This window comes from Mucilaginibacter lappiensis (genome assembly GCF_900155965.1).
GTDB classification, from domain to species: Bacteria; Bacteroidota; Bacteroidia; order Sphingobacteriales; family Sphingobacteriaceae; genus Mucilaginibacter; species Mucilaginibacter lappiensis.
In genome coordinates, this window is sequence record NZ_FTMG01000002.1 from 459,800 (window position 1) to 517,470 (window position 57,671).

At 43.7% G+C, this 57,671-nt stretch carries 52 protein-coding genes (2 of these 52 running past the window's edge); 26 read left to right on the forward strand and 26 right to left on the reverse strand.

The genetic code is table 11. From position 1 onward, the window contains the following. Both BW976_RS06125 and BW976_RS06130 read left to right on the forward strand, forming a co-directional pair. Nucleotides 1-3,831, forward strand: the 3' portion of a protein-coding gene (locus tag BW976_RS06125) for a Pls/PosA family non-ribosomal peptide synthetase (RefSeq protein ID WP_245834646.1). It extends 153 nt beyond the left edge of the window; the window shows 3,831 of its 3,984 coding nt (coding positions 154-3,984); its start codon lies beyond the left edge, outside the window; it ends in the stop codon at nucleotides 3,829-3,831. 220 nt (nucleotides 3,832-4,051) lie between these two features. After that, complete coding sequence (locus BW976_RS06130) at nucleotides 4,052-4,300, forward strand: hypothetical protein (RefSeq protein ID WP_076371453.1); 249 nt, start codon at nucleotides 4,052-4,054, stop codon at nucleotides 4,298-4,300. Between the two features lie 111 nt (nucleotides 4,301-4,411). On the opposite strand, the gene BW976_RS06135 is transcribed toward BW976_RS06130, so the two are convergent. Continuing rightward, nucleotides 4,412-4,984, reverse strand: coding sequence for a hypothetical protein (locus BW976_RS06135; protein ID WP_076371455.1), 573 nt, complete (start codon nucleotides 4,982-4,984; stop codon nucleotides 4,412-4,414). Nucleotides 4,985-5,072: 88 nt separating this feature from the next. On the opposite strand from BW976_RS06135, the gene BW976_RS06140 reads away from it, so the two are divergent. The 8 genes from BW976_RS06140 to msrB all read left to right on the forward strand — a co-directional run bounded on the left by BW976_RS06140 (nucleotide 5,073) and on the right by msrB (nucleotide 13,835). Further along, nucleotides 5,073-5,423 (forward strand): winged helix-turn-helix transcriptional regulator, encoded by a 351-nt coding sequence (locus tag BW976_RS06140; protein ID WP_076371457.1) that lies wholly within the window; start codon nucleotides 5,073-5,075, stop codon nucleotides 5,421-5,423. Nucleotides 5,424-5,783: 360 nt separating this feature from the next. Then, nucleotides 5,784-7,331 carry a sulfatase family protein gene (locus tag BW976_RS06145; RefSeq protein ID WP_076371459.1) on the forward strand — a complete coding sequence of 516 codons (1,548 nt, stop codon included), beginning with the start codon at nucleotides 5,784-5,786 and terminating at the stop codon, nucleotides 7,329-7,331. Between the two features lie 233 nt (nucleotides 7,332-7,564). Beyond that, on the forward strand, nucleotides 7,565-9,649 hold the full coding sequence (locus BW976_RS06150) for a sulfatase-like hydrolase/transferase (protein WP_076371461.1): 2,085 nt from the start codon (nucleotides 7,565-7,567) through the stop codon (nucleotides 9,647-9,649). Nucleotides 9,650-9,761: 112 nt separating this feature from the next. Then, nucleotides 9,762-10,694: a helix-turn-helix domain-containing protein gene (locus tag BW976_RS06155; RefSeq protein WP_084192084.1), complete on the forward strand. Its 933-nt coding sequence runs from the start codon at nucleotides 9,762-9,764 to the stop codon at nucleotides 10,692-10,694. Between the two features lie 97 nt (nucleotides 10,695-10,791). Further along, entirely contained in the window at nucleotides 10,792-11,574 is a 783-nt protein-coding gene (locus BW976_RS06160; RefSeq protein ID WP_076371463.1) for an SDR family oxidoreductase, read from the forward strand. A 31-nt stretch (nucleotides 11,575-11,605) separates the two neighbouring features. After that, a complete protein-coding gene (locus BW976_RS06165) occupies nucleotides 11,606-12,370 on the forward strand; it encodes an SDR family NAD(P)-dependent oxidoreductase (protein WP_076371465.1) in 765 nt (254 codons plus the stop codon). A gap of 288 nt (nucleotides 12,371-12,658) precedes the next feature. After that, a complete protein-coding gene (gene msrA / locus BW976_RS06170; protein ID WP_076371467.1) occupies nucleotides 12,659-13,309 on the forward strand; it encodes a peptide-methionine (S)-S-oxide reductase MsrA in 651 nt (216 codons plus the stop codon). A 4-nt stretch (nucleotides 13,310-13,313) separates the two neighbouring features. Beyond that, entirely contained in the window at nucleotides 13,314-13,835 is a 522-nt protein-coding gene (msrB, locus tag BW976_RS06175) for a peptide-methionine (R)-S-oxide reductase MsrB (protein ID WP_076371469.1), read from the forward strand. A 110-nt stretch (nucleotides 13,836-13,945) separates the two neighbouring features. Here the strand turns inward: msrB and BW976_RS06180 are convergent, their stop codons facing one another. Next, nucleotides 13,946-14,695: a DeoR/GlpR family DNA-binding transcription regulator gene (locus BW976_RS06180; RefSeq protein WP_076371471.1), complete on the reverse strand. Its 750-nt coding sequence runs from the start codon at nucleotides 14,693-14,695 to the stop codon at nucleotides 13,946-13,948. Nucleotides 14,696-14,828: 133 nt separating this feature from the next. Here BW976_RS06180 and BW976_RS06185 point away from each other — a divergent pair, with 133 nt between their 5' ends. Beyond that, nucleotides 14,829-15,383 carry a 5' nucleotidase, NT5C type gene (locus tag BW976_RS06185; RefSeq protein ID WP_076371473.1) on the forward strand — a complete coding sequence of 185 codons (555 nt, stop codon included), beginning with the start codon at nucleotides 14,829-14,831 and terminating at the stop codon, nucleotides 15,381-15,383. Nucleotides 15,384-15,501: 118 nt separating this feature from the next. Here BW976_RS06185 and BW976_RS06190 read toward each other — a convergent pair whose 3' ends face one another. Beyond that, entirely contained in the window at nucleotides 15,502-15,798 is a 297-nt protein-coding gene (locus tag BW976_RS06190; protein WP_076371475.1) for a Dabb family protein, read from the reverse strand. A 140-nt stretch (nucleotides 15,799-15,938) separates the two neighbouring features. Here BW976_RS06190 and BW976_RS06195 point away from each other — a divergent pair, with 140 nt between their 5' ends. After that, a complete protein-coding gene (locus BW976_RS06195) occupies nucleotides 15,939-16,841 on the forward strand; it encodes a metallophosphoesterase family protein (protein WP_076371477.1) in 903 nt (300 codons plus the stop codon). Here BW976_RS06195 and pdxR read toward each other — a convergent pair. Next, nucleotides 16,838-18,322, reverse strand: a complete 1,485-nt coding sequence (gene pdxR / locus BW976_RS06200) for a MocR-like pyridoxine biosynthesis transcription factor PdxR (RefSeq protein WP_076371479.1) — start codon at nucleotides 18,320-18,322, stop codon at nucleotides 16,838-16,840. The genes BW976_RS06195 and pdxR overlap by 4 nt on opposite strands. Before the next feature lie 99 nt (nucleotides 18,323-18,421). On the opposite strand from pdxR, the gene BW976_RS06205 reads away from it, so the two are divergent. From BW976_RS06205 to BW976_RS06225, 5 genes are all read left to right on the forward strand, one after another. Further along, a complete protein-coding gene (locus BW976_RS06205; protein ID WP_076371481.1) occupies nucleotides 18,422-18,988 on the forward strand; it encodes a Crp/Fnr family transcriptional regulator in 567 nt (188 codons plus the stop codon). Between the two features lie 90 nt (nucleotides 18,989-19,078). After that, nucleotides 19,079-19,579, forward strand: a complete 501-nt coding sequence (locus BW976_RS06210) for a DoxX family protein (RefSeq protein ID WP_076371483.1) — start codon at nucleotides 19,079-19,081, stop codon at nucleotides 19,577-19,579. Nucleotides 19,580-19,597: 18 nt separating this feature from the next. Next, nucleotides 19,598-20,026, forward strand: a complete 429-nt coding sequence (locus BW976_RS06215) for a cupin domain-containing protein (RefSeq protein WP_084192085.1) — start codon at nucleotides 19,598-19,600, stop codon at nucleotides 20,024-20,026. 1 nt (nucleotide 20,027) lies between these two features. Continuing rightward, on the forward strand, nucleotides 20,028-21,050 hold the full coding sequence (locus BW976_RS06220) for an EamA family transporter (RefSeq protein WP_076371485.1): 1,023 nt from the start codon (nucleotides 20,028-20,030) through the stop codon (nucleotides 21,048-21,050). A gap of 32 nt (nucleotides 21,051-21,082) precedes the next feature. Continuing rightward, nucleotides 21,083-21,457 (forward strand): DoxX family protein, encoded by a 375-nt coding sequence (locus BW976_RS06225; RefSeq protein ID WP_076371487.1) that lies wholly within the window; start codon nucleotides 21,083-21,085, stop codon nucleotides 21,455-21,457. A gap of 21 nt (nucleotides 21,458-21,478) precedes the next feature. Here BW976_RS06225 and BW976_RS06230 read toward each other — a convergent pair whose 3' ends face one another. From BW976_RS06230 to BW976_RS06280, 11 genes are all read right to left on the reverse strand, one after another. Further along, nucleotides 21,479-21,898, reverse strand: coding sequence for a VOC family protein (locus BW976_RS06230; protein WP_076371489.1), 420 nt, complete (start codon nucleotides 21,896-21,898; stop codon nucleotides 21,479-21,481). Nucleotides 21,899-22,126: 228 nt separating this feature from the next. Then, nucleotides 22,127-23,212 (reverse strand): efflux RND transporter periplasmic adaptor subunit, encoded by a 1,086-nt coding sequence (locus BW976_RS06235; RefSeq protein ID WP_076371491.1) that lies wholly within the window; start codon nucleotides 23,210-23,212, stop codon nucleotides 22,127-22,129. 4 nt (nucleotides 23,213-23,216) lie between these two features. Then, a complete protein-coding gene (locus BW976_RS06240) occupies nucleotides 23,217-26,477 on the reverse strand; it encodes an efflux RND transporter permease subunit (protein ID WP_076371493.1) in 3,261 nt (1,086 codons plus the stop codon). A 7-nt stretch (nucleotides 26,478-26,484) separates the two neighbouring features. Next, nucleotides 26,485-27,879: a TolC family protein gene (locus BW976_RS06245; protein WP_076371901.1), complete on the reverse strand. Its 1,395-nt coding sequence runs from the start codon at nucleotides 27,877-27,879 to the stop codon at nucleotides 26,485-26,487. A 171-nt stretch (nucleotides 27,880-28,050) separates the two neighbouring features. Further along, nucleotides 28,051-28,446, reverse strand: a complete 396-nt coding sequence (locus BW976_RS06250) for a hypothetical protein (RefSeq protein ID WP_076371495.1) — start codon at nucleotides 28,444-28,446, stop codon at nucleotides 28,051-28,053. 169 nt (nucleotides 28,447-28,615) lie between these two features. Beyond that, nucleotides 28,616-30,397 carry a DUF885 domain-containing protein gene (locus BW976_RS06255; protein WP_076371497.1) on the reverse strand — a complete coding sequence of 594 codons (1,782 nt, stop codon included), beginning with the start codon at nucleotides 30,395-30,397 and terminating at the stop codon, nucleotides 28,616-28,618. A 119-nt stretch (nucleotides 30,398-30,516) separates the two neighbouring features. Continuing rightward, nucleotides 30,517-30,771 (reverse strand): Txe/YoeB family addiction module toxin, encoded by a 255-nt coding sequence (locus BW976_RS06260; protein ID WP_076371499.1) that lies wholly within the window; start codon nucleotides 30,769-30,771, stop codon nucleotides 30,517-30,519. Next, a complete protein-coding gene (locus BW976_RS06265; RefSeq protein ID WP_076371501.1) occupies nucleotides 30,768-31,022 on the reverse strand; it encodes a type II toxin-antitoxin system Phd/YefM family antitoxin in 255 nt (84 codons plus the stop codon). Before BW976_RS06265 ends, BW976_RS06260 begins: the two co-directional genes overlap by 4 nt. A gap of 102 nt (nucleotides 31,023-31,124) precedes the next feature. Then, nucleotides 31,125-33,971 (reverse strand): excinuclease ABC subunit UvrA, encoded by a 2,847-nt coding sequence (gene uvrA / locus BW976_RS06270; protein WP_076371503.1) that lies wholly within the window; start codon nucleotides 33,969-33,971, stop codon nucleotides 31,125-31,127. Nucleotides 33,972-34,261: 290 nt separating this feature from the next. Beyond that, complete coding sequence (locus tag BW976_RS06275; RefSeq protein ID WP_076371505.1) at nucleotides 34,262-35,254, reverse strand: phosphotransferase; 993 nt, start codon at nucleotides 35,252-35,254, stop codon at nucleotides 34,262-34,264. Nucleotides 35,255-35,444: 190 nt separating this feature from the next. Then, on the reverse strand, nucleotides 35,445-36,044 hold the full coding sequence (locus BW976_RS06280) for a 2OG-Fe(II) oxygenase (RefSeq protein WP_076371507.1): 600 nt from the start codon (nucleotides 36,042-36,044) through the stop codon (nucleotides 35,445-35,447). Nucleotides 36,045-36,188: 144 nt separating this feature from the next. Between BW976_RS06280 and BW976_RS06285 the strand changes: the two genes are divergently transcribed. From BW976_RS06285 to BW976_RS06295, 3 genes are read left to right on the forward strand one after another with little or no spacing between them, the layout of a single operon-like run. Next, on the forward strand, nucleotides 36,189-37,859 hold the full coding sequence (locus BW976_RS06285; RefSeq protein WP_076371509.1) for a hypothetical protein: 1,671 nt from the start codon (nucleotides 36,189-36,191) through the stop codon (nucleotides 37,857-37,859). A gap of 14 nt (nucleotides 37,860-37,873) precedes the next feature. After that, nucleotides 37,874-38,311 (forward strand): hypothetical protein, encoded by a 438-nt coding sequence (locus BW976_RS06290; protein ID WP_076371511.1) that lies wholly within the window; start codon nucleotides 37,874-37,876, stop codon nucleotides 38,309-38,311. Nucleotides 38,312-38,367: 56 nt separating this feature from the next. Continuing rightward, nucleotides 38,368-38,793, forward strand: a complete 426-nt coding sequence (locus tag BW976_RS06295; protein ID WP_076371513.1) for a hypothetical protein — start codon at nucleotides 38,368-38,370, stop codon at nucleotides 38,791-38,793. Nucleotides 38,794-39,009: 216 nt separating this feature from the next. On the opposite strand, the gene BW976_RS06300 is transcribed toward BW976_RS06295, so the two are convergent. Next, complete coding sequence (locus tag BW976_RS06300; RefSeq protein WP_245834647.1) at nucleotides 39,010-39,792, reverse strand: lytic transglycosylase domain-containing protein; 783 nt, start codon at nucleotides 39,790-39,792, stop codon at nucleotides 39,010-39,012. 231 nt (nucleotides 39,793-40,023) lie between these two features. Here BW976_RS06300 and BW976_RS06305 point away from each other — a divergent pair, with 231 nt between their 5' ends. After that, nucleotides 40,024-41,508, forward strand: coding sequence for a pseudouridine synthase (locus BW976_RS06305; protein WP_076371515.1), 1,485 nt, complete (start codon nucleotides 40,024-40,026; stop codon nucleotides 41,506-41,508). Nucleotides 41,509-41,920: 412 nt separating this feature from the next. After that, on the forward strand, nucleotides 41,921-43,057 hold the full coding sequence (locus BW976_RS06310) for a lactonase family protein (protein ID WP_076371517.1): 1,137 nt from the start codon (nucleotides 41,921-41,923) through the stop codon (nucleotides 43,055-43,057). 107 nt (nucleotides 43,058-43,164) lie between these two features. Here the strand turns inward: BW976_RS06310 and BW976_RS06315 are convergent, their stop codons facing one another. The 4 genes from BW976_RS06315 to BW976_RS06325 form a co-directional block, all read right to left on the reverse strand. Beyond that, nucleotides 43,165-43,650, reverse strand: coding sequence for a hypothetical protein (locus BW976_RS06315; protein WP_076371519.1), 486 nt, complete (start codon nucleotides 43,648-43,650; stop codon nucleotides 43,165-43,167). Nucleotides 43,651-43,704: 54 nt separating this feature from the next. Further along, entirely contained in the window at nucleotides 43,705-43,866 is a 162-nt protein-coding gene (locus BW976_RS29255) for a hypothetical protein (RefSeq protein WP_175614054.1), read from the reverse strand. 79 nt (nucleotides 43,867-43,945) lie between these two features. Continuing rightward, the gene (locus BW976_RS06320) at nucleotides 43,946-44,527 is read right to left on the reverse strand and encodes a non-canonical purine NTP diphosphatase (RefSeq protein WP_076371521.1); all 582 of its coding nucleotides are present in this window, start codon (nucleotides 44,525-44,527) and stop codon (nucleotides 43,946-43,948) included. A 68-nt stretch (nucleotides 44,528-44,595) separates the two neighbouring features. Beyond that, complete coding sequence (locus BW976_RS06325) at nucleotides 44,596-45,168, reverse strand: hypothetical protein (protein WP_139332215.1); 573 nt, start codon at nucleotides 45,166-45,168, stop codon at nucleotides 44,596-44,598. A gap of 180 nt (nucleotides 45,169-45,348) precedes the next feature. Between BW976_RS06325 and BW976_RS06330 the strand changes: the two genes are divergently transcribed. Both BW976_RS06330 and BW976_RS06335 read left to right on the forward strand, forming a co-directional pair. Then, nucleotides 45,349-46,791 (forward strand): peptidylprolyl isomerase, encoded by a 1,443-nt coding sequence (locus tag BW976_RS06330; RefSeq protein WP_076371525.1) that lies wholly within the window; start codon nucleotides 45,349-45,351, stop codon nucleotides 46,789-46,791. A 10-nt stretch (nucleotides 46,792-46,801) separates the two neighbouring features. Beyond that, entirely contained in the window at nucleotides 46,802-47,764 is a 963-nt protein-coding gene (locus BW976_RS06335) for an AAA family ATPase (RefSeq protein WP_076371527.1), read from the forward strand. 175 nt (nucleotides 47,765-47,939) lie between these two features. Here the strand turns inward: BW976_RS06335 and BW976_RS06340 are convergent, their stop codons facing one another. Then, a complete protein-coding gene (locus BW976_RS06340) occupies nucleotides 47,940-48,803 on the reverse strand; it encodes a hypothetical protein (RefSeq protein WP_139332216.1) in 864 nt (287 codons plus the stop codon). A gap of 290 nt (nucleotides 48,804-49,093) precedes the next feature. On the opposite strand from BW976_RS06340, the gene BW976_RS06345 reads away from it, so the two are divergent. Next, complete coding sequence (locus BW976_RS06345) at nucleotides 49,094-49,765, forward strand: hypothetical protein (protein ID WP_139332217.1); 672 nt, start codon at nucleotides 49,094-49,096, stop codon at nucleotides 49,763-49,765. A 4-nt stretch (nucleotides 49,766-49,769) separates the two neighbouring features. On the opposite strand, the gene cysS is transcribed toward BW976_RS06345, so the two are convergent. The 5 genes from cysS to mutL all read right to left on the reverse strand — a co-directional run bounded on the left by cysS (nucleotide 49,770) and on the right by mutL (nucleotide 56,297). After that, nucleotides 49,770-51,233, reverse strand: coding sequence for a cysteine--tRNA ligase (cysS, locus tag BW976_RS06350; protein WP_076371533.1), 1,464 nt, complete (start codon nucleotides 51,231-51,233; stop codon nucleotides 49,770-49,772). Nucleotides 51,234-51,684: 451 nt separating this feature from the next. Then, nucleotides 51,685-52,797, reverse strand: a complete 1,113-nt coding sequence (locus BW976_RS06355) for an endonuclease/exonuclease/phosphatase family protein (RefSeq protein WP_076371535.1) — start codon at nucleotides 52,795-52,797, stop codon at nucleotides 51,685-51,687. After that, nucleotides 52,787-53,665: a rhomboid family protein gene (locus tag BW976_RS06360; RefSeq protein WP_076371537.1), complete on the reverse strand. Its 879-nt coding sequence runs from the start codon at nucleotides 53,663-53,665 to the stop codon at nucleotides 52,787-52,789. Before BW976_RS06360 ends, BW976_RS06355 begins: the two co-directional genes overlap by 11 nt. 35 nt (nucleotides 53,666-53,700) lie before the next feature. Then, nucleotides 53,701-54,417, reverse strand: a complete 717-nt coding sequence (locus BW976_RS06365) for a rhomboid family intramembrane serine protease (protein ID WP_076371539.1) — start codon at nucleotides 54,415-54,417, stop codon at nucleotides 53,701-53,703. Nucleotides 54,418-54,440: 23 nt separating this feature from the next. Continuing rightward, nucleotides 54,441-56,297 (reverse strand): DNA mismatch repair endonuclease MutL, encoded by a 1,857-nt coding sequence (gene mutL / locus BW976_RS06370; RefSeq protein WP_076371541.1) that lies wholly within the window; start codon nucleotides 56,295-56,297, stop codon nucleotides 54,441-54,443. 130 nt (nucleotides 56,298-56,427) lie between these two features. Between mutL and BW976_RS06375 the strand changes: the two genes are divergently transcribed. Next, nucleotides 56,428-57,671, forward strand: partial view of an amidohydrolase gene (locus BW976_RS06375; RefSeq protein WP_076371543.1) — the 5' portion only. It continues 388 nt past the right edge of the window; the window shows 1,244 of its 1,632 coding nt (coding positions 1-1,244); the start codon lies at nucleotides 56,428-56,430; its stop codon lies beyond the right edge, outside the window.

A 57,671-nucleotide genomic window follows, 5' to 3' on the forward strand; every position in this document is an offset into this window, starting at 1 on the left:
CTTGATTCCTGGAGCAATTATATCGCTGGCTTTATTGCTTCAAAAGGTATAGGCAGGGGGCATTCCATAGGTGTATGGCAATCGCGTGGGCTCGAGCTGCAAGCTGTTATTTTGGGTATTGTAAAATCGGGTGCCGCCTATGTTCCACTGGATAGGGAAATGCCCGAAGAGCGGTTACAGATTGTATTACAGGAAATTGGGGCTGCCGCTTGTTTCAGTGATGCCCAGCCTGCACTGGATTGCCCGGTGTTTGCAGTTCCGGAATTTAAGGAGGTGTATGAGGACTATGTTTTACCTGTTGGCCCGGATGCGGACGATCGGGCTTATGTGCTATATACATCAGGCAGTACAGGTAAGCCTAAAGGCATTCCCATCCTCCATAAACATATCTGCCACCTCATCCGCTCTGAGCAAAGCGTGTTGGAGATCGCCCCACAGGATAAAGTATACCAGGGTTTTTCGGTATCCTTTGACATGTGGTGCGAAGAAACCTGGATAAGTTTGTTTGCCGGTGCATCTTTATGGATAGCCGATGCCACCACCGCCAAATCTATCGATGAATTGAGTGAGCTATTAAGGCAACAACACATTACCATACTACATGCCGTACCCAGCTTGCTGGCTGTTATGGATGATGATATACCCTCCCTGCGCCTTATCAACGCGGGCGGCGAGGCCTGTACTCCAGCCGTTTTAAACCGCTGGAGTAAACCCGGTAAAAACATATTTTACAATAGTTATGGGCCTACCGAAACAACAGTAACCACTACCATGGCGCCCTTAAGGCCCGGCGATGCCATTACCATTGGCGGACCGCTGCCAAACTACGATCTGGCTGTAATTGACGATAAATTTAACCTGCTGCCTACCGGGCAACAGGGCGAGCTTATTATTTCGGGCCCCGGCGTGAGCGAGGGTTATGTGAACCGGCCCGAACTTACCCGCGAAAAATTCCTGGATAAACCGGCAACGCTCATGGAACTGGCCGGCGACCGTATTTACCTGAGCGGTGATGCCGTAGTGATGCAACCCGATGGCCGGATAGATTTTCATGGCCGCCTGGACGACCAGGTAAAGCTTCGCGGTTACCGCATAGAGCTGGGCGAAATTGAATCAAGGCTTAACCAGCTCGAAGAAGTAGCCACAGCAGCGGTTGCCTTGAAAAAAGATTCAACAGGTCAGGACCAGCTGGTGGGTTATGTGACGCTGAAACCAGGTCAAACATTTGATCAGCAGCATAGCCGGACACGGCTTTCTGAAGTTTTGCCGCCTTACATGGTACCCCTGGTGGTTATACAGATGGACAAACTCCCCAGGCTGTCAAGCGGCAAGATCGACCGCAAATCACTTCCGGTGCCCGAGGCTTTACAAAACGTACCGCAGCAACAGGAAATTCATATCAGCCCAGATGATCCACTGGCTGTAAAAGTAATGGCCGGGCTCAATCATTTATTCCCCGGGAGGGATATAACTCCTGAATCGGACTTTTTTACAGATTTGGGCGGGCATTCCTTACTGGCAGCCACATTTTCGTCGTGGTTACGCAAAGAGGCCGGTATTCAACACGCCTCGCTAAAAGATATTTATACCAATCGCCCGGTAAAAAACCTCATCACTACCTGGGAGCTTGCCGAAAAGAAGGCCCGGGAAAAGAAAACGGTAAAGAAGGAGATTTTTCATAAAATTCCGCCTTTGCGCTATTTTCTGTGTGGTTTGGCGCAGGCCATTTCCCTCATATTTATATACGGGCTGTTCGCTATCCAGATATTTGTACCCTACCTTGGCTACTATTATGTGGTGATAAAAACTGAAACCGGACAGGGAAATACGGGAATTGGTCTTGCAGTGGCCTTGTTGCTCTATTGCCTGGTGCCGCCCTTTTTATCCTTAATGGGCATTGCGGCCAAATGGCTGCTATTGGGCAGGGTTAAAGAAGGTGAACATCCCTTGTGGGGCTCTTATTATTTCCGTTACTGGCTGGTAAACAGGTTAACGCAGTTGGCTCCGGCCCAGTTCATGAACGGTACCCCGCTTTATCCCCTATATCTGCGTATGCTGGGTACCCGGGTAGCTAAAGACGCGCAAATAAGCGCGGTTACCATTGGCGCCAACGATCTGCTGGAAATTGGCAGCGATGTTAGTCTGAGCACAGGGGTGGTGCTTGATAATGTAACAGTTGAAAACGGTTTGATCAAATTCAGCAAGATTAGTATTGGTGCGCATGCTTATATAGGTAGTGGCGCGGTACTATCAGGCAACACCGTTGTGGAAGAGTGGGGTGAGTTGCAGGACCTGAGTCATTTGCAAAGCGGCCAAACTATTAAGGCTTACGAGGTATGGAAAGGCAGTCCGGCAGAGTTGGTTCAAAAAATGCAGCCCGAAGAGCTTCCGCAGCCGCTTAAATCACCTTTTCTCAAAATCAAAACATACGGCTTTCTGTATACCCTACTGCTCATCGCCTTCCCGGCGGTTGTATTAGTGCCTTTGCTTCCTATCATCAAAATACTGAACTACATGGATTTGCAAACGCCGGATTATGACTTCAGCTATTTTATCCATGTACCGGCGCTTACCCTTTTATATATTTTACTGTACGCGTTTGAAACGGTATTACTGTCCCGCCTGCTTTTGTGGGGCATCAAACCCGGCACTTATCCCGTTTTTAGCCGTACCTATGTGCGCAAATGGCTCTCTGATCAATTGATATCTGTAGCCTTAATTGTGCTTCACCCGATATATGCCACCGTTTTTGTTTCGTTTTTCTTTAGAATGTTGGGCTCAAAAATTGGAAAGAATACCGAGATATCTACTGCCAGTAACGTAACCCATACTATGCTGGAGATAGGCAATGGATCATTTATCGCGGATGCCGTTACCCTGGGCGAAGAAGATATTCGCGCGCAGCGATTGATCTTGAAAAAGACAACCATTGGTAACAGCAGCTTTGTGGGTAACAGCGCATTGATTCCCCAGGGATATGAACTGGGTGACAACATGCTGATTGGCGTACTGTCCGTACCGCCAACAATCGAGCAGCAGCAGAATAGCCCGCTTGGCGACTGGTTTGGTTCGCCGGCCATTGGATTGCCCCGTCGTCAGGATAGCGGTACTTATCCGGCATCGCTTACCACTACCCCATCCTGGTCGCGGAAACTGGCCCGTGGCGTGATCGAAACCATTCGCATCCTGCTACCTGAAACCGTGATCATTTGCTGTAGCGTGCTGTTTATCGCTTATTGCCATGACCTGATCAAGGAGCGGACGGTTACACAGATCCTGCAACAACTGCCCAAAATTCCATTCTATTACCTTTTTTATATGGGATTGCCGGCTTTTATAATCCCCCTGGCTTTAAAATGGACTGCGATAGGCATGTTTAAAAAAGAGCAGAACCCCATGTGGACGCACCGCGTTTGGAGAAGCGAAGCCATCACCACAACATACGAGGCGCTGGCTGTACCCTTTATGCTGGAGTTTTTAAAAGGAACACCATTTTTACCCTGGGCCCTGCGCCTGTTTGGCGTGAAGATAGGTAAACGGGTATGGCTCAACACTACCGATATTACCGAGTATGATATGGTTTCTATTGGCGATGATACCGCTTTGAATGAAGATTGCGGTCCGCAGACCCACTTATTTGAAGACCGGGTGATGAAAGTAGGAACCGTAAAAATCGGCGCCCGTTGCAGCATCGGCGCCCGCAGTATTATTTTGTACGACAGTGAAATAGGCGACGACGTAAAGCTGGAGCCTTTATCATTAGTGATGAAAGGCGAAACCCTGGCTTCCGAAACCGAATGGACTGGCAGCCCGATCAGGGCGTTGGGGTAAGTTGGAGTCTTAAGTCCGGAGTTTTGAGTCTTAAGTTATGAGTTGGACTTTCTGATAGGATTTTTCTGTGTAGAGACGCATATTTGCGTCTACCGCATGCTCTGTTTACCGTGGGGCTCTGTATTGTTTTAGACGCAAATATGCGTCTCTACAATAGCGACATCACAGAGATTATCAGTAAGGATACAGGCAGTTAAAAATTAACGATACAAACCGGCATATGGCCTCAGAATTTAATAGCAGCACAATAATAGCCGAAGGGGAACACTATATGATTGACGGCCTGAATATATGGTCGTATCAATGGACAGACACCAAAGAGCAAATAGCGGTTTTGGTCCAGGGTCAAAACCTTGATATTCCGGTTTATGAAATTAAGAAAGATGATATAGCCGTTAGATTTGCCGCTGTTGAGCAATCAAATAACGTTTGGAGTATCTACCATAAATACGGACATGGGGAGAGTTAAAACCCTATGCACCGTTGTCTGTGTCCTCACAGACAACTTGCACACGGAAAAATTGCCTGTGAGGACACAGGCAATGGGAGGGCTTTAGACATCGAACTTCAGACTCAAGACTCAGAATTTCCGCACCAGCGGTACCTGCAAATTGGTGGGCCTGTTTTCGGGTTTATCAAAAGGCCGTCCATCTACATTTTTGCTGCCATTAAAAAGGAGATCTTCGTATATGTAGATCAGGTCATAATCTACATAGATCTGCCCTTCGGTAAGACCGAAAGCCGGGAATGCTTTTCCTTTGATATCCTGGGTCTTATTCAGTTCCCATGGGTTTAAAGCACTGTTGGGTATTTTGTTGATGGCGTCGGCAAAAGCCTGATTTAAGGGTGTTACCTCATACGCGATGTCGGCCACGTAATCCAGATTGTATGCACCTGCTGTCAATGGATGCTCGCCTTGCCAAACCAGGTGACCTTTAATGGTGATATCCACCAGCGGAATTTTTGCTGACGGATCGGCATAATTGATAACGGTACATTCAAATACATCACCTACCGAATAGGTAAAGCTCCTGGTAAGGTAAAAAGGCAAAATGTCCCCTGCGGCGTTTTTGCTGATGCTGGGCCTAAGCTCCGGGCTAATGCTTACCCATTTGCCGCCTTGTATAAACTGTTTAATTTGTTCTGCTGTCATGATTTTGTGCTATGCTACAAAGTTGGTAGCTTTACTGTCAAATTGCAAGTAGTCCACAAAATCATACCTGGTACATTTTTTCAGACCAATGGATAATATCAGAAAAAACAAAGATTTTAACCCCTATAACTGCCCGGTTACCCATTGTATGAACAAGATTGGCGGTAAATGGAAGATACTGATCATTTATGCGGTAAGCAAAAATTGCGATCGCTTTAGCAAATTAAAAAAAGCCATCCCGGTGATCAGCAAACAAATGCTCGTAAACCAGCTACGTGAACTGGAGGAGGATGGTATCCTGGAGCGGACCGTTTATGCAGAGGTACCACCCCGGGTGGAGTATAAACTCACCCGCCAAGGCCTGTCGCTGATGCCGGTGATTGGGGTTCTACAGGATTGGGGGATAAAGGATCTGCAGGGGGCATTGGCAGGAAGTTGATAAAAGGCAGAACATCACCTAAAATGGGCTGTTTTTATGCGGCTATTTGACATCTAATTATTTAATACTTTTTAAATTTTTCAAAACCCACCACAAACTTGTAGAAAAGTGTTAAAATGGCATTAAAGCTTAGTTAAAGCGCCCAAAAGCAAACCTTTTTACCCTGTTTTCGACTAAAAAATTGTTAAAATTTGAGGTTTAAAAAGTTTCTGCTCCCAGATCTGCTGGATGCCTGGATTCAAAACCCATGCAAACGTTTGTGTTATTTTAAGCTTTAAGGTACTTGGGTTTTATCAGTATCTTGTTTGCTCGAAATCATCGCCTCAACTTCATTTATACACTTTATTGAATTACGTCGGTATGAAGAACAATACTCTACTGAAAACTATAAACATCCTTTTGTTATTTGTTGGTCTTACCTCTGTAAGCTATGCCCAGCAAAGGCCCAACGTCATATATATTTATGCTGACGATTTGGGTTACGGCGATCTGAGCTGCTATGGCGCTACCAAATTACACACGCCCAATTTGGATAAACTGGCCAAAAGCGGCATCCGCTTTACCAACGCGCACGCTACTTCGGCCACCTGTACCCCATCGAGGTTCGCGCTCATGACCGGGAAATACCCTTGGCGTAAAACCGGCACAGGCATATTGCCAGGCAATGCCGCACTCATTATTCCAACCGATAAAACTACGCTGCCTCAGGTATTTAAGCGGGCAGGCTATGCTACAGCCATTGTAGGTAAATGGCACCTGGGCTTGGGCGACAGTGTCAATAAAAACTGGAACGGTGAAATAAAACCCGGCCCTAACGAAGTTGGCTTTGATTATTCGTTCATTTTTCCGGCTACGGCCGATAGGGTGCCTACCGTTTTCCTGGAAAATCACCGGGTTGTAGCCAGCGATGCTAATGACCCTATAGCGGTTGATTACAGCAAGAAAATAGGTAATGACCCTACCGGTAAAGAGCATCCGGAGCTGCTGAAGCTAAAATCATCGCAGGGGCATGATAATACTATTGTGAACGGTATTGGTCGCATTGGTTACATGAGCGGCGGTTACCAGGCCCGCTGGGTTGATGAGGAGGTGTCATCTACCTTTTTATTCAAGGTGGAGCAGTTTATAACCGATCATCGCCAGAAACCTTTCTTTTTATATTATGCTTTAACCGAGCCCCATGTACCGCGCATGCCGGCTACCCGCTTTAAAGGCACAAGCGGTCTGGGTTATCGCGGAGATGATATCCTGCAGCTGGACTGGACCATTGGGCAATTGATGAAAACATTGGAGCTGAATGGGATGACCAAAAATACCCTTATCATATTTACAAGCGACAATGGTCCTGTGCTTGATGATGGTTACCAGGATGGCGCCGTTACCCTATTGAGCGGGCATACCCCATGGGGGCCCATGCGTGGCGGCAAATACAGCGCGCTGGAGGCTGGTACCCGTTTGCCTTTTATTGTAAGTTGGCCCGCACAGGTAAAACCGGGTGTTTCTGACGCATTATTTAGCCAGATGGATATTTTAGCATCGATGGCTCATTTGCTGAATCAAAAGGTCCCTAATGGCGATGCTGAAGATAGTCAGGATCACCTGGATGTACTTTTGGGCAAAAGTAAACAGGGACGGTCAACCCTGATAGAACAAGGCAGCACGGATCCTACAGCCATCATCAAAGGCGATTGGAAATATATTAAACCGCATCCAGGTGTGGCCTATATGAAAGATGTGGGTATAGAATCGGGCAATTCACCATCACCACAGCTGTATAACCTGAAGGATGATATCGGCGAAAAAAATAACCTGGCCAATACTTATCCGGATAAGGTAAAAGAACTCGATCAGCTACTGCAGCATGAAATCAAATTGGGCATCCCCGGTGTTGTGACACCTAAGAATTGAAACTTAACTGATAATATTATACAAAAAGTGGGTTTACATGTTTTTAAGTAAAAATATAAGTAAATAATTGATTGTCAGTTATTTGAATCGGTATTAACCATGAATTGTGTAAACCATGTAAACCCACTTTTTTGTTAATTGACTCCATCCAATCCAAGACAATACATCAATTCGTGATTAGGTATCCGGATAGATCATAAGCAAAAACACAGAGAAAAAGTAAGCAGGAGATTATGAACGCAAAATATTGGTTAAGGGCATCGGTGGTTCTTTTAGCAGTTGGTTTCAATGCCCTCTCAGTAAAGGCACAGCAAAAACCAAACATCATTTTTATACTGACAGACGACCTGGGTTATGGGGATATCGGCGTGTTTTTTCAAAATCAGCGGAAAGCCTCCGGCGATCATAGTCAGCCATATGAACTGACGCCCAATTTGGATAAAATGGCATTGAGCGGTGCCCGCTTCACACAGCAATATGCTAATGCGCCGGTTTGCGCGCCGTCAAGGGCTTCACTCATCACCGGGCTTAACCAGGGCAATGCCTCGGTGAGGGACAACCAGTTTGATAAGATGCTGGAAAACAATTACACCGTAGCCTCCATGTTAAAAACCGCGGGCTACAGTACTACAGCCATTGGTAAATGGGGTTTGCAAGGTGTTAAGGAAGAAGGTCCTGACTGGCCCGCACATCCCCTGAAACGGGGTTTTGATAAATATTACGGTTATATGCGCCATAGCGATGGTCATGAGCATTATCCGTTGGAGGGTTTGTATCGGGGCAAAAAACAGGTATGGGATAATTATAAGGAAGTATCGGCCGGACTAAGCAAATGCTATACCGCCGACTTGTGGACCGCCGCCGCCAAAAAATGGATCATCGATCACAAAAATGGGAAAGAAGCAGCCAAACCATTTTTTATGTACCTGGCTTATGATACGCCCCATGCGGTTATCGAGTTGCCTACACAGGCCTACCCTGTTGGTGGAGGACTTAAAGGTGGACTGCGATGGTTGGGCGATGCCGGGCACATGATCAACACCGCTTCCGGAACAATTGACTCTTATATGTATCCAGAGTATGCCAACGCTACTTATGATGATGACCATAACCCGGCCACGCCCGAAGTGCCCTGGCCCGATACCTATAAAAGATACGCTACTGCGGTGCGCCGGATAGATGATGCAGTAGGTGATATTAGGCAATTGCTCAGCGATCTGAATATAGCCGATAATACGCTGGTGATTTTTACCTCCGATAATGGTCCTTCTATCGAATCGTACTTACCAGCTGACTTTGTGCCCAATCACCCTACGTTTTTTGGTAGCTATGGTCCGTTTGATGGTATCAAAAGAGATTGCTGGGAAGGGGGACTAAGAATGCCAACAATAGCAGCCTGGCCAAAACACATCAAAGCCGGAGAGGTGGTCAATACACCATCCATGCTATCAGACTGGATGCCCACTCTTGCTGATGCCGCGCATATCCCGGCGCCTGCTCGTACAGATGGTGTTTCTTTGTTGCCCTGCTTGACCGGTACAGGTAAACAAAAGCAAGGCTTGGTATACGTGGAATATTTTGAAGGCGGCAAAACCCCCGATTTTAAGGAGTTTGAACCCGGTAGGCGCGGAAGAAAACGCAATCAGATGCAGGCCATCCGGATGGGTGATCTGGTTGGAGTGCGTTACGCTATCAAAACCGCGGATGACGACTTTGAAATATACAATGCAGTAAACGATCCTAAAGAAATAAGCAACCTGGCTTCCAAACCGGGTTATGCAAAAATTCAGGAAGCCATGAAGGCAAAGGTATTACAAGTGAGACACGCCGATGCAGAAGCTCCACGGCCTTATGATACAGTACCCGTACCGGCAGATAAAGTTGAAGGAAGGTTATTACCTGGCCTTTTCTGGGAGTATTATGCAGGAAAATTCCCCTGGGTAGCCAAAACGGACGGGCTTACAGCTAATAGCACAGGAACAAGCAAAAATATAACCGGCAATGAAGCTGGACATAAACCGGGGATGGTATGTTATCACGGATTTATCAAAATCCCTGCCGATGGGCATTATACATTTTCGTTGCAGGTATCAGGCAAAGCCTATCTGCGTTTGCATGAGGCTACCTTAATCGATGCCGATTTTGGATATCAACCAGGTACAGTGCTTACCCAGACCGTCAATCTAAAAGAGGGCGCACATGCCATAGCCTTGTACTATCTGTTGCCGGAAAGCGGTATGCCGAAGGTGACGCTTAAATGTACAGACCAAAACCGGATAGATATTAGTGGGAAGAATCTGGTATTTTTTAGTCATTGAGTCTTGAATTCAAAGTGATAAACCCTAAGTCAAAAAAAACGACTTAAAACTTTGAACTCAAGACTTATAACTTATATAGTGGTATATTTGAATTTTATAAATTCTTTGTGCCATGGATGTTACTACGCTGAATGATTTTTACGAGCACGCAGCCTCTGTAAGCGGCGAAAGTGTAAGTTCGCTATTGCCAGAAGGTATCAACAAAGAGATAGGGCATTTCAATATATTTGATGTGGCCGATCTGTTTACCCGCATCAAAAAAGCCCCCGGGTTGATGCCGTATAACCGCCGGGCTTACTACAAGATAAGCCTGATAAGTGGTCATAGTATGGCCGAGTATGCCGACAAAACCATTGAAATAGAAAAGAATGCCCTGCTTTTCGCCACACCCAAAATACCTTATAACTGGGTGCCGCAGACCGATCAGCAATTGGGTTTCTTTTGCATTTTTACTGCCGATTTCCTGTTACCCAGTAAAAGCGGTGTGGTACTGGATGATCTGCCTATATTTAAACCGGGCGGCTATCCTGTGTTTCAGCTCAGCGATAAGGAAGCTATTGATATCCGTCACATTTTCAGAAAGATGAGTGAGGAGATAGGCTCCGATTATGCTTATAAGTACGACCTGCTGCGCAACTATGTATTGGAGCTGATTCATTACGGGCAAAAGCTACAGCCGCTCACTACGCTGTATGCAGGGCACAACGCCTCGGCCCGGGTATCGTCCCTGTTTATTGAACTTTTGGAACGACAGTTTCCTATTGATTCACCGCATCAGAAAATAGGTTTGCGTACCGCTAAGGATTACGCCGACAGGTTGTCTGTGCACATCAATCACTTGAACAAGGTGCTCAAAGAAAATACGGGTAAAACCACCACCGAGCATATCAGTAACCGCTTGGTGCAGGAGGCTAAGATTCTGCTGAAACAAACGGCCTGGAACATTTCGGAGATTGCCTATAGCCTGGGTTTTGAAGAGGTGGCGCATTTTTCTACCTTTTTTAAAAAGCAAACCAATATTGCCCCGTTAAAGTTTCGCGCGTAAGCGATATTTGAATTTCGCAAAAAATGGATTGATATTCATAAACAGCTGAGCTGATATTTGCCAGAACTTTGTTTTATCAAATTTTAAGATAAAACAAATGAAACTCCAGCATAATACAATACTCATTACCGGCGGAACCAGTGGCTTTGGCTACGAGTTTGCCTCACGCCTACTGGCGCTGGGCAATACGGTAATCATTACCGGTCGTAACCAGGATCGCCTGGATGAGGTCCGGGTAAAATTGCCTGGCATACATACTTTTCAAAGTGATGTAAGTGATTCGGAACAAATAACGCTTTTGTTTAAGCAGGTAATTACCCAATTTCCCGGGCTCAACATGCTGATCAATAATGCAGGCGAAATGCGCATGATCAGTTTTCACGATACCAGTATTGATCTTCATAACATTACCCGTGAGGTAGAGATCAACCTCATGGGGCCTATTCGCATGGTGCAGCAGTTTTTGCCGCATCTCAAAAAGCAAAAGAATGCTGCTATTTTAAATGTTACCTCCGGTATAGCATTGATGCCATTTCCATTGTCGCCTATTTATGGGGCTACTAAATCGGGTTTGCGTTCCTATACCAAATCATTGCGCGTGCAGCTTAAAAGTACCGGTGTTAAAGTATTTGAACTCATAGCACCCGGTTCCACAACACCTTTGAACGACAAATTTGCCGGGATAGACGGCTTTGACGATAAAATGCTGATGGCCCCAGCCAAACTGATAGACGCGGCCATCAAAGGCCTAATGAAAGACCAATTGGAGATATATCCCGGCCTGGCCGGTGTAATGAGGGTGATGAGTCGAGTGGCTCCCGCTTTTCTGTTAAGTCAAACCAGTAAGGTAGGTGCTCAATGGATCGCTTCTAAAAATTAAAAACACTTTTTACAAATCATAAAATAACAAAATGTCAACAAATCATAAAATTGCCCTGGTAACCGGCGGTGGCCGCGGATTAGGGAAAGATATGGCGCTTAAATTGGCTCAAAAAGGCCTTGACGTCATTATAACATACAACAGTAGAAAAGAGGATGCTTTGGCCGTAGTGACGCAGGTTGAGCAGGCAGGCAGTAAAGCCGCGGCTCTGCAACTGAATGTAGGCGATGTAAAAAGCTTTCCTGCTTTTTTTGCCCAGTTAGCCAGTGTTCTGAAAAATACGTTTAATACTGATCACTTCGACTTTTTGATCAACAACGGCGGTATTGGTGGTCATGCACCTTTTGGCCAGGTTACCGAACAAATGTTTGACGAGCTATTAAACATCCATTTTAAAGGCGTTTACTTTTTGACACAGGGGGCGCTCAATCTGCTGAATGATGGTGGCGGCATCGTCAATATATCATCAGGTCTTACTCGTTTTAGTATGCCTGGCCCTTCGGCTTATGCTTCTATGAAGGGCGCGGTTGAGGTATTTACCCTGTACCTGGCTGTTGAACTAGGGCCACGCCATATCAGAGCAAATGTTGTTGCTCCCGGCGCTATCGCCACAGATTTTTCGGGCGGCGTTGTTCGGGACAATGCGGATATAAATAAGATGGTAAGCAGCGCTACCGCATTAGGTCGTGCAGGTGTAGCTGAAGATGTTGGTGGTGTGGTATCTTTTTTATGTACCGAAGATGCCCGCTGGGTAAATGCACAGCGTATTGAAGTATCAGGTGGCGCGCATATCTGATTTTCCCATCGGCAATAATACTGTTTTATACTTTTTAACGTTAAACCCGCTTTATTTATAAAGCGGGTTTTGTTGTGCTAATATATTTCATAAAACCTCGTAATCTTGCTGTAAGGTTTTCCAGCTTTTACCGACTAAGCGTTAAAACCATGATCGGTTGTCTGAGGAATATTGTCAGCCTATCATCAAATTCGACTAAATAAAATATATTTAATTAACCGCGGGTAAACTTATTACGTTAATAGTAATAGAATCCGATCAAGTATAAAATGTAAAAACTAAATATCAATGACAAAGAATATTGTTCTTTTGATGCTATTTGTAGCCAACTGCACCGCCGCCTTTGCAGTAGCAGGCGATACTTATCATAAACAACCGGCAGCTGACGGTCCGCATCTTGCAAAAGGATTGGACACGGCTACCTTCGCTACAGGCTGCTTCTGGTGCACCGAAGCTAAATTTCAACAGTTAAAAGGAGTAAAAAAAGTAATTTCGGGTTTTAGCGGTGGCCATGTGGCTCACCCTACTTATGAGCAGGTTTGTACTGGCACAACCGGACACGCCGAGGCTTGTAATATTATTTACGATCCGGCGCAGATTTCTTTTGATGAGTTGCTGGAAGCTTTTTTTGTTGCTCATGACCCTACCCAGCTTAATCGCCAGGGCAATGATGTGGGTACGCAATACCGATCAGCCATATTTTATCACAATGCGGCTCAAAAACAAAAAGCCGATTATTATATCAGCAAGCTCAATACCGAGAAGGCTTACAAAAGCAATATTGTAACCCAGGTGGTGCCTTATAAAGTATTTTACAAGGCGGAGGATTATCATCAGAACTATTTTAACCAGAATGGTAGTCAGCCTTATTGCAAATATGTGATACAACCCGAACTGGAAAAATTCAAAAAAGTATTTAAAGACAAGTTGAAACAATAAGCAAATGAGAGCAATAACTTTAGCCAGTGTATTGGTGCTTTTCTTTGGAGCAGCTAATGCCCAACACCTGAAAAGCGATAAAGGGCACGAAAAGAACCCTTATTATTCCAATACAGATACCAAAAAACTGAACGTGACCGATGCGGAGTGGAAAAAGATATTGCCACCTGCCCTATACGCTACCGCGAGGGAGCAAGCCACTGAGGCCCCATTTACCGGCCAGTATTGGGATAAAAATGCCAAAGGAACTTACTATTGCGCCGTATGCGGCAATGAACTGTTCCGGTCTGACGCTAAATTCGCCAGCAATTGCGGTTGGCCAAGCTTTTACCAGGCTGTACGTAAAAACAGTGTGATTTACAGGGAAGATAATTCAGTTGGTATGCAGCGTACGGAAGTGCTTTGCGCCCGTTGTGGCTCGCATCTGGGGCATATATTTGATGATGGCCCCGCGCCAACCTATAAAAGATATTGCATGAACTCCGTTTCGCTTGATTTTGCTCCGGATGGATTGAAAGCGAAATAGAATAGAAGATTAGAATCAAGAAAATAAGAGTCAAGAATCAAGACAGGAGAAAAGCAATCTGCTATTAATTTTTCTTCTTGATTCCTGACTCTTATTTTCTTGCCTCTCTCTTACTTTATCAGTATCCCCGCTTCTTTAAAGCCACTAAGATCTGTTGTAGATGGATCTTTTTCGGTAACAATAACATCAATGGCATTAGCCGCGCATACATAGTAAGGATCGGATGCTCCTATTTTATCGTAGGTAGATAAGGCAATAACATATTTTGACGTCTCGATCATGGCCCTGTCTACCAGGCTTTCCTGGTAAGTAAAGCCGGTTAATCCCAGCTTCAGATCAATGCTGCAAATACCCATCAGGCACACATCGGCCCTGAAATTGCGGATAGCCTCAATGGTTTCATGTCCCGTAGTTGAGTAAGCATGCTTATTGAGCTCGCCGCCAATAAAAAAAACAGTAACATGTGGATAGTCTTCTAAAATAGATACTACCGGGAAGCTGTTGGTCACAACGGTTAGGTTAATGTCCCTGGGTAAAGCGGCAATAACGGCTGTAGTGGTAGTACCCCCGTTAAGAATGATAACCTGCCCCGGTTTTATAAATTCTAAAGCTTTTTGCGCTATTACTTTTTTATGATGTGTATCAATATGCTGACGTTCCTTAAAATGTGGATGCACCGGTGAGCCGATAATCGCCCCACCGCGAACGGCTTTCAGCAACCCCTTGTCTGATAGTTCTTTGATATCTCTTCTAACCGTATCTGTAGACACATTGAGCAAGCGACTCAGATCGTCCAATACAACTTTGTTGTCCTGTGCAATCTGTTCAATTATTTTTTGAAGACGTTCTTCTTTCAGCATAAAAACAAATATAAGAATAAAATATTCATTGCAGATTATTGCAATAAGTTCACATTAATTTAGCAATTAATTGAAATATATTGCATAATATTGCAATGTGAAATCTATTTGATCCTGCAAACAACAATAAAACATGAAAAAACTGAAAAGAATTGCCGTTGACATGGACGGTGTTTTGGCAGATACCGATGCACATTATTTAACCTGGTACTATAATACCTATGGCGTGCAGATCCCCTATGAACAAATGGTAGGTAAACCCGAAGGCGAAGGTTTTCCGGAAGAAGGCGCTATCCGGAAATTTATATTGTCGCCAGGCTTTTTTCGTACCCTGCCCGTGATAACTGGCGCGGTTGAAGCCATAAAGGAATTGATGGAAGATTTTGAAATTTTTATTGTATCGGCAGCTATGGAATTTCCGCTATCACTACCCGAAAAATATGAATGGCTGCAGGAACACTTCCCATTTATACCCTGGACCCATATTGTTTTTTGCGGCGATAAAAGTTTGATTAATACCGATTATATGATCGACGATCATCCTAAAAACCTGGATAAATTTAAAGGGACAACTATGATGTTTAACGCCGCGCATAATGCAAATATCACCCATCACCAGCGCGTAAGATCATGGACAGAAGTATTGGCTTTATTTAAAAATGAAAAGGATCTGATACCTGAAGTATAAACAGGCAGGTCATTGACATTTGTGAGAAGTCGTAGTGTTGTACAATCTGGGCCTTTAAGAAACCCATAAAGCCACTCCATATGAACTAAGCGGCTTTATGGTTTAACATTACTCAGCCTTATTCGGCATCATATATAACTACTTTTTCAAAGTAAGCTCGGAATCCATCCAAAAAAGCCAGGTGTAATGGATGAACCTGGTAAACATCGTGTCCCGCCAGATCATCAAAAAATACAGTTAAGCTAAAGGTATAGGTAGTGTCTATAACCGCACGCTCAATAGGAGCAGGTGTGCCAATATGCAATGTTTTAATGCTTTCAACGCCTTCTAAGGTTTCCAGGCTTTTGCGAAATGCAGTTTTTTGATCGGCAGTGGTGTCGGCTTTTAGCCAGAATAAAACGTGGTGTACTATCATTGTTTGAATTTTTCCAAATGTAATGAATAGACGTTTTCATTATTATGGGATTTATAAAATTCGTAAAGCAGATTATTTAACCCAGACTTAAGCTAAAATCCAAACAGATAAAGCACCTTTGTATCCATAATTATTGTGCAATGCAAAGAAGATCGGCCCTTAAAAATATCGGGGGACTACTGTTGGTCCCTTCCTTAACGCTTGGTAATACATCATCAAAAAACAAACCCGTTTTAAGGATAGCCCACCTAACCGATATTCACCTTAAAAATAAATTCGACGCTCCTGCCCGATTTGCTAAATGCCTGCATCACGTACAACAGCAAACACCAAAAGTCGACCTGATATTAAATGGTGGCGACATTGTGTTTGATATGAATAAAGAAAACATCAGCACCATAAATGATCAATGGCAGCTAAGCAAATCGATCATGAAGGCTGATTGCAGCATACCGGTGCGCTATTGCCTGGGCAACCACGACATTTGGTGGAACGAGGACGATAAGGGGCAGGCTATTTACGGCAAGAAATATTCCATGGATCAGCTTGGTCTGGTTAAACCATATTACAGTTTTGTGCAAAGTGGATGGAAATTCATTATCCTGGATAGCGTTCACCTCGATATTGACAATACCTGGTATATTGGCAAACTGGGCGACGAGCAATTTGCCTGGTTGGAGCAGGAATTGAAAACCACTGATCCATCCACACCGGTATTGGTCATGACGCATATCCCTATCCTGACAGCCACTAACCTGATCGAAGATAACACCGTAAACAGATGGGTAATGTACGGTGGTGATATGCATACAGACAATGCAAAGATCATCAGCTTGTTTTATAAACACCCCAATGTTAAACTTTGCCTGAGCGGGCATATTCACCTGCGCGAAAAGCTAGTGTACAATCATGTTACCTACCTTTGCAACGGCGCAGTATGCGGTGCCTGGTGGGAAGGCAACAGAAGAGAAACCGCCCCCGGCTATGGTCTGATAGACCTGTATGCCGACGGCAGCTTTACCGAAGATTATATCAATTATTAAAGCAGCTTTTTAACCGCTGCTGTTAACATACCAGTAGCGGTTTCCAATTCCTTTGGCGTTAAAGCTGCAAAACCTAATCGTACCGACGGGGAGATGTAAGTTGCGTCATGAAAATAACCGGTTCCATTGCCTACAGATAACCCCATAGCTGCAGCCTTTTCGGCCACTTCATTGGCTTTAATGCCGTTGAGATAATTTATCCAAATGGCAAAACCGCCATCGGGTATCTTAAAGCTAATATGTTCATGAAGCTGCTCATGGAGTAGTTTGCAAAGTATATCGCGCCGTTCATGATAGGTTTTGTTGGCTTTTTTTAAGTGCCTGTTAATATCGCCATTCTTTAGCAGGTTGGCCATGGCTTCTTCTAAAAGCAGTTCGCCCTGCCTGTCAATCAGTTTACGCAAGCGGGCAGCCTGCACAATCAAATTGGGTGGGGCCACCATAAAACCAATGCGGATACCCGGTGCTATGGTTTTACAAAACGAGCCGATATAAATGATGCTTCCATAATAATCGGCGCTGGCGAGTGGCAATATAGGGCCGCTTGAATAATGAAAATCATAATCATAGTCATCTTCAATAATCGCGAAACGGTATTTATGGGCAAGCTCAAGCAGCTGCATCCGTCGCTCGGAACTTAAAGTAACCGTGGTTGGGCGGTGATGGTGCGGAATTACATATACAATTTTTACTTTTTTCTTTTTGCAGATGGTTTCTACAGCCTCCAGGTCTATCCCATGATCGTCAACCGGCACGAGTGCCATTTGGGCTCCGGCTTGTTGAAATGTGTGGTTTGCTTCCGGATATCCCGGATCGGCGGCAATTACTGTGTCGTTTTTGGAGAGTAATATTTGGGCGACAAGATATATGGCCATTTGTGATCCCTTGGTAATAATGATATGCTCTGGATTAACCTGTAATCCGCGTGTTTCACCCAAAAAGCGTGCAAGCTCAATCCGTAGGTTTTCGGAGCCATACTCCGACCCGTACATCCAATATTTTGAAGTAAAGTGATAATTGCCAAAGCGCCTGTATTCACGTACCATCAGCTCGATGGGCGCTAAACGCGTATCCGGAAAGCCATCATTGAATATCAGGTGGGCATTATTAACAGGCTGAAATAGCTGTGGAAAAGGTATCTTATTGTCATCTACATCGAAATAAGTTTTTGTGCTGTAACCACTTGGTTCCGGAGATTCGGATAATGGCCGAGCTTTGATGTCGGGAAGGTTTTTGGCTACAAAAATACCTCTGCGCGGATAAACGTCAACCCAGCTTTGCGCATACAGCTCATCATAAGCAGCTACCACGGTTTGGCGATGTATAGCTAGTTTTTGTGCCAACACACGGCTGCCCGGCAAAGGTGATCCCGGTTTTAACTTGCCCTGGCGTATCTGGTTAATAATACCGTTGGCAATTTGGAGATAAACCGGCGTTTGAGCAGTTTTGTCAATAGGTATTAAAATTTCGGTTAAAAGCATACTGGACTAGTTGATTGATGGTTTATGAACTATAAATATAGACCAATGCCTTTTTAGTTGATTATAATAAAAACAAAATTTGTACATTAAACCACATAAATGACGGCAGAACTTAAAGCTTTTATAAAACAATACGCAGATCTTGACCAGGATAAGCTGGATGCTGTTACTCAAAAGTTTAAACAGCGCAGCCTGAAAAAAAATGATTTTTTGCTGGAGGAAGGCTGGGTATGTACCGACCTTGTTTTTGTACAGGAGGGCTGCCTGCGGCTGTATTATGTGCAGGATGAGGTGGAAATATCGGTGTGGTTTGCTTTTGAACACTCGTCAGCTATTGAGATGTATAGTTTTATTAGCGAAAAGCCATCCAATTATTTCCTACAGGCTATTGAAGATTCCGTAATATGGTATCTGCCTAAAAAAGAACTGACCAATTTGTATAAGCGATACCCTGAAATGCAGGAAATGATGCGTAATTTTTGGGAGGATGTGATCCTTAATCTGCTGGAGCGATTTACTGCTCTGCAACGGGATTCGGCTGAGCAACGATATCTCGACCTGTTGACCAAACCAACCTTTCTGCAAAAAATACCCCAAAAGTACCTCGCTTCATTTATTGGCGTTACGCCAACCTCCCTGAGCCGGATAAGAAAGCATATTCGCTAACGCTACTGGACTAGCTTTCTTGTAATTAGTGGACTATTAAAATGGTCCACTGGCTGCGTAATTTTAATTGTTATTTAAAACACAAATGTTATGCAACTGATTCAAAATTTCAAACTACCCTCCCTTTATCTGCGCGTAGCCATTGGCTCGGCTTATTTATGGGAAGTTGCCGATAGGTTAGGAATATTGGGAGCCAACGGCAAGCCGCATGTGGGCTGGGGCGACTGGCAGCATTTTATAACCTATGCCCGCCAGGTAATGAGCTTTTTGCCCGCATCGCTGATTCCTGCTTTTGCTACTATAGCCACGATTGGCGAAGCCACTTTTGGGCTGTTGATTCTTGTAGGTTTATTTACCCGTTTGGCAGCCATTGGTTCGGGGATTTTGGGACTGTGCTTTGCTATAGCTATGGCCATATCATTTGGTATCGAATCACCGCTGGGTTATTCGGTATTTACGCTGAGCGCCGCGAGTATCCTACTGGCCACCTTACCATCCTATGCCTGGAGCATCGACAGCCTGTTATCACATCAAAAAATTAATAAACAATTGAATATTTACCAGGATAAAAACGGTGTGGAAACCGTTTGATCCATCAATTTTATAGAAATGAAAACACTATTTATCACCATATTGACTCTTTTGTCACCATATTTCGGCAAGTTAAATGCACCAAAGCATACGCACCGGAAAATACAGAGCAACATAACTGAAACTTATCTTCTCAAGACATTGCTAAATCAGCCTGGCATCAATAATAAGGAAGTGCAGATGCTGGTAGTGACCTTTCCGCCCGCAAGTGTATCTCCGGCACACAGGCACCCTTTTCCAACCTTTGGCTATTTGCTGGAAGGTGAGCTGGAATCAACTTTTGAGGGTAAAACCTATCATTATAAACCCGGCGATTCATTTTACGAAAAACCTAATGGCCTGCATGCCGTAACCAGAAATAGTAGCAAGGATAAACCTGCAAAGCTGCTCGTATTCTTTATTGCCGAAAAAAATAAAGCTACTACTGTACCCGTAAAAACGAAATAACATGAAAACTGCAACATCAAATAAACCATCAACCCTTTTAGTGGTAATAGCCTTTGCCATTGTTTATGTGGTATGGGGTTCCACCTACTTTTTTATACAAATGGCCGTACATGGCTTTCCACCTATGCTGATGGGGGCTGTACGCTTCTTTACTGCCGGTGTATTGTTATTAGCCTGGTGTAGATTAAAAGGTGACAAGCTTTGGATTAAAAGAGATATTGTTACTTCAACTATCAGCGGCCTACTGATGCTTTTTGTTGGTACCGGTATCGTATTCTGGGCCGAACGCACCTTGCCAAGCGCCATGGTAGCTATCCTGGTATCGGCCAACCCTATCTGGTTTGTGATTCTCGACAGGGTAAACTGGAAGGCTAATTTCAAAAGCCGCACTACCATAGCCGGGCTTGTACTGGGTTTCGCCGGCGTGATATTGCTATTTGGCGAGGCTATCAGTAAATCGTTATCCGGTGCTATAAGTCAGGAACAGTTAACTGGTTTGATCCTGTTGTTGGCCGGACCGATTGCCTGGTCGGCGGGCTCACTGGTTTCTAAAAAACGGGGCAGCGATGCTCCGGCACGGGTAAACACTTCATGGCAAATGATCATCTCTGGTCTGGCCTTTATCCCTGCCAGTTTGTTTAACCATGAGCTTGGTTCATTTCATTTGGCCAGTGTGCCTTTACAATCGTGGCTGGCTATTGTCTACCTAATCTTCTTTGGTTCCATTGCCGCATTCAGCGCTTATGTATGGTTACTAAAAGTTCGCCCGGCAACAGAAGTAAGTACCCACTCCTATGTAAACCCGGTTATAGCGGTGTTATTAGGTATTTTGTTTGCCCATGAAAACATATCGGCCTTGCAAATATTTGGCCTGGTGGTTATACTAATTAGTGTGTTGTTGGTGAATCTAACCAAATATGGCAAAATCACCTTTATACGCCAATGGTTTGGATTGGGCAGGCATAATGATAAATTAGTAGAACATTTGAGCCCCGCCCAGCGTAATACTGTTTGTCTGGATTAATTCATAATAACCTAAAAAACAATCACTTGAATATGAAAAAAATCAACATCATTTACTGGGTCTTCACCGGTTTATTACTGGCTTTTATGGGGATAGGCGCCGTTCCCGATCTTTTATCAATGCCCGAAGCCCTGGCCATATTTAAGCAGCTGGGTTATCCGGCATACTTGTCGCCTTTTATGGGGGCGGTTAAACTACTGGGTGTGATAGCTATTTTAATCCCGGGCTTTCCACGGATTAAAGAGTGGGTTTACGCGGGTTTTGTTTTTGACCTTACCGGTGCCACATTCTCCTCACTGGCTATTGGAACTCCGGTGTTGAAGGTATCGCCTATGTTAATTGGTTATGCTTTGATCATCGGGTCATACATTTATCATCACAAAAGGCTAAAAGCCAAACAAGTTTAATTTTTTGAGAACATGTGCTGGTTAGTAGGTGTTCTCAAAATTAATAAGCCATTGGTTGCCATATTTATCAACCAAATCGCCAAATAAGGCACCCCAGAAAGTATCTTCCAGGGGGTGGGTAGCTTCACCATTGGCGGATAAACGGGTATAATATTCACGGGCTTCCTCTTCAGTGTTACAGTTTAACAATAAGGATACCGAGTTGCCTTTGATCAATCCATTTTCGGGTACCATATCTGAGGCAGTAAGTACCATAGCACCTTTAATGAGTGTGGAATGTACTACACAGTTTTCCATGCAGGGGGGCATTGGTTCGTTAAGCGGTAAGGCCAGTTCGCCAACAGTTTGAAACGTGAGCTCACCGCCAAGACATTCTTTATAAAAGGTCATTGCCTCCAGGCAATTGCCGTTAAAGGTGAGGTATGAATTGATATTTGCCATGTCGATAGGCCTTTAATATGTACGGATTAATTGACGATACAAAAATGCGTGTTACAACGCAATTTAATGAGGGCCTAATACGACAATTGTGAGGGTAAATACGACAAAAAAGAGAATCAGGAGATAAGAGCCAAGAATCAAGACAAACCATTTCTTTTCGTTAATCCATATCAGGGCGAAATATATTTTTTCTCTTGATTCTTGGCTCTTATCTCTTGATTCTATTCACTAATTAATAACAGCTCCCTGCTTTAACTCATCGCCGGGATGATTAATGACCTGGTCGCCGGCTTTTAGATTACCAAATACCTCGGTTGAGTCATTTCTGGCTAAACCTTCTTTGATATCAACCAATACGGCTTTCCCTTGTTTAACGGTAACCACATACTCGCGTTCTGTAGACCGTACAATAGCGTTGTTTGGAACTAATAACGATTTGGCGCCTGAAAGCATTGGAATCCTTACTTCGGCATACATGCCTGGTTTCAGCTGCCCGTTTTTATTTTGCACATCAATTTCAATAGCTTCTGAGCGCATACTGCCCAATGAATTGGCTGAGCGACTTATTTTGGCGATTTGCTCGTTGCCCGGCATAGCATTAAATACAAATGTAACAGGTTGCTGCAGATCTACCTTATCCACATAATCTTCGGGGATAAATACCTCTAAACGCATTTTGCTGATATCCTGGAGGATCAACATCGGTTGATCGGTACCTTTGCCCGGTGATACCAATGCTCCGGGAGATACGTTACGCTGTACGATCATACCATCAAACGGCGCGCGGATATTCAGATAATCCTGTATCGTGCGTACCGAAGCCACATTGGATTGTTCTGACCGGGCCATGGCCTCATCGGCTTTCATTTTGGCCGAGGCATTATCCAAATCAAGCGGGGATACCGAGCCGGGTTCTTTGGCGGCTTCTTTTAGTCGCTGATATTTTTCTTTACTGGCAATGGCGTTTTCCTGGGCCTGTAAAAAGCGGGAATTGGCCGCTTGTAATTGCGATTCCATTTCGGGAGCTTCCAGTGTCATCAACAATTGTCCTTTTTTTACAATGGCACCACGGTCAACGTATAATTGTTTTACAAAACCATTCACCTTCGGAAAAATATTTACTTCATTAAATGGCTTTAATTGCCCTGGCAAGCGGGCTTTGCTCGAAAGTGCTTTTTCGGTTATAATACCGGTTTCGTAAGCCGATTTTTTGCTGGTGGAGGCAGCTGCCATATTTACCGGCGTTTGGTTACTGGAGCAAGCTGCCAGCATACTGGTGGCAGCAGCTAATAATATGATTGATTTAAATTTCATGATCTTATGCTGTTAAGGTTTCTTCTTCTGTTATTTCGGCTGATTGCTCAGTAGGTTCATCGGGCATTAGTGATGGCGAATCGTAGGTGGTTTTGTTTTGTACCCAGGCAAATACCTGCGGTAAAATAAACAGGGCTGCCAATGTAGAGGCAAACAAACCGCCTATTACTGCTCTACCTAATGGTGCCGACTGTTCACCGGCTTCACCCATGCCCGAGGCCATTGGTATCATACCCGCAATCATGGCTAAGCTGGTCATCAATATGGGACGCAAACGGATAGATGCGCTGGTGATGGCTGCTTTGGTAGCATCACGATAGTCCAACCGCAGCTTTTCGGCATTGGTCACTATCAGGATGGCGTTGGCTACGGATACCCCGGTTGACATGATCATACCCATGTATGATTGCAAATTCAATGTTGACCCGGTAGCCAGCAGCATCAGTAATGAACCCAATATTACCGCGGGTATGGTAGATAGTACCGTTAACGATACCTTGAACGATTGGTAATTAGCGGCCAGCAGCAGGAATATCACCAGGATGGCGACGCCCAAACCATTCTGCAAACTACTCAGTGTTTCGGTAAGCAGATTAGCCATACCATTCTGTGAGGCTATCAAACCTTTAGGCGGTGCACCCAGGGAGTTAATGGCCTTTTGCACATCGGTAGTAGCCGTACCCAAATCCTTTTTATAGATATTGGCGCTGATGGTTACAAAGCGGCGTGGGCCGCTACGGTCATATTCGCCCGGTACGTAGCTGGTAGTGAATGTGGCAATATCACTTAGTACAGGACTGCTTTGGCCCTTTACCAGTGGTATTTCCTTCAGCTGATCCATGGTGTTCATCACATATTCCGGAATTTGTACCTGCACCTGGTAGGTATACGCTCCTTTTTCATCCAGCCAAAGATTTTTATCCGTAAAGCGGCTTGATGAGGTACTGGCCGTAACCGAACGGGCAATATCCTTGATGTTTAAGCCCAGTTGTGCAGCCTTCAGCCTGTCGAGGGTAATCTTAATCACCGGGAATTTCAGCGGCTGGGCAATCTGCACATCGCGCAGATAACTGATACCTTTAAGTTTATCTACCACTTTGTTGGCATAACCTTCAATCTGTGCCATATCTTTACCGGCCACCTGCACCTCAATAGGCGATGATGCACCCTGGCTCATGATCTTCTCGGTCATGTCAATCGGTTCAAAGGTTATCCGGAGTTCGGGTAGTTTGTAATGGATGTTTTTACGCAGGGCATCTTTCAGCTCATCCATGTTCACCTTGTACTTTTCGTCCAGGTTTACCTGCAATACGGCTTCCTGCGTACCGGTGTTAAATACATACAGGTTGCTGGTTCCATATGCGGTAGGCACTAGCCCGATATAGCCCGATGTGATTTCCACATGGTTATTCACCGTTTGGTTAATGATCTGCAATACCTGTTTAAAGGCGTCCTCAGTGCGTTCCAGCCGGGTACCATCGGGTTCTTTGAGGCGGATCTGGAACTGGCCGTTATTGATCTTCGGCATCATGTCTTTACCGATAAATACGAAGCATAAACCAGCCAGAATAATCACACTAAAAAGATACACCAGTACAATGCCCTTTTTACGCGGCATGCTTCTGTTAAGCACACCGATAAGCCATAACTTGATGCGCTCAAACAGATCATTCTCTTCCGGATGTTTTTGCTCATTGGCAAGGTGTTTTTTTACCTGACCTTCTTCTTGGTTATCCAAGGCTTCGCCGGCATGGGCATGAATATCTTCATGATGATAATGCTGGTAACGCTCGGCCTTAATAAGCCAGTTGCTCAAGATAGGTACCACGGTTTGCGCCAGTACATACGACACAATCATGGTTAAACCGATGGATAGTGATAACGGTAAAAACATGGCCTTAGGCACACCGGTCATCATAAACGATGGTGCGAATACAGCCAGGATACAAAGCAATATTAGCAGCAAGGGAAAAGAGATCTCTTCGCAGGCATCGTAAATAGCCAGGCGTTTGGATTTGCCCATCTCCAGGTGCTGGTGGATATTTTCGATGGTTACCGTGGCCTGGTCGACGAGGATGCCTATGGCTAATGCCAGTCCGCTCAGGGTCATGATATTGATGGTTTGGCCAAACATGCTTAGCAGCAATACCCCTATCAGGATAGACACCGGGATGGTGATCACCACGATGAGGCTGCTTCGCCAGTCGCGCAGAAACAGGAGTACCATTAAACCGGTAAGCAAGGCTCCTAGGCCACCTTCGGTCATTAAACTTTTTACAGCGTTCACCACAAACACCGACTGGTCAAACTCGTAGCTCAGTTTTACATCGTCGGGTAGCAGGCTCTGCATTTCGGGCAGTTTGCTTTTGAGGTCTTGCACTACGGTCCAGGTGGAGGCATCGGCGGTTTTAACGACCGGGATGTATACCGAGCGTTTGCCGTTGATGAGGGCATAATCCACCGTAACATCGGCCGCATCGGCTACGCGGGCCACATCCTTTACAAAAATGGGCACACCGTTTTGGGTTTTTACAGGGATATCGCCAAAATTATCCGGGTTTTTAATCAACGTGTTCATGGTGGTCAGGAACATGGTATTATCCAGCCGGAGGTTACCCGAGGGCGATGTTACGTTAAACTTGGCCAGCGCGTCAACCACTTCGTCGGGTGTTAAGTTGTAACTGCGCAGTTTATCCGGATCAAGATTTATGGTGATGGAACGTGCATTGGCGCCAAATGGCGGCGATGGCGACAAACCGGGAACAGTAGCAAACATGGGGCGAATCTTGGTAGCCGCCATATCATAAATATCCTTTAAACTGCGTGTCGGGCTCGAGAATACCAGCTGGCCAACAGGTAGTGATGAGGCATCAAACCTAACCACCTGCGGCGGCAATGCACCAGGAGGGAAAAAGCTGGATGCCCTGTTTACCTGCAGCGCTACCTGTGCCGAAGCTTCGGCCATGTTGGTGCTTTCGTAAAACGACAATTTAATAAGGGTTAAACCCTGTATATTTTTACTGGTGATGCTTTTGATACCATTGATATACAGGAATTGATCCTGGAACTTGGTAGAGAAAAAGCCTTCCATTTGCTGTGGCGACATACCGCCGTAGGCTTCGATAACGTATATGGTGGGCAGGTTGAGCTGCGGAAATATATCTATCGGTATTTTTACTGCGCTGAGCACTGAAAATATCAGTAAACTCATGGTAACCACTATGGTAGTGATGGGCCTTTTGAGCGCGGAGGTGACCATTGACATAGTTAAATTATTTTAAAAGGTTTAAAACAGTATTGACCTGATTTTCTGTAACGGCTTTCTGGAACAACGCGCCTGAATAAGCGAATTTGGCTTGTGCCAGGTCTGTTTCGGCCCGGTAAAGGATATTAAGTGCAGCATTGAGCTCAATAATATCGGTTAATCCGCTTTTATATAGTGACAACTTTTGGCGATATCCGTCATTAGCGGCTTTTAACTGCCGCGGAATTTCCTGTAAGCGCTGCCTGGCGGTTTCCAGTTCTACATCGGCCTGGTTGGCGCTGATAGATAATAATTGCCTTTGCTCAGACAGCTTTTGCAAACTGTAATCTGTGGTAGCCTTTTGGGTACGCAGTTTCAACTGGCGGCGACGGATATCAAACAAATTATAGGTTACACCGATGCCCACCAGGTAATTGCTGCGATCGATACCCCAGCCGCTTGACAAGCTGTTAAAATGATCATTAGCATCGATGCTTGAGCCCCGGCCCCAGGCCGCAGCTTCCAGCAATATCTTGGGGTTATAGCTTTTTTTCACCATACTCTCGCGCTGCAGGCTGTTTTGATATACCGACCTGTAATAGTTGATCACAGGATGATTAACTGTATCCGGGTTTAAGGATTGTACAACTGTCGATTGTCCGATCAACATCATCTCGGCTGTAGTATCCGGAACGATGGATTGGTACGGCAAACCGCTAACCGATGAAAGCTGCAATTGCACCTGCTTTTGCTGGTTCACCAGCTCAATGTAGTTTAGCCTGGCTTTTGACAGCTCGGCTTCCGAAATACTGGTATCAACACCTGCCCTCACACCACTTTTAGCCAGTGATTGTATGGAGTGAAGGATCTCGGCATTGCGCTGTATGTTGAGCGACTGTATACCCAGCAGATCATGCAGGCGCAGCAGTTGCAAATAGTTGCCAATGGTATAGGCCCGTAACTGGTATCGGGAGTTGGCAAATTGATTTTGCTCCACCTGGATATCAGAATTGGCTACTTTGTTTTGGGCTCCGTAGGATCCGAAGTTATAAATCTCCCAATCGAGCGCGGCTACACCTACGGTTGCCGATACGGCCGATGTATTGCTTTCGGCTCGTACTTTAGAGTCGGTTGGGATAATGCCAAACCCAAAATACGGACCAGCCACATTATTGTTGGTGCCTATGTCTGATTGATAACTGAGCCGCAGGTTAGGCAGCCAGTTACTATGTGTTTCGGCAGCCTGTGTACGGCGTATTTTGATAGCTGCGGAGTCGGTAAGCAGCGTGGGGGCATTTTGATCAACCCGGTTGAGCAGCGTTTTTAAGCTGACCGCCGCCGGATCATTGTTTTGCTGTGCATAAGTATTTATCCCCATGAGCAGGCCCACGGCAATAAGTACGGTTATTTTTAAACTTTGCATATAAGTTTCTGAAATGAACTTATACCGGTATGTATACTTAAGCTTTTTGAAGATGCTTTTAAAGCACAATCATTATGGCAGAAAATAATAGTAAATACCGGTAAATGATAGATAAACTAATTTGAATATTGGATGGAGCATAAGCTCAGGGCCTGAGCAGGCCTCATCAACTCAAATTTTAAAAGTGCAGAAGGACAAATAGGAATATTGTGAATCGGTAACTGACCAATTAATTGTAAGTAAATGTTGGGGATTGAACTTCCAAAGGCGTTGTGCAAACAGAAGTAGTATAAAGCTACCCACAACCATATTTAACAGATCAATAGCTGATTTTTTATCGTTCATGATAAACTTATCGGTACGCTGAAAAAAGTTGACATGGGAAAGGCTGGTCACAATGGTTTCGGTTTTCCTTTTAAAAATGGAATTATGACTTACAGCCGCCTCGGGCACCGGCGCTGTTAAACGGGGTAAAAAAAAGATGTGCGATACGGCAATAAAAGTATAACAGGCAGCTATGAATAGCACTTGCAATTTTTTAATGATATCTGAACGGCTTTGTTTCACGCAGGTAACAATTTATACAACAAAGTTCAAAAAAATCAAATTGTTTTTATGCAAAGATATTGTTGCAAAATGAAGTACTGATGAACTTAATGTAAAACAGTTGCGATAGGCTGATATAACAGTTGCCCGTGAAGACACGGGCAACTGTAAATGATTTGCTTGAATAATATTATTGTTTTGTAGCCCAGGCATTCATTTTTGCTTCAAATACAGCAAGTGGCATAGCGCCATCTTTCAGTACCTGGTTATGAAACTCGGCCAGGTTGAATTTGCTGCCCATCTGTTTTTCGTATTTGGTACGAAGCTCGCGTATTTTAAGCGCCCCTATTTTATAACCCAATGCCTGGCCCGGAATGGCCATATAGCGCTCAATTTCGGCAGTAGCGCCTTGTTCGCTAATGGCTTCGTTATCCATCATATACTTAATGGCTTGCTCGCGGGTCATGTTTTTGGTATGTATGGCCACATCAACTACTAAGCGGATGGCGCGGTGTATCTCATCGCCCAGTGCACCCATGTATTGATAAGGATCGGTATACAGGCCAAGCTCTTTACCTAATGATTCACAGTATAGCGCCCATCCTTCTACATAAGCATTTTCACCGGCATCAAACCTGCGGAATTTAGGTAGTGAGGTGTTTTCCTGCGTCAGAGAGATCTGGTAATGATGACCCGGAATAGCCTCATGCAGGAATAATGACTCCATGCCCGAAGTAATGTTAAATTTAGTGGCGTCCAGTATCGGCACATAAAATATACCAGGTCTGCTGCCATCTGCCGATCCTGCATTATATTCGGCACTGGCCGATGCTGCCCGGAAAGCCTCCGTTTGCCTGATCTCGAAAGGCGTTTTAGGTACATGATTAAACATTTTTTTTAGGTTAGGCTCCATTCGTTTGTGGATGTTTTCAAACGCGTTCAAAACCTCTTTTGGCGTTTTATAAGGCGTAAACCTGGGGTCGGTTTTCATGTATTCAAAAAACGCCTGCAGATCGCCTTTAAAACCAACGCTGGTTTTGATGCTATCCATAATGGTGCGTATGCGGCTTACCTCTTTTAGTCCGGTTTGGTAAATTTCTTCGGGTGTTTTGTCGGTAGTGGTTTGTTGCTTTACCAGGTATGCATATTTGGCGACGCCATCAGGCAACGCAGAATAACCTGAGGTTGTGCGGGCATGTGGCAAGTATTCCGTTTTTAAATAATCGGACAGCTTTTTATAAGTGGGCGAAATAACGGTTGTGATGGCTCTCGTATAAGCTTCGGTAAGCTGTTTTTTATCCGCATCGGAAAAATCTTTAGGTAGATTAGTGATCGGCCCATAAAATAAGCTTTTGGTAGGGTCGGCAACTACGAGGTCTTGTAGTTCGGGGATGGTTTTTACAACCAATGCTTTCGGTAAAACCACACCCGCTTTGATGCCTTTGTTAAAATTGCTGATGGCAGTATCGGCCCATACCGAAAACGCTGAAACGCGCTTCAACCAGTCGTTATAATCCTTAACTGTTTTAAACGGTTGTGAACCCGAACCCGAGCCTAACTGCCCTATAGCAAGGGGTAAAGCACTAAACTGGTTAAAAGGCATGTATTCGAAATGGTGCTTAAATCCATCCAATGCCAGCTGCGCCTCGTAAGTAAAAATATCATATGAAAGCTGATCGGCCTCGCTCAGATCTTCGCGATTAAAGTGTTTTACCTGGGCCAGGTAGTTGGTATAAAAAGCCTGGGCTTTGGTCAAAAACTCCACCGAACCATCGTTAGGCAGCTGATCATTATAGCGATTATCGCCAATATTGGTGGCATTAAGCGGATACAGCTTTAACGATTCTTCAAAGTAATTGTCAAATACTTTAGCCAGTTCCGGATTGTCGGTTTTGGAGGAGCTGGTTGTTTTGGGCTGATTGCAGGCAGCTAAAATAGCTGCGGCAAAAATGTAGAGGACGGTTTTCTTCATCTTTAGTTAGTAGTTAATGAGTAAAACTACTCAAATGAAAATAAAGTGGGCTATGCGTGAATCACCTTTTGTAGAAAGACATAGTTTTTCAAAACTAAGTCTTGTTTAAACCAAGTTGTTTAATAATGATACCGGCACTGAAGTATAAAAACAGATCCATCATCTACCTTATAAACTAAACGATGTTCAAGATTGATCCGGCGCGACCACCAGCCTGCTAAATTATGCTTCAGGGGTTCGGGTTTACCACTGCCCTCATGCGGATTGCGTTCTATTTCTTTAATTAAAGCATTTATTTTTTTTAAGGTGGCCTTATCTGTAATTTGCCAGTACAGATAGTCTTCCCATGCAGGGCTCAGAAAAACTATTCTCACTCCTCAATAAGTTTTTTTTCCTGGCCTAAACCTTTTTCATATTCTTCGATGCCTTTTAAAAGCCTGGATGCATTAGCCGGATTTTTAAGTAGGTAAAAAGTTTCTTCCATACTTTCATAATCTGTTTTTGAAATAACTACAACATCGTCGCCATTAACACTGGTTACCACCAATGGCTTATGATCATTGCGAACCTTATCTAAGAAAGATTTGAGGTGTTGTCTGAAAGATGTATAGGTTGTAATTTCCATCGTTGTCTTTTATATCAAGATATATTATATATAAAGATATAAAAACAAAACAACATGTACAAAATATTGTACATGTTGTTTTGAAAGATGTTAATCAAAAAATTACTTTATTCCCATTTCCTTTTTCAAAAACTGACCGGTAAAGCTGTTTTTTACTTTACACAGACCTTCGGGTGTGCCGGAGAACAGGATATTTCCACCTCCCGACCCACCTTCAGGCCCCAGATCGATCACATGGTCAACCACCTTGATCACATCCAAATTATGCTCAATTACCAGTACGGTATTGCCTTTGTCAACCAGTTGGTATAGTACGCCTAGCAGCACATTGATATCCTCAAAGTGCAGGCCGGTGGTTGGCTCATCCAGTATGTAGAAAGTGTTGCCGGTATCTTTTTTGGATAGCTCGGTAGCCAGTTTAACCCGCTGTGCCTCACCGCCTGATAAGGTGGTTGATGCCTGGCCGAGGGTAATGTATCCTAACCCTACATCATACAAGGTTTTTACCTTGCGGTAGATAGATGGGATGTGTTCAAAAAACGGTGTAGCATCCTCAATGCTCATGTCCAATACATCACTGATGGATTTACCACGGTAGCGTACTTCCAGCGTTTCGCGGTTGTAACGGCGACCACCACATTCTTCGCAAGGTACCTGTACATCAGGCAAAAAGTTCATCTCGATCACTTTCATACCGGCACCCTGGCAGGTTTCGCAACGTCCACCTTTTACGTTGAACGAAAAACGACCAGGTTTGTAACCCCTGATCCGTGATTCGGGCAGGGCCACATACAGGTTACGGATATCCGAGAACACGCCAGTATAAGTAGCGGGATTGGAGCGTGGTGTACGACCAATAGGTGTTTGATCTATCTCGATCACCTTGTCGATATTTTCAAGCCCCTCAATTTTTTCATAAGGCAAAGGCTGTTTTTTGGCCCTGAAAAAATGATGGTTTAATATAGGATACAAAGTTTCGGTAATTAAGCTTGATTTACCACTGCCCGACACTCCGGTGACCCCGATGAGCTTACCCAGTGGAAAATCAACCGATACCTTTTTGAGGTTATGGCCGGTGGCTTTTTTCAGGCTCATTGTTTTGCCGTTACCTTCCCTGCGTTTTTCGGGGATAGCAATGGAGCGCTCACCATTAATATAGCTGGTGGTTAAGGTATGCTCGGCCATAAGTTGCGCCGGGGTTCCCTGGGCTACTATCTGCCCGCCATGTACGCCGGCTGCCGGTCCCATATCAATCACGTGATCGGCTTCCAGTATCATGTCCTTATCGTGCTCTACCACCAATACAGTGTTGCCCAGGTCGCGCAGGTTTTTAAGTGCGTTAATCAATCGTTCGTTGTCACGCTGATGCAAGCCGATGCTGGGTTCATCCAGAATGTACATGACATTCATCAGCTGCGAACCTATCTGCGTGGCCAAGCGGATACGCTGCGCTTCGCCGCCTGATAAGGTTTTGGCGGTACGATCAAGCGTTAAATAGCTCAACCCAACATCCAACAGGAACACGATACGCGCGCGGATCTCTTTCAGGATTTCCTTGGCTATTACATTCTGACGATCGGTAAGCCGGTCTTCCAGGTTGGTGAACCATTCCTGTAGGGTACGAATATCCATGCAAGCCAGCTCAAATATATTTTTATTATCGACCTTAAAATGCAGCGATTCTTTCTTGAGTCGGGCACCATCACAAACCGGGCAGGTTTTCAGCACACGATAATTTTCCATATCGTCCATGCCTTCGTCGCCGCGGCGTTCCTGCTGCTCTTCCAGCATACGCACAATACCATCAAAAGTGATCTGGTAGCTTTGTACGTTCCATTTATTGTACTCCACAGCAACGGTGATCATATCCGGCGATCCGTTCAGGATGATATCCTTTTGCTCTGGTGTCAGTTTATCGATCGGGGTCGATAGCGAAAATTCATACTTTTTAGCCAGCGACTTCAACACCTGGAATATCCAGGTTTCACGATATTCACCAATGGGTGCAAGGCCTCCGTTCATGATGCTCAGTTTAGGGTTGGGGATAACCGAAGCTTCATCAACCTCAAAAATATAACCTAAACCATTACACTTTTCGCAGGCGCCATAAGGCGAGTTAAAGGAGAAAGTGTTGGGTTGAGGTTCATCATACGAAATGCCCGATACAGGGTCCATCAAATACTTGCTATAATAAGCAACGTTGTTATCCTTATCGCCCACGCGAATGATGCCTTTGGCAATTTTAAGAGCAGTTTGTACCGAAGTGTATAAACGCTTGCTATCCTTGTCAGACACCACCAGGCGGTCAACCACAATATCAATATCGTGTATCTTGTAACGGTCAACCTGCATTTTGGGTTCCACATCGGCCATGGCGCCATCTATCCATACTTTGAGGTAGCCCTGTTTGCGTATCGATTCAAAAAGCTCGCGGTAATGACCTTTACGTGCCTTTACTACCGGCGCCAGGATATTTACCGGCTGCCCGTCGAATTTTTCGGTAATGGTTTTCAGGATCTGGTCTTCGCTCATGCGCTCCATCTTCTCGCCGGTGGTGTAGGAGTAAGCCTCGCCGGTACGGGCAAAAAGCAAACGCATAAAATCGTAGATCTCGGTAATAGTACCCACTGTCGACCGCGGATTTTTACTGGTGGTTTTTTGCTCAATGGCAATAACCGGACTCAGGCCCGATACTTTATCCACATCGGGACGTTCCATACCGCCCATAAACTGGCGCGAGTAGGCCGAAAATGTTTCCATATAACGGCGCTGCCCTTCGGCATAAATGGTATCAAAAGCCAGTGATGATTTGCCGCTGCCGCTCAATCCGGTGATCACCACCAGCTTGTTGCGCGGAAAAGAAACATCGATATTTTTTAAATTATGTACCCTGGCGCCATAAACTTCAACTTCGCTTTGTTCGCCCAGGTCAACGGTTATTTCGTTCATATATCTTATTGGTACCAAATTTATTAAACCCGGGTAAACGGGTTTACTTTTAAAAGCCGATGTAAGATAAGACCTTTAAAAGAAATTGCTAAAAAATTAAGCAAAGATACGGAAAATTGACGTGGATTTTATGCTAAGCATGTCAGCATAAGGTTAATATTTACTGGGTTGTAAGGATACCTAAATCGCTTGTCATCTCGAACGAGGCACGAGGAGAGATCTTATACGTGGGGTGTGTCAATTGTATAAGATCTCTCCCTCCGGTCGAGATGACATCAAGAGTGAAACCGTTAACGTGATTGATAACCCGCCACAATACGCAGCGCTTCATCCAGCCTCTTCAATCCTAAATTATGCTGCAATTGTTCCCTGTGAACCTGGGCATATTGCAGGCGGTTATCCATATTGGCCAGGCTAAGCTTCCCTGTCCAGATGAGATCATGAAATTCCCTGAAGTCGGGCACGGCCATATCCGGGTCGATGGGCTTATCGGGTGTTTTGCCCACTATCGTAAAAACAACAAAGTAAAACAGGTGAAGTATCTGGCGCATCAGGAAAAAGCGGGCATGCTGATATTCGGTAGCTTCTTCACCAAAGTAGGCTTCCAGGTAAATCTTTTCATCAACCTCGTTCTTTACTAAAAAGTTCGCCATAATGGACAGGTCCAGATAGCGGTCGTTCAAAAAGGCGGCTTCCCAGTCAACCAGCCAAACCCGTTCCCCGTCAAACAGGGTATTTTCGGGTTTAAGGTCGTTATGGCAACCCACCATGTCTTCGGCATTTTGGGGATAGATGTTTTTAACTTGAGTATAAAAATCAAAAAGCTTCGCGGTTATATCCCCAGGCATCAGTTTATCGGCGCGGAATTTTTCAATAAATTCCCCAATTTTATCCAGGTAATTGATGCGGAAAGGGAAAGGCGGTGACGAATGCAAGCGTTTAAGCAGTTGGGGTAATTTTGTTTTGGCCTCCTCCATCGGGAAAGGTTTGGCTTCTATGAAATCAATAATAGCGACCCTGTCCTCTATATTCGCATACCAAACCTTTGGGGCTATGTCCGCATCGGCAGCTGCTTTCATGCAGTTATACTCCAGCGTGGGATCGGCCATGGCATCGGTACGGGTAATGATCCGGAGCAGATAGGGTTTACCCTGAACGATGATCCGGAAAACAAGGGCCGTCGATAGTCCGGCGGTGAGTTCATGGATCTCATCCAGGGTATTGGTGCCAAAGGCTGCCAGCAAAGCATGGTCAACAGCAGTTTTTTTGCTTTCAGGAATCATAAAAAATAGACTTTAAAATATTGATGATGAGCCAAATATATTTATGGTTTTTTACTTTCGGGAACTTTTAAAAGTATATTTTTTGCGGCGTACTTTTTGGCATATATTTACGTTTACCCTGTATATGCGCCTTATTATAAGGGGCTAATCCGTTACGTATTCCCGATCGTCCGGCACTCATGTGTGTGAATTATATAGCATTCACTTTCAACCAGCCGGTTATGCTCATCCTGGGTTTGTTGGTACATAATACTTCATGCTCCAGTTCGTCGCTTTTAAAGAAAACGCTTTTCCTGTTTTCGGGAGATATATGCTGCAATTGATCGGCATGATGAATACATAGTTCACCCCCGTCAGCCTGCAGCCAGTCTGGGTTTAGGTAGATGATCATAGAGTACTTTCTATCGTCGTTATTCCTGAACTGATCCAAATGCTTTTTGTAGAAACTGCCAGTATCATATAGCGTATAATGAAACTCATAGCCTGTTATGCCGGTATAGCAGGTACTGTTTAAGTGACTTACAAAGCTATCCATCAAATCAAAAAAGGCGTTTTCGTGCCGGTCGTTATGTTTACGATCGAGCCAGTAAATGCTATCGCCTCTTACAGACAGATTGTGCGTAACCAGTTTATCGTTGCCGGTTCCTGCCGCCAGGAGCAGCTTTTTGTGGTACAGGGCAACCAGGTTGCCTTTCAGATCGGCAGCAAGCGCCACGCTTAAAAAATGATCGGCTATGCCTACATGATTATCTATAAAGCTATCAATGAGTTCATCAAATATTTTTTGCAATGTGCTATAATTTAGCAGAGGTGAGGGTAACGGTATTTGGTGAAGGTAGCTTTAATTTTCAAACACCGTGTTTTCACCGATTGCAGCGCTAAAATATTAACTACATCTTAGGGGTATTATTTAAATAAATGAATTGTCGACTCAATGTCTAAACCTATTTTAAAAAAAGCACATCTGCTATTACTTACAGCCGTATGTTTAGTTGCTATTATAATCAACAGTTGTAAAAAAGATTCACGAACCGAACAGCAAAATACCCTATCCAATCCGGCTATCGCTCAGGCTAAAAGCTGGTACGAAAACGCTTACCCGGTAAGTAATAAACAAACCTCACAAGCTACAACTACAGGTGCCGACCTGAGCCAGCTTATCAAGCCTGACTGGCAGCATACATCTAGTTATAAGCGTGGCGATCAACCGGTATTGGAGATACCTATTGATCCATCAGCTAAGTTCGCACCGTCCCTGAAAAACAATGGTACCGGTAGTATTGTTTATTCCAAAGATAATAGCCGCAGTTCGTTCCTGTTATTACAGGATGGGCAACAGTACAATGCCTATATCATGACCGTTATTGCTGATCCGGCTTACCTTAAAAATGATCTGACCAAGCTAGATCATAACAAATACAATAAACGCGATACGGATTTCAGCGGCGTGGTTTTATACAGTACGCCCAAAGGAACTTTTGTAAGCGGCTGGTTTTACAAAAACGGTAAAATTATCCATTCCCTGCAACCTAATAACACTGCAAAAAGTAGCGATCAAACAGTGCAAAGCCTACACCCTGAGTTAGCCCAGGTAAATTGTACAGACTGGTATCAATATTCGGAAGTTGATGGTACTGTAGTAGATGTAAAATACCTCGGTCCGACGTGCGATTACTCTGGTGGCGGTGGCGATAATAGTGGTAATGGAGGTGCTCCGAGCGGAAGCGGCGGAGGAGGCAGCGCCGGTTCTACACCATCGAAGCCAACGCCTCCACCATGTACAGGTACTAATTCCAGCACATTAAAAGTGCAATCAACGGACGGGAATTTGGTTGTTTACAAAAATGTGGTACAACCCCCGCCAGGTGATGGGGACGGAACTTTCCCTCCGCCGACAACGCCTCCTCCACCGCCGCCACCACCTGCATCTACCCCATGTACGGTAACGATACCTGCACCAACCATTTTAGACAGTCTAACGTCCAAATATCCTTGTACCAAGGCACTGATTGCGGCTTTGCCAAATTTGAATACCAATATTGCCAGGCTTCTTTACCAGGCGTTTGATTCGAAAAATAGTACTGATATTACTTTTCTGGCCGGTGACCCTGCTGATTTTACAGGAACCGATTCGAAAGAAGATGGGCATACCATCGGGTATAAGATTTATATAAACCCTTTTGTCCTTTCAAATTCAAGTAACGAGTACAGACTGGTAACCCTATATCATGAAGCGCTTCATGCCTTTTTAAACCTGGAAATGGAGCAATTAAAAGAGGCAGGCTTCGCCGCCAAATACCCTGAGATTAAAGTAACATCACACTCTAATCTTTCCGGCAACATTAAAAACATCTTTGATTATACATTCGATGAAGGGACAACGGTGAGCGTTGTAGACAAAGACCCGCAACACAGAACTATGGCGGAATATTTCACAGATAATCTTAGGGATGCTATATTAGCATACAATCCCAGTTTTCCTGTTGACCGGGCGACTGCACTCGCAAGATGCGGGATATTTAATGATACAAGTATCATAGCGGCGAATAACGCGGAACGGGACGTAACAACTGGCAATTCCGTTGGCCATAAATGCACTCCGTAATTTTAATTTAAATCATGAAAAGATATATCATTTTATTTGCAGCACTCATATTAGTCTCGATTAAAGTAAATGCTCAAACCAAACTAAAGCTATATGGTGGCAAAAACCATGACCAATTTCTCGGCTGTATTGAGTGTTCAACTGAAGACCTGAATTCTATATGGTGCAACTTTGGTGAATACGGCTCCGTGCATAAAGCCAATTCTATTTGGAATGAGTTAGGAAAATATGGGAGCTATAAAAGCGACTATTCCCCATTTAATAAAAAAGCAAAATATCCTCCGCTCGTATTGGACGAAAAAGGTAAATCATATGGATTCATGACAATAAACAAAAGTAATCCTAAAAGGTCCTGGGATTCTTTTGTTAATCAAATAACGGAGCAAAGAGATGAAATTGTAAAAGATATACCTGCCTACCACGACCGGGTTTTTCATGATTTTCATAATTAAATGTCGTGGCTGTAGATTTTTGGCTAAGCCAGATTGCATGTAAACGAGACCTAATTATGAAATCACTGGTTATATTATTAATTGTTTTCACTTCAATTAGTACAAAAGCACAGTTAAAAATTTACGGTGGCAAAAATCACGACCAGTTTTTGGGCTGCATGAGCTGTGATACCGAAGATTCAAATTCGATTTGGAGTTCTTATAGTGACTATGGTTCTATGCACAATGCTAATTCTATATGGAATCCGGATGGTAAATACGGCAGCAAGACAAGTGACTTTTCTCCTTTTAATAAAAGGGCTAAATATCCCCCTGTCATATTGGATAGAAGTGGAAAATCCCATGGTTATATCACGATAAATGAGAAGTTTCCTAATAGGGCTCCAAAGGGAGGAATGGCTGACAATATTTGTAAATGGCGGGACGACATCATAGAAGATATACCCGGTTATTATAACAGGCTTTATCGACCCAAGAATTAGATTCAGCCTGTGGTCGGTTTTATCACTTTACCAACGCTCCCGCGAGATTAACGGAGTGTATCTCATGGGTTGCATGGTTGAAGCCTGTGGCCTCTGTTCAGCTGAAAGCTAGTGGGAGTGATTCACTAACCCACCAACAAAAAAGGCCTGCTTTCCATCTGGGAAAGCAGGCCTCGGGGTGCTCCGTAATGTATTCTTTAATTAATTAAAACTCAATTAATTAAAATTCAGCAATGGTGAAGGCGGGGTCATGGCGAAATAATCGTCGTACCCGTACTTCTTGGGTTGCTGGATAATTGCTTTCATGGCAATAAGCTTGTAAACATATGAACCGGTTTCGCGGTTCAGGCTCATGCGGAAGTAATTATCTTCATTTTGTTTGTTAATAGCTCTTTCCAGCTTAACAGAACCGTTGTTGTAGGCGGCTGCGGCCAGTGTCCAGTTATTAAATTCACCGTATAGTTCTTTGATATACTTGCAGGCTGCAATGGTTGATTTACGCAGGTTGTTGCGCTCGTCGACCCCATGGCCCACTTTAAGCCCGTAAGTACGCGCGGTGCCAGGCATAAACTGCCATAAGCCACGTGCTCCCTTGGGTGAAGTGCCTTCGCAAAGGCCCGACTCCACCAGCGGGATGTACTTAAAATCATCGGGGATACCATAAAGCCTCAAAAGCGGTTCAATAATAGGGAACCATTTTTCGGCTTTGCGATGCAGAATAGTCGACTGAACGGTTTTGAAATTATGCTGTTTAAGCGATACTTTCAATTTCCGTGTCACCCGTGCATCGTTTACAGGTAAAGCTTCGTTTGCAAAATTGTATGCATTTGCATTGCTTTTTATAAAAATAAATTTCGAGTTCCGATGGCTAATATCCCCAGTGCTCACAACCTTTTCATTGATGGTTGTGCTGAAAATATTGAGCTTTGAAATGAGAACCAGCACTAGCATTACGGAGCACGTAAATAAGTGTTTTTTGATCATTTCTTTCTTTATCATTAACTATACATTTGGTTAAAATGTGCTGCAAAGGTATGCTATACAGGGCACATAATCAAATACTTAGCAAAATGCTAAAGATTTTAGCGGCGGTTTTTGGTTCAAAAACGGGCTTTAAAACTGTTTAAACCGGGTTTTTGAACCGCTTAAAATTTTTGCTTTTTTTGATTAAAAATTGCCAAAAAAGCGTATCTTTGACCCTCACGCTGCGAAAGCGCAAAACAAAAAAATATGGTATTTAAGAGACCAACAGGCAGTCGCGACGACAAGCCAAAAAGAACAACAGGCCGGAGCTCAAAAAGCGACGAAAAACCCAAAAGACCTGCAACCGCAAAAGGCAAAGCAACGCCAAACGGAGAGAAAAAAAAATTCACCAAACCAGAACCAAAACCCTTTCAGAGCAACCGGTTTAGCGACGACAAGCCTAAAAGCAATTTCAGGGATGGCGCTTCATCATCTGGCGAAAGAAAATCTGGCGGAAGATCAAAGCCTTATTCAGGTCGCCCAACCGGCGATAGCTCATCATCGGGCGATAAAAAATCATTTACACCCCGCAACAAGCCATACTCTGGCAGGCCAACTGGTGGCGATGAGGAAAGACCGAAAAGAAGTTTCGGTCCAAACTCAGGAGGAGAAAGAAAACCTTACTCAGGTCGCCCATCATCTGGTGAGGACGAAAGACCAAAAAGAAGCTTTGGCGGCAGCGCAGCTGGCGACAAAAAACCATACTCATCCCCACGTACCCGCTCAGCTGCAGGTGCCGAAGGTAAACCCAAAAGAAATTTTAGCGAAGGCGGCGATCGTAAGTTTGGCAACAGGCCAACCGAAGGCGGCGACCGTAAGTTTGGCAATAAGCCAACTGAGGGCGGCTTTAAAAAACGCGATGACGCATCGTTTAAGGACAAACCTTATCGTGATAAACCATCACGTGATCAGGATGCCCCTACCAGAACCATGCGTGGCCGTAAAAATGCCGGGGAGCCAAAAGCAAAGGACGATGGCCTTATCCGCCTCAACCGTTATATTTCAAACGCGGGTATCTGCTCACGCCGTAAGGCCGATGAGCTCATCATTGCCGGTGTGGTTTCTGTAAACGGTGTGGTGGTTGACGAATTGGGTGCCAAGGTTGACCCTCAAAAGGACGATATCAAATACAACGGCGAAACCCTCCGCCGCGAAAAAATGGTTTATGTACTATTGAATAAACCAAAAGACTATATCACTACTACCGAAGATCCGCAGGAACGCCGTACCGTAATGCACCTGGTTGAAAAAGCAACCAAGGAGCGTATTTACCCTATCGGTCGTTTAGACCGAAATACCACAGGTTTGTTGTTAATGACTAACGATGGTGACCTAGCCGACAAGTTGTCGCATCCACGTAGTAATATCAGCAAGTTGTACCAGGTGGAGTTGAGCAAACCTTTAATCCAGGGCGATTTAAACAAAATAGGCTTTGGTATTGAACTGGAAGACGGTGTAATAAAACCCGATGCGGTATCGTACGTAGCTGGTGGCACAAAAAGAGAAGTAGGCATACAGATACACAGCGGTAAAAACCGGGTGGTACGCCGTATTTTTGAAAGCCTGGGTTACGAGGTAGTAAAACTTGACCGGGTGGTTTATGCCAACCTCACCAAGAAAGACCTGCCCCGCGGCAAATGGCGTTTCCTTGACGAAAAAGAAATTATCCAGCTGAAACATCTGATCAAATAAGAGGTGCAGATGTGCGGAACTATGATTTTTGGACTATAGGACTTTTGGGACATTGTGACGGAAGGACTATAAGATTTTTTATCCTATAGTCTCAAAATCCCAAAATCAAGATTTAGAAACAAAAACAGGGCTATTTTTAGCCCTGTTTTTGTTTAATATACTTAATGCCAATAAGTTAATACTTTTTAAACTTTTCAAAACCCATCAAAAATTTGTTAAAAAGTGTTAAAATAGAGGGTTATGAATCAATTTTGAAGGGTTTTTGAGGCTGTTTTCATCGTTTTTTGATCAGGAAAGTGTTAAAATAATAGGTTTAAAAAGTTTTTATTTCAGGATTGATGTCCCTTGGGCGGGAAAGCTGTTTTTTTAGCAATTTTATTAACTTGCGCTTCGTAACCCAATTTCATCTCTCATGAAAAAAATCGTATTGTTCGTTGTCCTATTGTTGCCTTTGCTCACGCAGGCGCAAAGCAAGCAAAGCAAAAAAAAAGGCCCCTCAACTTATGACCTCGTTATTGGCACCTATACTACAGGTACCAGCAAGGGTATATCTGTTTACCGTTTTTATGCTGAAAATGGCAGGCTGGCCTATCTGAGTCAGATCGATAATGTGGTCAATCCATCCTATGTAACCGTAAGTGCCGATAATAAGTTTATCTATGCTGTAAATGAATTACCTAAAGGCGAAGTAAGCTCTTTTTCATTTGAGGCTAAAACGGGGAAAATGCAGTTTATCAACAAACAATCATCCCTCGGTGCCGATCCTTGCTACATTGCAGTGGATAAGGCCCGTAAGAATGCTTTTATTGCCAACTATTCCAGCGGACAGGTTACAGTAATGCCTATCAACAAAGATGGCTCATTGGCCAACGGTACTCAAACGGTAACAAGTGAGGGTTTGGGTCCCAATAAAGAGCGCCAGGAAAAGCCCCATGCCCACATGAGCATCTTATCTCCGGATGAGAAATACCTGTTATATAATGACCTGGGTACCGATAAAGTAAATGTATTCCGTTTCCGTTCAGGTAAAAGCTCACCTTTAACCGATCCGACATCGGTTAGTGTGACACCTGGCGATGGTCCGCGACACCTGGAGTTTTCGGCCGATAAAAAACACGCCTACCTGATCACTGAAATGGGCTCAAACGTGCATGTGTTTGATTATGATAACGGTAAGCTTAATCAAAAACAAACCATAACCTTGCTTCCGGAAGGCTTTAAAGGTCAAACGGCTGGTGCTGCTATCCATATATCTCCCAATGGCAAGTTTCTGTATGCATCCAATCGTTTAGAAACCAACGAGGTTATTGTGTACGCTATTAACCAGGAAACCGGCGAACTTACTTTTGTACAGCGCCAATCATCTATGGGTAAAAACCCGCGCGATTTTGCTATTGACCCAACCGGTAAATTCCTGCTGGTAGCCAATCAAAACAGCGACAGCATATTTGTTTTCCGGATTGATCAAACCACTGGCCGTATATCGCCAACCGGCTTTAAGCTGGAAATTGGTAACCCTGTATGTTTGAAGTTTGTACCAGCGGAGTAAGCTAAAGGTTTAAAGCAGAAAGCTGTAAAAAATAAAAAGCTCAAAGCTGTAAAGAAGTTCTTTTTAGCTTTGAGCTTTTTACTTTAGGCTTTTAGCCATTGAGCGTATTAATTGCTTTTTGTAAACGAGTAAATGATATATCCGGTACCGCCGCTACCAATGGCAACTGGTGATTTTAGGGTCATGGTTGAACCATCATTGCCGGCTATATCTAAACGATAACCTTCAGCTACGTTTTTGGCTTTGTCGCCCTGGTACAATTTTTTAAACTGAAATTGTGTGCCTGTGCTGCCACCATTATAAACCGACCAGAATATAGTTTGCGAAGTACCGTTCGATAAAGTATACACACCATTGCCGCTATTGGTTAGTTTCCAGGTGCTGCCGGCAAATGCTTCGGGAGGTGCCTGATCAAATACATTTTGAACAGCATTTTGAACCAGGCCATCATAACTTACGTTGTTTAACGTCCAGGTACCCACAAATTTGCCGCGCGATACATTACTGGAGACTGTATTTTTCTGTCCCGAGCAAGCTGATAAAACAAGAATAACGGATAAGATTGCGATTGAGGTTTGAAATATCTTTTTCATGATTGGGGTTATTTTATGGCATAAGAGCATAAATCTTGCCAAACATAGCTAAACTCAACAGTTTTTTGGTTTGAGCTTTTTTTGTATTTCGTTTAATCGCTTATTAATGGCTTCTGCTATCTGATCTGCTTCTTTAATGCGGGTAAGACTATTGGTAAATTGCTGATCATTGTTTTTGGAAAATACAGCGCGGCTTAAATGTAATACGGTTTTCATGGTTGCTCCTAAGGGTTGGTTATACGAACATTTAAACGGAATGTTACGCTTAGGTTAACCGAAAACAATTATTCTTGATTTAGCTTAGCGTACTTAAAAAATCGATGAGTTTATCCATGGCTTTGGCGCGATGGCTTATCCTGTTCTTTTCTTCCAGGCTGATCTCGGCAAAGGTGACATTATAGCCGTCGGGCTCAAATATGGGGTTGTAGCCAAACGGATCATTGCCACTCGGTTCTGTGCGGATGCTGCCTTCAATGGTTCCATCAAAAAAATGTTCTTCCCCGTTCCATATCAATGATATTACGGTACGGAAACGTGCTTTGCGGTTAGTTTCGCCGGCTAAATTTTCCAATACTTTATTAATGTTTGCCATTTGGTTACCATGGCCGCCGGCATAGCGTGCCGAGTAAACGCCGGGCTCGCCGTTTAAGGCATCTATCTCCAGGCCACTATCGTCGCCAAAACAGTTCAGTTTATATTTCTGGTAGATGTAATGGCTTTTTATAGATGCGTTTTCGCGGAAGGTGGTACCAGTTTCTTCAATATCATCAATACAGCCAATATCATCCAGGCTTAATAGCTCAAATTGGCCTTTTATTTTGGCCGATACTTCTTCCAGTTTGTGGCGGTTATTGGTTGCAAATACTAATTGCTGCATTTCTTTGATTAATGGATAAAAAGACAAAAGATTTTTAGACAAAAGACTAAGGACTAAATATTTCAGACTTATAAAGCTTTCATCAGCTCCCAGAAAATTTTCTTGTTGTCGACACTATCCATCATCTCATCAAAACTGAAACTGTACAGCGCCGTGCGGGAACCTGATGTTTTTGGTGTGTTTAGGGCAAGAGCAGTCATGCCTTGTGGTATGGCTGCCTGGCCTAACAACAACAGTTTTACAGGTTTAAAAAAAGCGGCCAATTGAGCAATTGTGGTGGTGCTGTACTTAGCCATATTGAGTATAACAACATCATCAAGTTCAAACTCCTTGCGTTTTAATATGTTTTGCAGGGCAGCCAAATGAGCATCGGCAATAAACTCCTGGTGGGGATAGTGAACCAGAATTAAAAAGTTTTTTAAATTTTTACCCAGATAATTAAAAGCAGGCTCCGGCGTTTTTGTCTCAGGCTTAGCTTCTTGAGGTACAATTTCAATAGGCTGCGTTTTTATTTCAGGTTCGGATCTTTCAATGATGGGTGGAGGTGTTTCTCTTTCTTCGTAAAAAGCTTTATCTGTATTTAAGAGATAAAGTTCATCCTGTAAGATAAAACGCAGGGCAACCGGGTTTTCAACTTTCACTTTAACAAATTTTAACCAAAAGTAGTTAAACGGTTTCAAGCTTTATAGCCATATTAGCACAATTATAGGTAGTTATATGTAATTGCCATTTTTTGTTCAGTCATAATTAATAAATTTTACCGAAATTCGAAGTTTTTAACGGACTATTGATCCGTATTATTTAGAGTATAAGTGCATTACATGAGAAAGTTAGGGATATTCATTTTAAGTTTTGTTTTGATCATATCAGTTGCCCACGCGCAAACCAAAGTTGATTCAACTGCAAAAAAAACAGCAAAGGCCGATTCAACAGTGGTGCCATCGGGCCCAAAGCATACTTTAGATAAAATTGCCGCCATTGTAGGTAACGCCCCCATATTACAATCAGATATTGAACTATCATACGCTCAATTTCTTGTTCAGGGTAACCAGCCAGATCCTGGCGTAAAATGCCGTATCCTGCAATCCTTATTAACTCAAAAGCTATTGGCGCAACAGGCTGCAATTGATAGTATTGAGGTAAAAGAAGACGAGGTTGATAACAATGTCGACCGTCGTATGCGCGAAATGACCCAAAGAGCCGGCGGACAGGAAAAGCTGGAAGCGTTCCTTGGTAAATCTGTTATTCAGTATAAAGACGAGATTCGTCCCGACTTGAAAGAGCAAATGGTTGCGCAGAAAATGCAGCAGCACATTACCGAGAAATTGAACGTAACCCCGCAGGATGTTAAAACCTACTACGATAAGATCCCGAAGGATAGTTTACCTTCCTTTAATAAAGAAGTAGAAGTTGGCGAGATTGTATTTCAGCCGAAACTGAATAAAGAAGAAAAGGAACTGTATAGAGAAAAAGCAGAAGAACTGCGCCAGCGTATAAAAAAAGGTGAAGATTTTGGAACCCTTGCCCGTTTATACTCTCAGGATCCGGGATCGGCACCTGATGGTGGCGACTTAGGCTTTGCCGATCGTACTACCTTTGTAAAGGAATTTACAGCGAATGCCTTCAGACTCAAGGCAGGTGAAATATCACCGGTGTTTGAAACCGATTTCGGCTTTCACTTTTTGCAGGTGATTGAGCGCAGGGGCGAACAGGTGCATGTTCGGCATATATTAATAGCGCCGGTTATTACCCAGGCCAGTTTAGAAAGAGCGAAAGTAAAGGCCGATAGTATCTATACGCTGATGATGACCAATAAAAAGATCGACTTTTCTAGCGCCGCTGCTTATTATTCTGATAATAAGGATACCAAATACAATGGCGGTATGATGCTGAATGCCGAAAACGTTCAAAACCGTACCACCTTTATCCCTACGGATAAACTTGATCCGAAGGTGGCCCTTACGGTTGATACCATGAAAATTGGCAGTATATCAAAACCAGATGTGTTTACTGGTGCCGATGGCAAAAAAACATATAAGATATTATACCTTAAATCGGCAACAAATGCGCATAAAGCCAATCTGGAGCAGGATTTTCCTAAACTAAAGGATATGGCTTTTGATGATAAAACCAACCGTGCAGTAACTCAATGGTTTGAAAAACGCAGAAAAGAAACTTTTATTAGGATCGATCAGCAATATCAATCCTGCGACATATTGAAAAAATGGATCACCCCGCCAACAACTACCGCGCAAGCTAAATAAAACTAACATTATGCAACACCGATCTGACGTGGAAGCTGCCGATGCTTTAAGGCAGGCATATCAGCAAATACGCTCCGAAATAGGTAAAGTTATCATCGGGCAGGATGAAGTGGTAAAATTTGTTCTGGTGTCCATCTTCAGCAACGGCCATTGTTTGCTGGTTGGGGTACCCGGCCTTGCCAAAACCCTACTGGTACAAACTATTGCCAGGGTGCTTGATCTTGATTTTAAACGCATACAATTTACACCCGATCTGATGCCATCAGACATCATTGGGTCTGAAATACTGGGAGAAGACCGGAATTTTAAGTTTATACCCGGTCCGGTTTTCTCCAACATTATCCTCGCCGACGAAATTAACCGTACACCACCAAAAACTCAGGCCGCCCTGTTAGAGGCCATGCAGGAGAAATCGGTTACTGCTGCCGGTATTACCCACAAGCTTGCCCAGCCATTTTTTGTGCTGGCCACGCAAAACCCTATTGAGCAGGAAGGTACTTATCCGCTGCCTGAGGCACAGCTTGACCGCTTTATGTTTAGTGTAGCGCTAAACTACCCCTCTTTTCAGGAAGAGCTGCAGGTGGTTAAAAATACCACGAGTACGGTACAAACAGAGGTTAATAAGATACTGAACGCTTCCCAGATCACTTATTTTCAACAGCTGGTACGTAATATACCGGTTACCGATCATGTGCTGGAGTATGCCGTTAAATTGGTATCCAAAACCCGGCCTAATGGCGAGTTTGCAACCCCACAGATCAATCGTTTACTAAGCTGGGGTGCTGGGCCAAGGGCATCGCAATTCCTCATTCTGGGCGCTAAATGCCACGCAGTGATCAATGGTAAGTATTCGCCCGATATTGAGGATGTACAAGCCATCGCCAAGCCTATTTTAAGCCACCGTATTGTACGCAGCTATCATGCCGAAGCCGAAGGGCTATCGGCAGCTGATATTATTCAGCAACTGTTTTAAACCGTATTTCCGGAGTCATGCCGAACTTGTTTCGGCATCCCATATGAAGTTTGTACAACAAGCAGGCTAACTTTTCTTGTGGGGTCCTGAAACAAGTTCAGGATGACATAGTAATATAAACAAAAAGGCAATGTATTATTATACATTGCCTTTTTGTTTATCGAATGGGCTCTCCTTATTCGTTTTCAATTGCAGAGAATACTTCCAGCAGGATATCCCATTTTTTTGTTTGATCCAGTTCCCAAATACGCACGTAGTTGTAATTACTAACCACATTGCCTTTAGTTATACGGGCATGGCCATAGGTATAAGCCAAATCGTTACTGGCAGCACGGCCACCGTCTGTAGTTTCGGCGGTGATGCTGATGGCTTGGTTGTTAATGAATTTCATAATCACATCCGGACCTGTCATTGGATCGAAACCTGGGAAATAATAACGGGCCTCGGGGCTTAAAAACTCCTTGTAGCTAGCCAATGCCGATATGGTTAAGGAGTGATTAAATATCTTATCGGTATTTACAATGATGCTTTTTGCTGTAAAAGGATCTTTGCTTGGCGCTGAGCGGGTTGCTGCAGGCTCTTTAAAATCTGTTACCTCTTCTTGTTCAGGTTCGGGGTGCTGTATGCCCAGGTCTATCAGTAGCTTTAGTTTACCTTCCGAATCAGAACGCCAAACAGAAACGTAGTCGCCAAAAACTTTGTCGTCATCGCTTTTGCCATTGGTATAGATATAAGGACCGGCAGTAAAGGCTAAATCGCCATTTGCTGATATGCGGCCAAATTTAGGTATCCAGCTCAGTTTGCCTGCTTGTTTGTCAATATTAGAGTAAAAATCAGTTATCTTAACGGCATTAGGCTTGAAAACAATGCCTTCCGGATCTGCAAAGGCTAAAAAGCCGTCTTTTATGCCTTTACGCTCTACTAGTTTATTAAAAGCTTCTTCGGCACTAACTACCCTATTTACTTGTGCGGGAGCAGTTTGCGCTAGGGCAAATGCACTGTAACCAATAAATGTAGCAGCTAATATTATTTTCTTCATGGTCATATTAGATTTTGGGGCAATTTAACAATAAATTTTAAGTGGGGAATGTAATTTGAATTAAGGTGATAAGCAAATAACCCTGCAGCATGGCAGTTAAATAAACTCATATCTGAAACGAAGGGGTTTATATTTAATTGTAACTGAGCGGAGTTAATCATGCAAAAATTGATACCTAACGGCAAATATTAACTAAATGCGTTGAATTAAAAACTAATTAACCTCATAGCGCTGATTATGTTTTGATTAAAAAAAGCATTATGCTCATATTTATAAAAAATTACGTTATAATGAACAAATTTATCACCTGTTTTACGGCTCTGGTATTAGCTTGCTTAACCGCCCATGCTCAGGTTATACACGATGTGCAGGGTAACCCTTACATGGAACAATCCTATACCGAGGTGGAGGGCAACCCATTGCTGATTAATAGTTGGGTTGAAGGAGCCATTGACTTTGTTAATGGAAAAACAGTAACTAGCAAGGTGAAATATGATCTGGTAAAGGATGCGCTGTTATTTCAGAATAAAAGTGATACCACAGCACTGTACTTTGTTGAGCCGGTGAAGGCATTTAAATTGAATAGCCCGGTTGGTGAAGAAAGTGATATTCTTCTGCCTATATTCAATAGCGGATATCCTGCTATCGACAGCCAGACACCGGCTTCGTTTTACCAGGTAATTGCCGGTGGCAAAACACAGTTATTAAAGCATTACAGAAAAGTGATACGTACCGATCAGGCTTTTAACTCGGCTACTGCAACCAAAACATTTGTACTGACTGATATTTACTATCTTTTTGCCAATAACCAGATTAGCAGGATAAAACCCAATCAAAAAAGCATCCTAACTGCCCTGAGCGATAAAACAGAACAACTAAAAGCCTATATGAAAAGTAATGCCGTTGATTATAAAAGTGATGTATCTTTGGCTAAACTGTTCAACTATTATAATTCACTTTAATAGCTCAGGACTTACTCCAGTGCGTACCGTCTTTACTGTCCTTTAGCTGAAACCCTATTCTGGCCAAGCCATCGCGTATTTTATCAGATATGGCATAATCTTTATTGGTCTTAGCCTCGCTTCTGAGCTCAACTATCAGGTTTAATACATTGGGCAAATCGTCATTAGCTGCCTGTTCATCTTTTAATCCTAATACATCCAATACAAAAGTGTTCATCAGGGTTTTAAGGATCTGCAAATTGGCTTCATCTATCTTCATTTTGCGATCATGCACTGAGTTAATAATGCGCGATGCCTCAAACAGCTCAGCAATAAGTACGGGGCTATTAAAATCATCGTTCATGGCCGCGTAGCAACGGTGTAACAGGGGCTCTATCTCAATTTCGGTGGCATTGCTAGTCTTTAACCCGTTAAGCAGGGCAAAAGCGTTCATTAGGCGTTTAAAGCCTTTTTCAGATGCCTCCATAGCCTCGTTACCAAAGTCAAGCGTACTGCGGTAATGGGCCTGCAGCATAAAAAACCTTACGGTCATGGGGCTGTAGCCTTTATTCAGTATAGAGTTATTGCCGGTAAAAAGCTCATGCGGCAAAAAGCTGTTGCCTAATGATTTTGACATTTTTTGACCGTTCACGGTAAGCATATTGGTATGTACCCAATAATTGGCAGGGTTTACACCGCAGCAAGCCTCGTGCTGGGCAATTTCATTGGTATGGTGAGTAGGTACCAGGTCAAGTCCGCCGCCGTGTATATCAAACTGATTACCCAGGTATTTCTGGCTCATGGCCGAGCATTCCAGGTGCCAGCCCGGGAAGCCTACGCTCCAGGGCGATGGCCATTTCATCAGGTGCTCGGGTTTGGCTTTTATCCACAGGGCAAAATCAAGTTTGCCATGTTTTTCTTCCTGACCGCCGAGGGTACGGGTATTGTTTAACAGATCATCCAGGTTACGGCCGCTCAGTACGCCGTAGTTTTTGGTTTTGTTGTATTTCTCCACATCAAAATACACCGTACCATCAACCTCATAGGCATATCCTTTTTCCAGTATCTGTTTCACCATTTCTATCTGTTCAATAATATGGCCGGTAGCGGTAGGTTCAATACTGGGTGGTAATGTATTCAATATTTGCATTACGTCATGAAAACCAACGGTGTACTTTTGTACAATTTCCATTGGTTCCAGCTGCGCTATTTTTGCTTTTTTTGATATTTTGTCTTCTCCTTCATCGCCGGCATCACCTTCCAGGTGACCGGCATCGGTCACATTACGAACATAGCGAACCTTGTATCCTATTTGGGTAAGGTACCTGAAGATAAGATCAAAAGATATATAGGTACGGCAGTTGCCCAGGTGCACATCACTGTAAACAGTAGGGCCACATACGTACATGCCCACATGGGGCGGATTAAGCGGTTTAAATTTTTCCTTTTTACGGGTTAAAGTATTGTAAACAAACAAATTTTGTTGCATGAGCGCAAACTTACGATTTTTTCAATTTCATGTTAACTAATAGAGCCAAGAGATTAGAGTCAGGAATCAAGATTTAAGGCAATACCAGGATTATTTTACATGCTCTTGATTCTTGACGCTAACATCTTACCTCTTTCTCTAATTAAACAGGGAGGTTGAATTTAAACATGAGGGCTAAAACAGGTTAAAAAAGTGGGTTTACACAATTTATGAAAAAAACAATTAAAAATTTCATATTTATTTGATAATCAAATATTTGAAATAATGTTAACCCTAAAAAGTGTAAACCATGTAAACCCACTTTTTAACCAAAACGGGTATCTTGATAGGGCTTACAGTTTTTACCTCGTTGTCCGAAATCAGAGACTTCGAACTATTATGTTAGTAGTCTTTAGACTACATAAAGCACTTAGTTTTTCTTGATTCCTGGCTCTTATTTCTTGGTTCTTTTTCAATTGAGCACTACATCACTGCGTAGTGGATAATGGTCGGATAGTTTTTTTTCGATGATTTTGTAGGTGGCAACGTCGAATTGCGGACTGGCCATAATATAGTCGATCTGATAGTTCGGAAAATCGCCATTGTAGGTGCGCCCAAAGCCCGATCCTTTTTGACGGAATGCGTTTTTTAACCCTTTAGCCATCTGATTAACGGCAAAAGAGGTAGGCGTATCATTAAAATCGCCGGAAATAAGGTAGGGGTATGGACATTTGGCTGCATGCTCTTTAATCTTAAAAACCTGTTCGCTTCTTTTTTCAAACGCTATCTTCAGTTTTCCTCCCAAACGTTTGGTTGATTGCATATCCGTTTTGCCTTTTTTGGATACACTGTCCAGATATTTATAGTCCTCCGGATCAAAGCGGATGGATTGCAAGTGGACGCTATAAAAACGAAAGATCTTCTCGCCCTTTTTTACATCAACAAATAAGCATTGGTTCTCGGAGTGTGCTTCTGTAAGGCGGATTAGTCCTTTGTCTACTATCGGAAACCTGGAAAATATAGCCATACCAATGGCTTCGGTATTATTAAAGTTAAAAGGCTCGAAATAAAAGTTGCTGGCTCCGATAATCCTGATGAGGGAATCGCGCATTTCATACTGGCCTTTGTTTTTGGTATAAAACTCCTGGAAGCCAATAATATCGGGTTGCTGCTGGCTTATAAGGGTCAGTATCTGATGTTTAGTGGAGATATCGTTTGAGGCTCCGTATCGTTTAAAATTATGAACGTTATAGGTCATTACCCTGATAGCGTTGTCTGCTGCAGGTTTTTCAGTCTCGGCCCCGCTTAATCTGAACCCAATATTGTTGAACAAAACATTGTAGCCTAATAAAATGGTGACCAGCGATAACAGGAACTGCCACCGGCGGCGTAACAGCCAATAAGCAAGCATGATCAAGTTAAAGATAAGTAGTACAGGATAGGCCAGCCCAAAAAAAGCAAAGATCCAAACCTTTCGGGGATCAACGTGGGGAGCTAAATAGCTGATCAGTAAAGCAACGCATAACAACAGATTTATCCATAAAAGTATTTTACCTATAAAGCTCTGTTTGCGTTTAACTTTCATTATTGCTTGCGCGAAATAAGATTTCTTTTTCCTGCTTGGTCAGGCTGTCATAGCCCGATTGTGATATTTTATCTAATATACGGTCAATTTCATCCTGGCGGGGATACTCGGGGCTATTTTTATTGGAGTTTTTGGCCACCACTTTTAATTTAGGCCTGGCTTTAAATAAATTGCCGATACTGCCAATCCAATCGTGTCCCTTTTGTAATTGTTTAACATAAACAAAGCCCAGTAACGCACCGCCCAGGTGAGCTATTTCGCCACCCGCATTGGGTCCAACAACACCCAGGAAATCAATCACCAGGATAACCAATACCAGCCATTTTAACTTTACCGGCCCAAACAGGATCAATGATATGGTATAATTAGGCAGCAGCGTAGCAGTAGCCACTACAATGGCCATAACACTGGCAGAGGCCCCCACAATCAAGGCAGAGTCGGCAGCGTGCAGACGGGTAAAAGCCGGTAATAAATTATAGGCCAGAAGATAAAATAACGCGCCGGCAAGGCCACCCATAATGTACAGGCCAATGGTGCGCTTATTGCCCAGGTACTCTTCAAATATCTGCCCCATCCAATAAAGCCAGAGCATATTGAACAAGATGTGCAAAACACCATCATGCATAAACATGTAAGTGATGGGGGTCCAGAAATGGGTGAGTAATGCCTGAAAAGAGGCTGGCATACGCAGGTACTCTACCGAGAACAATAAGATGTTGCTGTTACCGAAACCCGTAAAAAATAATTGCTCCAGGATAGCCGAAACATTGATAATCAAAAAAACGGCTACATTAATGCCGATAAGCAGGTTAAGCTTATTGCCCGACCGCAGCATTTTGTACTGAATATTTTGCCAAAGGGTACTCATAAAATATACTTCCGTTTATTGGATAACTACCGTTATTAATAAAAATTGTTTGGTCTTTGTAAACGCCAGTATTTTACCATGATATAACCGATTAACGCGCCGCCCAAATGTGCGAAATGCGCTACCGAATCGCCCGAAAATTGTTTTACCCCCAAAAATAACTCAATCACTACATATACCGGTATAATATATTTTGCTTTAATAGGTACCGGGATAAACATGATCATCAATTCCATGTTTGGGAAAAGCATGCCAAAAGCAATTAATAATCCAAATATGGCACCTGATGCACCAACTATCGGGACATAATATATTTCTGCTAATTTTTGGCCCTGGTCTCCATATGCGGCAAAAGATTCTGGCAAGCCGGGATGACTGATAGTAAATGCACCCGTTATAGCATGCACCTCGTAAGCCTGAACCAATGTTTGCAACACAATAGCCCCAACACCACAAATAAAATAAAAGTTAAGGAATCTTTTTGATCCCATAGAATACTCCACTATAGGGCCAAAAGAGAACAGTGCAAACATGTTAAAAAATATGTGCGCGAATCCTCCATGCATAAACATGTAGGTTATAACTTCCCATAATCTGAAATTGGGTGAGTTGAAATAATATACAGGTAAATATTTAAACACATCTGGGATGAATTTTTCCAGCGTGAGGGAACCTATAAAAAATATGATATTAATGATGAGCAGGTTTTTTACAACCGGAGGGATATTGGCAAATGGTGATTGACTGTTCATAGTATAAATAAAAGCCGACGGGGCTATTTTTCAAATCGTTCTAAAAGCTCGGCCATGGTAAAGGTACTGATTACGGGCTTACCGTTCAATGCCTGGTTTGGCGTTTCGCAGGCAAAAAGCTGATCAATAAGCTGGTTCATTTCTTCCAGGGATAATTTAGTCCCGGTTTTAATGGCTGCATTGCGCGCCAGCGACCGGGCCAGGTTATCGCGTTTGTCCAGTTTTAAAATAGCCAGGTTATTTTTAAAGCCTTCCAGCAGGTGCTCCAGTAGCTCATGCTCGCCCACATTGCTCAGTTCGGCGGGTATGCCCTCTACCACTACCGTGTTTTTGCCAAACTCGCGTATATCAAAACCCAGCGAGCGGATATCGGGCAATAATTCTCTTAATAACTCAAAATCGCTGCCGTTTAGTGTGACAGACTGCGGAAACAGGCTTTGCTGACTTACGCCAGAATGATTTTGCAATTGCTGTAAAAAGCGCTCATACAAAACACGCTCATGCGCTGCCTGTTGCCCGATGAGCATAAAGCCCGATTTAATTTGCGACAGGATAAAGCGGTTATGGATCTGGAATAATTGCCGCTCGCTTGATTTGCTTACCTCCTGCTCATTAACAGCGATACGCTCTTCCTGGTGCAATTCGTGCTGTAGGTTGTCCTCTTTTTTGCTGATCTCGTACAGCGTATCCCAGTTTTGGGGAACAGGGCTGCTTTTAAAACCACCATCCGCTCTCAAAAAAGGATGTTCGCGTACCGGTTTTTTTTCAGAGGCAAAAGGATTAAAATCGGGGTTGAAAGATATGGTTGGCGCCACGATCTCCTCAAAAGGCTTGGGTGTTATCAGGTGCTCAATGCTGTTCTCCTGGTCAAAATCCAAACTTGGTGTAATGTTATACCTGCCCAATGAGCGTTTTACCGCCGACCGGATAATGGCATAAATAGCCTTCTCATCCTGATACTTGATCTCGGTTTTGGTTGGGTGTACATTAATATCTATCCGCGATGGGTCGATATCAATAAACAATACATAAAACGGGAAGCTATCATCGGGTAGCAATTCTTCAAAAGCAGTAATTACGGCATGGTTCAAATAGGCATCGCGAATAAAACGGTTGTTCACAAAAAAGAACTGCTCGCCCCTGGTTTTACGGGCAAATTCGGGCTTGCCTACAAAACCACGCAGATTAATGATGGTGGTATCTTCCTCCACCGGCACCAACCGTTGGTTATAGTTATTGCCAAACAGGTGAACAATACGTTGCTTTAATGCAGTACCCGGCAGGTGATAAACCTCCTGCGCATCATGGTGCAGGGTGAAAAATATCTGCGGATTAGCCAGTGCCACCCGTTGAAATTCGTCAATAATATGGCGCATCTCTACCGGGTTGCTTTTTAAAAAGTTACGCCGGGCCGGTGTATTATAGAACAAATTTTTAATGGAGATGGAAGTGCCGGTATTAGCCTGGCAGGCTTCCTGACTCACTACCTCGGAGCCTTCAATAAAAATGCAGGTGCCCAACTCGTCCTCATGGCGGCGTGTTTTCATTTCTACCTGGGCAATAGCCGCTATAGATGCCATGGCCTCGCCCCGGAAACCCATGGTACGTATAGCAAACAGGTCGTCGGCCTTGCGTATTTTTGAAGTGGCATGGCGCTCAAAACTCATGCGCGCATCAGTAGGGCTCATGCCACAGCCGTCATCAATAACCTGTATCAATGATTTGCCCGCATCTTTTATAATGAGCTGAATTTTTCCGGCCCCGGCATCAATCGCGTTCTCCACTAATTCCTTTACGGCAGATGCGGGGCGTTGTACCACCTCGCCTGCGGCAATCTGGTTGGCAACGGCATCCGGTAAAAGCTGTATGATATCTGACATTTAAAAAAAATCCCTCCAATTTCGAATTCGATGCTAAATTAAATATTTGAAGGCATAACTTTATGATTTGATAATTGTATAAACATTTAACGTTTAATAATTACATTACCAGTACCATACGATTTACTTTATGAAAAAATTATGGCCAGCACTGCTCCTTTTTGCGGTAGCCTGCAAGCAAAAAGAGTATAATGCCGACCTTTTGGTTAAAAACGCCGTGATTTATACGGTTGATAGTTCCTTTACCACAGCCAATACCATTGTAGTAAAAGGAGGAAAAATATTAGCCGTAGGAGATGCCGATACACTGGAACAAAAATATCTGGCCAACGAAGTGGTTGACGCCAAAGGCGCGGCCATATATCCCGGTTTTATTGACGCCCATGCTCATTTTTATGATTATGGATTAGGCTTACAGGAAGTTAACCTGGTTGGTACCCACAGTTGGAATGAAGCTGTCGATTCGGTACAGACCTATTCAGTTCGCAATACCGATGGCTGGATAATTGGTCAGGGTTGGGATCAGAATCATTGGGCACTGAAACAATTTCCGAATAAGGCTAAACTTGATTCCCTGTTCCCGGTACGACCGGTAATATTAAGTCGGGTTGACGGACATGCAGCCATAGCTAACCAGGCGGCCCTCAATATTGCGGGTGTAAAACCCGGGCAAACCATCAACGGCGGCGAAATAGAAACCATTAACGGAAAACTTACCGGTATTTTAATTGATAATGCCGTGGGAATAGTAACCCGTAAAATTCCCGAGCCATCAGCCCAGGTAGTGGAAGATGCTTTGCTGGCAGCACAAAAAAACTGTTTTGCTGTGGGCTTAACTACTGTGGATGATTGCGGTTTGCCCTATACCATGGTAAGTACTATTGCCGAGCTTCAGCACAAGGGCTCATTAAAGATGCGCATGTACGTAATGCTGGCTGACAGGGAAGAGAATTACGAATACCTGTTTAAGCATGGCGCTTATAAAACCCCGGGTCTGAATGTGCGGGCCTTTAAGGTTTTTGCCGATGGAGCATTGGGTTCCAAAGGAGCTTGTTTGCTACAGCCATACAATGATCAAAAAAACTGGAAGGGCTTTTTATTAAGCAGCCAGAAACACTTTGAAGAAGTAGCAAAAAAAATCTATGATAAAGGTTTTCAGATGGCTACCCATGCCATCGGCGACTCGGCCAATCGCGTAATGCTGAAAATATATGCTTCGGTATTGAACGGTAAGAACGACCGTCGCTGGCGTATTGAACATGCGCAGGTACTGTCGCCCCAGGATATTAAACTGTTTGGTGAAAACAGTATCATTCCTTCGGTGCAACCCACCCATGCTACATCAGATATGTACTGGGCTGGTAAAAGATTGGG

What these genes read in the sequence shown, in the direction of transcription:
- BW976_RS06235 (WP_076371491.1), bottom strand. Translation starts at nt 23,212, where the DNA reads ATGAAATTTAAATCAATCATATTATTAGCTGCTGCCACCAGTATGCTG.
- BW976_RS06240 (WP_076371493.1), bottom strand. Translation starts at nt 26,477, where the DNA reads ATGTCAATGGTCACCTCCGCGCTCAAAAGGCCCATCACTACCATAGTG.
- BW976_RS06265 (WP_076371501.1), bottom strand. Translation starts at nt 31,022, where the DNA reads ATGGAAATTACAACCTATACATCTTTCAGACAACACCTCAAATCTTTC.
- BW976_RS06165 (WP_076371465.1), top strand. Translation starts at nt 11,606, where the DNA reads ATGTCAACAAATCATAAAATTGCCCTGGTAACCGGCGGTGGCCGCGGA.
- BW976_RS06310 (WP_076371517.1), top strand. Translation starts at nt 41,921, where the DNA reads ATGAAAAAAATCGTATTGTTCGTTGTCCTATTGTTGCCTTTGCTCACG.
- pdxR (WP_076371479.1), bottom strand. Translation starts at nt 18,322, where the DNA reads ATGCTTTTAACCGAAATTTTAATACCTATTGACAAAACTGCTCAAACG.
- BW976_RS06330 (WP_076371525.1), top strand. Translation starts at nt 45,349, where the DNA reads ATGAGAAAGTTAGGGATATTCATTTTAAGTTTTGTTTTGATCATATCA.
- BW976_RS06340 (WP_139332216.1), bottom strand. Translation starts at nt 48,803, where the DNA reads ATGAAGAAAATAATATTAGCTGCTACATTTATTGGTTACAGTGCATTT.
- BW976_RS06355 (WP_076371535.1), bottom strand. Translation starts at nt 52,797, where the DNA reads ATGAAAGTTAAACGCAAACAGAGCTTTATAGGTAAAATACTTTTATGG.
- BW976_RS06295 (WP_076371513.1), top strand. Translation starts at nt 38,368, where the DNA reads ATGAAATCACTGGTTATATTATTAATTGTTTTCACTTCAATTAGTACA.
- BW976_RS06190 (WP_076371475.1), bottom strand. Translation starts at nt 15,798, where the DNA reads ATGATAGTACACCACGTTTTATTCTGGCTAAAAGCCGACACCACTGCC.
- BW976_RS06255 (WP_076371497.1), bottom strand. Translation starts at nt 30,397, where the DNA reads ATGAAGAAAACCGTCCTCTACATTTTTGCCGCAGCTATTTTAGCTGCC.
- BW976_RS29255 (WP_175614054.1), bottom strand. Translation starts at nt 43,866, where the DNA reads ATGAAAACCGTATTACATTTAAGCCGCGCTGTATTTTCCAAAAACAAT.
- BW976_RS06365 (WP_076371539.1), bottom strand. Translation starts at nt 54,417, where the DNA reads ATGAACAGTCAATCACCATTTGCCAATATCCCTCCGGTTGTAAAAAAC.
- BW976_RS06145 (WP_076371459.1), top strand. Translation starts at nt 5,784, where the DNA reads ATGAAGAACAATACTCTACTGAAAACTATAAACATCCTTTTGTTATTT.
- BW976_RS06195 (WP_076371477.1), top strand. Translation starts at nt 15,939, where the DNA reads ATGCAAAGAAGATCGGCCCTTAAAAATATCGGGGGACTACTGTTGGTC.
- BW976_RS06225 (WP_076371487.1), top strand. Translation starts at nt 21,083, where the DNA reads ATGAAAAAAATCAACATCATTTACTGGGTCTTCACCGGTTTATTACTG.
- mutL (WP_076371541.1), bottom strand. Translation starts at nt 56,297, where the DNA reads ATGTCAGATATCATACAGCTTTTACCGGATGCCGTTGCCAACCAGATT.
- BW976_RS06135 (WP_076371455.1), bottom strand. Translation starts at nt 4,984, where the DNA reads ATGACAGCAGAACAAATTAAACAGTTTATACAAGGCGGCAAATGGGTA.
- BW976_RS06180 (WP_076371471.1), bottom strand. Translation starts at nt 14,695, where the DNA reads ATGCTGAAAGAAGAACGTCTTCAAAAAATAATTGAACAGATTGCACAG.
- BW976_RS06285 (WP_076371509.1), top strand. Translation starts at nt 36,189, where the DNA reads ATGTCTAAACCTATTTTAAAAAAAGCACATCTGCTATTACTTACAGCC.
- BW976_RS06220 (WP_076371485.1), top strand. Translation starts at nt 20,028, where the DNA reads ATGAAAACTGCAACATCAAATAAACCATCAACCCTTTTAGTGGTAATA.
- BW976_RS06155 (WP_084192084.1), top strand. Translation starts at nt 9,762, where the DNA reads ATGGATGTTACTACGCTGAATGATTTTTACGAGCACGCAGCCTCTGTA.
- msrA (WP_076371467.1), top strand. Translation starts at nt 12,659, where the DNA reads ATGACAAAGAATATTGTTCTTTTGATGCTATTTGTAGCCAACTGCACC.
- uvrA (WP_076371503.1), bottom strand. Translation starts at nt 33,971, where the DNA reads ATGAACGAAATAACCGTTGACCTGGGCGAACAAAGCGAAGTTGAAGTT.
- BW976_RS06140 (WP_076371457.1), top strand. Translation starts at nt 5,073, where the DNA reads ATGGATAATATCAGAAAAAACAAAGATTTTAACCCCTATAACTGCCCG.
- BW976_RS06205 (WP_076371481.1), top strand. Translation starts at nt 18,422, where the DNA reads ATGACGGCAGAACTTAAAGCTTTTATAAAACAATACGCAGATCTTGAC.
- BW976_RS06275 (WP_076371505.1), bottom strand. Translation starts at nt 35,254, where the DNA reads ATGATTCCTGAAAGCAAAAAAACTGCTGTTGACCATGCTTTGCTGGCA.
- BW976_RS06130 (WP_076371453.1), top strand. Translation starts at nt 4,052, where the DNA reads ATGGCCTCAGAATTTAATAGCAGCACAATAATAGCCGAAGGGGAACAC.
- msrB (WP_076371469.1), top strand. Translation starts at nt 13,314, where the DNA reads ATGAGAGCAATAACTTTAGCCAGTGTATTGGTGCTTTTCTTTGGAGCA.
- BW976_RS06320 (WP_076371521.1), bottom strand. Translation starts at nt 44,527, where the DNA reads ATGCAGCAATTAGTATTTGCAACCAATAACCGCCACAAACTGGAAGAA.
- BW976_RS06290 (WP_076371511.1), top strand. Translation starts at nt 37,874, where the DNA reads ATGAAAAGATATATCATTTTATTTGCAGCACTCATATTAGTCTCGATT.
- BW976_RS06215 (WP_084192085.1), top strand. Translation starts at nt 19,598, where the DNA reads ATGAAAACACTATTTATCACCATATTGACTCTTTTGTCACCATATTTC.
- cysS (WP_076371533.1), bottom strand. Translation starts at nt 51,233, where the DNA reads ATGCAACAAAATTTGTTTGTTTACAATACTTTAACCCGTAAAAAGGAA.
- BW976_RS06160 (WP_076371463.1), top strand. Translation starts at nt 10,792, where the DNA reads ATGAAACTCCAGCATAATACAATACTCATTACCGGCGGAACCAGTGGC.
- BW976_RS06210 (WP_076371483.1), top strand. Translation starts at nt 19,079, where the DNA reads ATGCAACTGATTCAAAATTTCAAACTACCCTCCCTTTATCTGCGCGTA.
- BW976_RS06305 (WP_076371515.1), top strand. Translation starts at nt 40,024, where the DNA reads ATGGTATTTAAGAGACCAACAGGCAGTCGCGACGACAAGCCAAAAAGA.
- BW976_RS06335 (WP_076371527.1), top strand. Translation starts at nt 46,802, where the DNA reads ATGCAACACCGATCTGACGTGGAAGCTGCCGATGCTTTAAGGCAGGCA.
- BW976_RS06245 (WP_076371901.1), bottom strand. Translation starts at nt 27,879, where the DNA reads ATGCAAAGTTTAAAAATAACCGTACTTATTGCCGTGGGCCTGCTCATG.
- BW976_RS06230 (WP_076371489.1), bottom strand. Translation starts at nt 21,898, where the DNA reads ATGGCAAATATCAATTCATACCTCACCTTTAACGGCAATTGCCTGGAG.
- BW976_RS06345 (WP_139332217.1), top strand. Translation starts at nt 49,094, where the DNA reads ATGAACAAATTTATCACCTGTTTTACGGCTCTGGTATTAGCTTGCTTA.
- BW976_RS06150 (WP_076371461.1), top strand. Translation starts at nt 7,565, where the DNA reads ATGAACGCAAAATATTGGTTAAGGGCATCGGTGGTTCTTTTAGCAGTT.
- BW976_RS06185 (WP_076371473.1), top strand. Translation starts at nt 14,829, where the DNA reads ATGAAAAAACTGAAAAGAATTGCCGTTGACATGGACGGTGTTTTGGCA.
- BW976_RS06360 (WP_076371537.1), bottom strand. Translation starts at nt 53,665, where the DNA reads ATGAGTACCCTTTGGCAAAATATTCAGTACAAAATGCTGCGGTCGGGC.
- BW976_RS06315 (WP_076371519.1), bottom strand. Translation starts at nt 43,650, where the DNA reads ATGAAAAAGATATTTCAAACCTCAATCGCAATCTTATCCGTTATTCTT.
- BW976_RS06300 (WP_245834647.1), bottom strand. Translation starts at nt 39,792, where the DNA reads ATGATAAAGAAAGAAATGATCAAAAAACACTTATTTACGTGCTCCGTA.